This is a genomic window from Croceicoccus sediminis (genome assembly GCF_007570835.1).
Taxonomy (GTDB): Bacteria; Pseudomonadota; Alphaproteobacteria; order Sphingomonadales; family Sphingomonadaceae; genus Croceicoccus; species Croceicoccus sediminis.
The window spans coordinates 287,758-344,071 of the sequence record NZ_SUNC01000003.1 but is presented as its reverse complement, the minus strand read 5'-3'; the positions used below and the strand labels follow the sequence as shown (position 1 = coordinate 344,071).

55 protein-coding genes (2 of these 55 running past the window's edge) are annotated in these 56,314 nt (G+C 65.2%); 40 read left to right on the top strand and 15 right to left on the bottom strand.

Annotation, left to right across the window (positions count from 1 at the left end; translation table 11 throughout):
- The 3 genes from FAX90_RS12265 to FAX90_RS12255 form a co-directional block, all read left to right on the top strand.
- Positions 1–277: the final stretch of an alpha/beta fold hydrolase gene (locus FAX90_RS12265; protein ID WP_144097688.1), read on the top strand. The gene continues 689 nt to the left of window position 1, outside the view; 277 of the gene's 966 nt are visible here — the last part of the coding sequence; the start codon falls outside the window, past its left edge; it ends in the stop codon at positions 275–277.
- Positions 277–1,374: an NAD(P)/FAD-dependent oxidoreductase gene (locus FAX90_RS12260; protein ID WP_144097687.1), complete on the top strand. Its 1,098-nt coding sequence runs from the start codon at positions 277–279 to the stop codon at positions 1,372–1,374. The genes FAX90_RS12265 and FAX90_RS12260 overlap by 1 nt, the downstream gene beginning before the upstream one ends.
- Positions 1,375–1,443: 69 nt before the next feature.
- Entirely contained in the window at positions 1,444–1,626 is a 183-nt protein-coding gene (locus FAX90_RS12255) for a YegP family protein (protein WP_066766357.1), read from the top strand.
- Between the two features lie 23 nt (positions 1,627–1,649).
- On the opposite strand, the gene rnhA is transcribed toward FAX90_RS12255, so the two are convergent.
- Genes rnhA through ispH form a run of 3 tightly spaced genes read right to left on the bottom strand, consistent with a single transcriptional unit; the run spans position 1,650 to position 4,054 of the window.
- Positions 1,650–2,090, bottom strand: a complete 441-nt coding sequence (rnhA, locus tag FAX90_RS12250; RefSeq protein ID WP_144097686.1) for a ribonuclease HI — start codon at positions 2,088–2,090, stop codon at positions 1,650–1,652.
- A complete protein-coding gene (gene thrB, locus FAX90_RS12245; RefSeq protein WP_144097685.1) occupies positions 2,087–3,070 on the bottom strand; it encodes a homoserine kinase in 984 nt (327 codons plus the stop codon). Before thrB ends, rnhA begins: the two co-directional genes overlap by 4 nt.
- Positions 3,071–3,076: 6 nt before the next feature.
- A complete protein-coding gene (gene ispH, locus FAX90_RS12240; RefSeq protein ID WP_144097684.1) occupies positions 3,077–4,054 on the bottom strand; it encodes a 4-hydroxy-3-methylbut-2-enyl diphosphate reductase in 978 nt (325 codons plus the stop codon).
- Positions 4,055–4,264: 210 nt separating this feature from the next.
- Between ispH and FAX90_RS12235 the strand changes: the two genes are divergently transcribed.
- The 9 genes from FAX90_RS12235 (at position 4,265) to tatC (ending at position 12,060) form a co-directional block, all read left to right on the top strand.
- A complete protein-coding gene (locus FAX90_RS12235) occupies positions 4,265–4,924 on the top strand; it encodes a hypothetical protein (RefSeq protein ID WP_144097683.1) in 660 nt (219 codons plus the stop codon).
- A 428-nt stretch (positions 4,925–5,352) separates the two neighbouring features.
- Positions 5,353–7,071 (top strand): arginine--tRNA ligase, encoded by a 1,719-nt coding sequence (gene argS, locus FAX90_RS12230; RefSeq protein ID WP_420810979.1) that lies wholly within the window; start codon positions 5,353–5,355, stop codon positions 7,069–7,071.
- Positions 7,072–7,084: 13 nt separating this feature from the next.
- On the top strand, positions 7,085–7,753 hold the full coding sequence (locus FAX90_RS12225) for an SPOR domain-containing protein (RefSeq protein ID WP_144097681.1): 669 nt from the start codon (positions 7,085–7,087) through the stop codon (positions 7,751–7,753).
- A gap of 149 nt (positions 7,754–7,902) precedes the next feature.
- Positions 7,903–8,931 (top strand): beta-N-acetylhexosaminidase, encoded by a 1,029-nt coding sequence (gene nagZ / locus FAX90_RS12220; protein WP_144097680.1) that lies wholly within the window; start codon positions 7,903–7,905, stop codon positions 8,929–8,931.
- Between the two features lie 16 nt (positions 8,932–8,947).
- Complete coding sequence (locus FAX90_RS12215; protein ID WP_144097868.1) at positions 8,948–9,805, top strand: segregation and condensation protein A; 858 nt, start codon at positions 8,948–8,950, stop codon at positions 9,803–9,805.
- Positions 9,802–10,464, top strand: coding sequence for an SMC-Scp complex subunit ScpB (gene scpB, locus FAX90_RS12210; RefSeq protein ID WP_144097679.1), 663 nt, complete (start codon positions 9,802–9,804; stop codon positions 10,462–10,464). Before FAX90_RS12215 ends, scpB begins: the two co-directional genes overlap by 4 nt.
- Positions 10,465–10,494: 30 nt before the next feature.
- Positions 10,495–10,740 (top strand): twin-arginine translocase TatA/TatE family subunit, encoded by a 246-nt coding sequence (tatA, locus tag FAX90_RS12205; protein WP_144097678.1) that lies wholly within the window; start codon positions 10,495–10,497, stop codon positions 10,738–10,740.
- A 47-nt stretch (positions 10,741–10,787) separates the two neighbouring features.
- Entirely contained in the window at positions 10,788–11,258 is a 471-nt protein-coding gene (tatB, locus tag FAX90_RS12200) for a Sec-independent protein translocase protein TatB (protein WP_144097677.1), read from the top strand.
- 4 nt (positions 11,259–11,262) lie between these two features.
- On the top strand, positions 11,263–12,060 hold the full coding sequence (gene tatC / locus FAX90_RS12195) for a twin-arginine translocase subunit TatC (RefSeq protein WP_144097676.1): 798 nt from the start codon (positions 11,263–11,265) through the stop codon (positions 12,058–12,060).
- Here tatC and FAX90_RS12190 read toward each other — a convergent pair.
- The gene (locus FAX90_RS12190) at positions 12,057–13,766 is read right to left on the bottom strand and encodes an amidohydrolase (RefSeq protein ID WP_144097867.1); all 1,710 of its coding nucleotides are present in this window, start codon (positions 13,764–13,766) and stop codon (positions 12,057–12,059) included. The genes tatC and FAX90_RS12190 overlap by 4 nt on opposite strands.
- A gap of 73 nt (positions 13,767–13,839) precedes the next feature.
- Between FAX90_RS12190 and FAX90_RS12185 the strand changes: the two genes are divergently transcribed.
- The 4 genes from FAX90_RS12185 to FAX90_RS12170 all read left to right on the top strand — a co-directional run bounded on the left by FAX90_RS12185 (position 13,840) and on the right by FAX90_RS12170 (position 22,615).
- Positions 13,840–15,096: a threonine ammonia-lyase gene (locus FAX90_RS12185; protein WP_144097675.1), complete on the top strand. Its 1,257-nt coding sequence runs from the start codon at positions 13,840–13,842 to the stop codon at positions 15,094–15,096.
- Between the two features lie 241 nt (positions 15,097–15,337).
- Complete coding sequence (locus tag FAX90_RS12180; RefSeq protein ID WP_144097674.1) at positions 15,338–16,201, top strand: arginyltransferase; 864 nt, start codon at positions 15,338–15,340, stop codon at positions 16,199–16,201.
- Between the two features lie 16 nt (positions 16,202–16,217).
- Positions 16,218–18,407: an autotransporter assembly complex protein TamA gene (locus FAX90_RS12175; RefSeq protein ID WP_240704890.1), complete on the top strand. Its 2,190-nt coding sequence runs from the start codon at positions 16,218–16,220 to the stop codon at positions 18,405–18,407.
- The gene (locus tag FAX90_RS12170) at positions 18,407–22,615 is read left to right on the top strand and encodes a translocation/assembly module TamB domain-containing protein (protein ID WP_144097673.1); all 4,209 of its coding nucleotides are present in this window, start codon (positions 18,407–18,409) and stop codon (positions 22,613–22,615) included. The genes FAX90_RS12175 and FAX90_RS12170 overlap by 1 nt, the downstream gene beginning before the upstream one ends.
- A 67-nt stretch (positions 22,616–22,682) precedes the next feature.
- On the opposite strand, the gene FAX90_RS12165 is transcribed toward FAX90_RS12170, so the two are convergent.
- The 7 genes from FAX90_RS12165 to FAX90_RS16840 all read right to left on the bottom strand — a co-directional run bounded on the left by FAX90_RS12165 (position 22,683) and on the right by FAX90_RS16840 (position 29,127).
- Positions 22,683–23,237 carry a fasciclin domain-containing protein gene (locus FAX90_RS12165; RefSeq protein ID WP_144097672.1) on the bottom strand — a complete coding sequence of 185 codons (555 nt, stop codon included), beginning with the start codon at positions 23,235–23,237 and terminating at the stop codon, positions 22,683–22,685.
- Between the two features lie 11 nt (positions 23,238–23,248).
- A complete protein-coding gene (locus tag FAX90_RS16705; protein WP_144097671.1) occupies positions 23,249–24,316 on the bottom strand; it encodes a hypothetical protein in 1,068 nt (355 codons plus the stop codon).
- Positions 24,317–24,452: 136 nt separating this feature from the next.
- Positions 24,453–25,574 carry a patatin-like phospholipase family protein gene (locus FAX90_RS12155; RefSeq protein ID WP_144097670.1) on the bottom strand — a complete coding sequence of 374 codons (1,122 nt, stop codon included), beginning with the start codon at positions 25,572–25,574 and terminating at the stop codon, positions 24,453–24,455.
- A gap of 111 nt (positions 25,575–25,685) precedes the next feature.
- Complete coding sequence (gene glnA, locus FAX90_RS12150) at positions 25,686–27,095, bottom strand: type I glutamate--ammonia ligase (RefSeq protein WP_144097669.1); 1,410 nt, start codon at positions 27,093–27,095, stop codon at positions 25,686–25,688.
- Between the two features lie 87 nt (positions 27,096–27,182).
- Positions 27,183–27,521, bottom strand: a complete 339-nt coding sequence (locus tag FAX90_RS12145; RefSeq protein WP_144097668.1) for a P-II family nitrogen regulator — start codon at positions 27,519–27,521, stop codon at positions 27,183–27,185.
- 324 nt (positions 27,522–27,845) lie between these two features.
- Positions 27,846–28,781, bottom strand: coding sequence for an N-acetyl-gamma-glutamyl-phosphate reductase (gene argC / locus FAX90_RS12140; protein WP_144097667.1), 936 nt, complete (start codon positions 28,779–28,781; stop codon positions 27,846–27,848).
- Between the two features lie 4 nt (positions 28,782–28,785).
- A complete protein-coding gene (locus FAX90_RS16840) occupies positions 28,786–29,127 on the bottom strand; it encodes an SH3 domain-containing protein (protein ID WP_240704889.1) in 342 nt (113 codons plus the stop codon).
- A 109-nt stretch (positions 29,128–29,236) separates the two neighbouring features.
- On the opposite strand from FAX90_RS16840, the gene FAX90_RS12130 reads away from it, so the two are divergent.
- A complete protein-coding gene (locus tag FAX90_RS12130; protein WP_144097666.1) occupies positions 29,237–29,746 on the top strand; it encodes an MEKHLA domain-containing protein in 510 nt (169 codons plus the stop codon).
- Between the two features lie 24 nt (positions 29,747–29,770).
- Here FAX90_RS12130 and FAX90_RS12125 read toward each other — a convergent pair whose 3' ends face one another.
- Positions 29,771–31,156, bottom strand: a complete 1,386-nt coding sequence (locus tag FAX90_RS12125; protein WP_144097665.1) for a leucyl aminopeptidase family protein — start codon at positions 31,154–31,156, stop codon at positions 29,771–29,773.
- A gap of 31 nt (positions 31,157–31,187) precedes the next feature.
- Here FAX90_RS12125 and FAX90_RS12120 point away from each other — a divergent pair, with 31 nt between their 5' ends.
- Together FAX90_RS12120 and map are read left to right on the top strand one after the other, a co-directional pair.
- Positions 31,188–32,045: a DUF4163 domain-containing protein gene (locus FAX90_RS12120; protein ID WP_240704888.1), complete on the top strand. Its 858-nt coding sequence runs from the start codon at positions 31,188–31,190 to the stop codon at positions 32,043–32,045.
- A 52-nt stretch (positions 32,046–32,097) separates the two neighbouring features.
- Positions 32,098–32,925: a type I methionyl aminopeptidase gene (map, locus tag FAX90_RS12115; protein ID WP_144097664.1), complete on the top strand. Its 828-nt coding sequence runs from the start codon at positions 32,098–32,100 to the stop codon at positions 32,923–32,925.
- Positions 32,926–33,081: 156 nt separating this feature from the next.
- On the opposite strand, the gene FAX90_RS12110 is transcribed toward map, so the two are convergent.
- On the bottom strand, positions 33,082–33,399 hold the full coding sequence (locus tag FAX90_RS12110; protein ID WP_144097663.1) for a 2Fe-2S iron-sulfur cluster-binding protein: 318 nt from the start codon (positions 33,397–33,399) through the stop codon (positions 33,082–33,084).
- 133 nt (positions 33,400–33,532) lie between these two features.
- Here FAX90_RS12110 and FAX90_RS12105 point away from each other — a divergent pair, with 133 nt between their 5' ends.
- Positions 33,533–34,150: a DNA-3-methyladenine glycosylase family protein gene (locus FAX90_RS12105; protein ID WP_144097662.1), complete on the top strand. Its 618-nt coding sequence runs from the start codon at positions 33,533–33,535 to the stop codon at positions 34,148–34,150.
- A 36-nt stretch (positions 34,151–34,186) separates the two neighbouring features.
- Here FAX90_RS12105 and FAX90_RS12100 read toward each other — a convergent pair whose 3' ends face one another.
- Positions 34,187–35,116: a hypothetical protein gene (locus FAX90_RS12100; RefSeq protein ID WP_144097661.1), complete on the bottom strand. Its 930-nt coding sequence runs from the start codon at positions 35,114–35,116 to the stop codon at positions 34,187–34,189.
- A 67-nt stretch (positions 35,117–35,183) separates the two neighbouring features.
- Positions 35,184–35,471, bottom strand: a complete 288-nt coding sequence (locus FAX90_RS12095; protein ID WP_144097660.1) for a 4a-hydroxytetrahydrobiopterin dehydratase — start codon at positions 35,469–35,471, stop codon at positions 35,184–35,186.
- Between the two features lie 77 nt (positions 35,472–35,548).
- Here FAX90_RS12095 and ccmA point away from each other — a divergent pair, with 77 nt between their 5' ends.
- The 20 genes from ccmA to FAX90_RS11995 form a co-directional block, all read left to right on the top strand.
- Positions 35,549–36,145, top strand: a complete 597-nt coding sequence (gene ccmA / locus FAX90_RS12090) for a heme ABC exporter ATP-binding protein CcmA (RefSeq protein ID WP_144097659.1) — start codon at positions 35,549–35,551, stop codon at positions 36,143–36,145.
- Entirely contained in the window at positions 36,142–36,792 is a 651-nt protein-coding gene (ccmB, locus tag FAX90_RS12085; protein WP_144097658.1) for a heme exporter protein CcmB, read from the top strand. Before ccmA ends, ccmB begins: the two co-directional genes overlap by 4 nt.
- Positions 36,793–36,860: 68 nt before the next feature.
- Positions 36,861–37,862, top strand: coding sequence for a cysteine synthase A (locus tag FAX90_RS12080; RefSeq protein WP_144097657.1), 1,002 nt, complete (start codon positions 36,861–36,863; stop codon positions 37,860–37,862).
- A 14-nt stretch (positions 37,863–37,876) separates the two neighbouring features.
- Positions 37,877–38,233 (top strand): hypothetical protein, encoded by a 357-nt coding sequence (locus FAX90_RS12075; RefSeq protein WP_144097656.1) that lies wholly within the window; start codon positions 37,877–37,879, stop codon positions 38,231–38,233.
- A 3-nt stretch (positions 38,234–38,236) separates the two neighbouring features.
- Positions 38,237–39,004, top strand: a complete 768-nt coding sequence (locus FAX90_RS12070; RefSeq protein ID WP_144097655.1) for a Gldg family protein — start codon at positions 38,237–38,239, stop codon at positions 39,002–39,004.
- A 361-nt stretch (positions 39,005–39,365) separates the two neighbouring features.
- On the top strand, positions 39,366–39,869 hold the full coding sequence (locus tag FAX90_RS12065; protein WP_170234971.1) for a division/cell wall cluster transcriptional repressor MraZ: 504 nt from the start codon (positions 39,366–39,368) through the stop codon (positions 39,867–39,869).
- On the top strand, positions 39,866–40,837 hold the full coding sequence (rsmH, locus tag FAX90_RS12060) for a 16S rRNA (cytosine(1402)-N(4))-methyltransferase RsmH (RefSeq protein ID WP_144097654.1): 972 nt from the start codon (positions 39,866–39,868) through the stop codon (positions 40,835–40,837). The genes FAX90_RS12065 and rsmH overlap by 4 nt, the downstream gene beginning before the upstream one ends.
- Complete coding sequence (locus FAX90_RS12055; protein WP_144097653.1) at positions 40,834–41,478, top strand: hypothetical protein; 645 nt, start codon at positions 40,834–40,836, stop codon at positions 41,476–41,478. The genes rsmH and FAX90_RS12055 overlap by 4 nt, the downstream gene beginning before the upstream one ends.
- 134 nt (positions 41,479–41,612) lie before the next feature.
- Positions 41,613–43,259, top strand: coding sequence for a peptidoglycan D,D-transpeptidase FtsI family protein (locus FAX90_RS12050; RefSeq protein ID WP_240704906.1), 1,647 nt, complete (start codon positions 41,613–41,615; stop codon positions 43,257–43,259).
- On the top strand, positions 43,259–44,734 hold the full coding sequence (locus FAX90_RS12045) for a UDP-N-acetylmuramoyl-L-alanyl-D-glutamate--2,6-diaminopimelate ligase (protein ID WP_144097651.1): 1,476 nt from the start codon (positions 43,259–43,261) through the stop codon (positions 44,732–44,734). The genes FAX90_RS12050 and FAX90_RS12045 overlap by 1 nt, the downstream gene beginning before the upstream one ends.
- Positions 44,731–45,684, top strand: a complete 954-nt coding sequence (locus FAX90_RS12040) for a hypothetical protein (RefSeq protein WP_144097650.1) — start codon at positions 44,731–44,733, stop codon at positions 45,682–45,684. The genes FAX90_RS12045 and FAX90_RS12040 overlap by 4 nt, the downstream gene beginning before the upstream one ends.
- A 146-nt stretch (positions 45,685–45,830) precedes the next feature.
- The gene (gene mraY / locus FAX90_RS12035; protein ID WP_144097649.1) at positions 45,831–46,892 is read left to right on the top strand and encodes a phospho-N-acetylmuramoyl-pentapeptide-transferase; all 1,062 of its coding nucleotides are present in this window, start codon (positions 45,831–45,833) and stop codon (positions 46,890–46,892) included.
- Positions 46,893–46,909: 17 nt separating this feature from the next.
- Entirely contained in the window at positions 46,910–48,253 is a 1,344-nt protein-coding gene (murD, locus tag FAX90_RS12030; protein WP_144097862.1) for a UDP-N-acetylmuramoyl-L-alanine--D-glutamate ligase, read from the top strand.
- Positions 48,250–49,476, top strand: coding sequence for an FtsW/RodA/SpoVE family cell cycle protein (locus tag FAX90_RS12025; RefSeq protein WP_338080283.1), 1,227 nt, complete (start codon positions 48,250–48,252; stop codon positions 49,474–49,476). The genes murD and FAX90_RS12025 overlap by 4 nt, the downstream gene beginning before the upstream one ends.
- A gap of 19 nt (positions 49,477–49,495) precedes the next feature.
- Entirely contained in the window at positions 49,496–50,668 is a 1,173-nt protein-coding gene (murG, locus tag FAX90_RS12020; protein WP_144097648.1) for an undecaprenyldiphospho-muramoylpentapeptide beta-N-acetylglucosaminyltransferase, read from the top strand.
- Entirely contained in the window at positions 50,665–52,086 is a 1,422-nt protein-coding gene (murC, locus tag FAX90_RS12015; protein WP_144097647.1) for a UDP-N-acetylmuramate--L-alanine ligase, read from the top strand. The genes murG and murC overlap by 4 nt, the downstream gene beginning before the upstream one ends.
- Positions 52,087–52,112: 26 nt before the next feature.
- A complete protein-coding gene (gene murB, locus FAX90_RS12010) occupies positions 52,113–53,054 on the top strand; it encodes a UDP-N-acetylmuramate dehydrogenase (protein ID WP_144097860.1) in 942 nt (313 codons plus the stop codon).
- Complete coding sequence (locus FAX90_RS12005; RefSeq protein ID WP_144097646.1) at positions 53,051–53,998, top strand: cell division protein FtsQ/DivIB; 948 nt, start codon at positions 53,051–53,053, stop codon at positions 53,996–53,998. The genes murB and FAX90_RS12005 overlap by 4 nt, the downstream gene beginning before the upstream one ends.
- A 4-nt stretch (positions 53,999–54,002) precedes the next feature.
- Positions 54,003–55,271 (top strand): cell division protein FtsA, encoded by a 1,269-nt coding sequence (gene ftsA / locus FAX90_RS12000; RefSeq protein ID WP_144097645.1) that lies wholly within the window; start codon positions 54,003–54,005, stop codon positions 55,269–55,271.
- Positions 55,272–55,324: 53 nt separating this feature from the next.
- Positions 55,325–56,314, top strand: partial view of an MBL fold metallo-hydrolase gene (locus FAX90_RS11995; RefSeq protein WP_144097644.1) — the 5' portion only. 360 nt of this gene lie beyond the right edge of the window; 990 of the gene's 1,350 nt are visible here — the first part of the coding sequence; its start codon is at positions 55,325–55,327; its stop codon lies beyond the right edge, outside the window.

Sequence of the window (56,314 nt, the reverse complement as noted above, 5' to 3'; positions counted from 1 at the left end):
GGCAAGCTGGGGCTGGTTGGAGCAGTCGCTGATCTCGATGCGCAAGGTGATGAATGCACCGGCGCTTGCCCGCGTGACGTTGCCCGTCCTGCTCCTGTCCACCAGCGCCGACCGGCTGGTATCGCCTGGTGCGATTCGCAAGGCGGCCAAGATGCTGCCCAATGCGCAGCTGCTGGAATTCGGTTCCGAATCGGCGCACGAAATCCTGCGCGAGGCGGACCCGGTGCGGGACAAGGCGCTCGATACGATCACCCGCTTCCTGAACGAGAACGCGTGATGAGGTCGCAAGTCGACATCGCCATCGTCGGCGCGGGTATGGCAGGGGCCAGCCTTGCCGCGATGATCGCGCCCCATGCGCGCGTCGTCGTGCTGGAGGCGGAGGACCGCCCCGGTTACCACGCGACGGGGCGTTCGGCGGCGTTCTGGGAAGAGACTTACGGCGGGCCGGGCGTCTATCCGCTAACGGCGGCGTCCGGACCCTACCTTCGCGAACACGGCTTTCTCGGGCGGCGCGGCGCGCTCAACATCGGGCGCGACGAGGATCGCCCCAAGGTCGAGGCGTTCGTCCGCAAATTTGCCGAGCTTGGCGCGGGAATCGAGTTCTTCGAGCGCGATGCGATGGAAGCGCGTGTGCCCGGCCTTCTGCCCGGCTGGACCTGCGCTTCGTGGGAGCCGGAATGTTCCGACATCGACGTGGCCGGTCTTCACGCCCATTACCTGTCGCTGGCGCAAAAGGCCGGGGCGGAGCTCCTGACGAAGGCGGGCCTGATTGCGGCGGAGCGCGTGGGCGCGGGCTGGACGCTCTCGCTCGCGGACGGCAGCACGCTGGCCTGCGACACGATCGTCAATGCCGCCGGGGCCTGGGCGGATGAGGTCGCGCGCATCGCCGGGGCCCGCCCGCTCGGCATCACGCCGTTGCGCCGCACGGTTGCACAACTTCGCACGTCGCCTGCCGTGCCGGCGGACATGCCGCTGGTGCTCGACATCAACGGGCAGTTCTATTTCAAGCCCGAGAGCGGCCGCATCTGGCTCACCCCCTATGACGAGACGCCGAGCGAGCCTTGCGACGCCGCGCCGGAGGAACTGGACGTCGCCATCGCGATCGACCGGATGGAACGCGCGGTCGACTGGAAAGTCGAGGTGGTAGAGCGCAAGTGGGCGGGCTTGCGCAGCTTCGCGCCCGACAGGCTGCCGGTCTATGGCTTCGACAGTGTGCGTGAAGGGTTCTTCTGGTGCGCGGGGCAGGGCGGCTTCGGCATCCAGACCGCGCCTGCCGCCGCCGCGCTTGCCGCGTCTTTATTGCTGGGCCGCGCGGTAGCGCCGGTGGCGGACGGCATCGAGCCTGCGCCATACCTGCCGGGCAGGTTCGACTAAGCTACGGGGTTGCGCCCCATTCGTGGCGCGTTAGGTTCGGGGCCCGCACAATCAGAGGAAGGGCCGCAAATGGCGCATCGTTTCGAAATCCGTAAGAACAAGAAGGGCGAGTTCGTCGCCTATTTCGTCTACAACAGCGAAACCATGTTCTGGACCGAGGGCTATTCCTCGAAGGCCAGCGCCAAGAACGCGATCGAATCGATCCTGAAGAACGGCCCCAACGCCGAAGTGGTCGACACCACGGTCGAATAACGTGGTGGCCGAATAAGCGAAATTCAGGACGCGCTGGCCAAGAGCGCCTGCTCGCTGGCCAGCGCGTCCACACGCTCGTTCTCGACATGACCGGCATGGCCTTTTACCCAATGCCAGCGGATCGTGTGCGGGGCCGATGCCTCCAGCAGGGCACGCCAGAGGTCGTCATTGAGGACCGGCTTTTTCGCCGCCGTCTTCCAGCCGCGCTTGATCCAGCTGTGCACCCAGGTGGTGATCCCGTCGATCACGTACTTGCTGTCGGTAAACAGGTCGACTTCGCACGGCCGTTTCAGCGCGCGCAGCGCCTCGATAACTGCCATCAGTTCCATGCGGTTGTTGGTCGTGTTCTTCTCGCGCCCCGAAATCTCGCGCTCGGTCTCGCCCATGCGCAGCAGCGCGCCCCAGCCGCCGGGGCCGGGATTGCCTTTGCAGGCACCGTCGGTGAAAATCTCGATACGCGTCACGAAAACGCCCCTGCGCCTTCCCGCATGTAGAAATCCAGCCGCCGCTTGAACGCCAGCGGGTCCTTCTTTGTCACGAGCGCGTCGGCAGGGGTGAACAGCCAGTCGTAGGCACGCGTCAGCAGGAAACGAAGCGCCGCGCCCTGCGCCATGACGGGAAGCGCGGCGCGTTCCTCGTCCGAAAGCGGGCGAACCGCCTCGTACCCGCGCAGGATGGCATCGCCCACGGCGCGGTCATGGCGTTTGCCATCATTCGAAAAGCTCCAGGCCGCGTGCGTGACGGCGATGTCGTAGGCCATCGGACCGGTGCAGGCGAAGTAGAAGTCGATCAGGCCCGAAACCCTGTCGCCGACCAGCAGGACGTTGTCGGGGAACAGGTCGGCATGGATCACCGATTGCGGCAATCCGCGCGGCCAGCGGGTGATGACGTCCTCGACCGCGGCGGGCACGACTTCCAGCGCATCGTCGATCTCGCCCCAGCGGCCTTCGCAATCGGCGACGAACCCGCGCCACGCGGCATGGCCCATCGTGTTCTTGCGCTGCGCCGGATAGTCGAGCGCGGCCAGGTGGACACCGGCCAGCGCGCGGCCCACGGCCTCGGCCTGCTGCGGTGACGGGTTGTCGGCGGATACACCGGGCAGAAATTCGATCAGGGCCAAGTGCTTGGTTTCGCCATCGTCGGTCACGAATTCGCGAAAAGGGGCGCCGTCCACGTCGTGGATCGTGCGCGGCACGGGGCATCCGGCGGCGGACAGATGGTCGAGAAGATTGAGGAAGAAGGGCAGTTCCTCAACCTCGGTCCGTTCTTCATAGACGGTCAGGATGAAGCGCGCGCCGCCCCCGTCTTTGCCCGTCGTCTCGATGATCCAGTTGCTGTTCGACACGCCCTCGGCAATGCCCTTGGCGCTGGTCAGCGTGCCGACGTCGAAACGCGCGATCAACGCGTCCATCGCCTCGGCCCCGATGCGGGTATAGACGGCCATGGCGGATCAGTCCTGAAGCTGGCGGGGCAGTTTGAAAGTGATCCTCTCCTGCGCGGTGCGGACCACTTCCTCGGTCAGGGGGCGCAGGCTGGCGAGCCTGTCCACCACTTCGCGCACCAGCACCTCGGGGGCCGAAGCCCCGGCGGTCAGGCCGATCGTGTCGATACCGTCGAGCCATGCCGGATCGATTTCCGAGCCGCGCTGTACCAGCTTTGCAGGGCAGCCCAGGCGTTCGGCGACTTCGACAAGGCGCAGCGAATTGGACGAATTGGGCGCCCCGATGACGAGAAGCAGCTGACACTCGCCCGCGATCGCCTTTACCGCGGCCTGCCGGTTGCTGGTGGCATAGCAGATGTCCTCTGCCTTGGGTGCGACGATGTCGGGGAAACGCTGCGTCAGCGCCTCGATGATTTCGTGGGTGTCGTCGACCGAAAGCGTGGTCTGCGAAAGGTAGGCAAGGCCGGTTCCTTGGGGGATGTCCAGCGTCGCCACGTCCTCCAACGTTTCGACCAGCGTCATGCGGCCTTCGGGGACCTGTCCGAACGTGCCGATCACTTCGGGATGGCCCTTGTGGCCGATGAACAGGATGTGGCGGTCGTGTTCGACCTGGCGTTCGGCCTGGCGGTGGACCTTGCTGACCAGCGGACACGTGGCGTCGAGATAATCGAGACCGCGTTCTTCCGCATCGGCAGGCACCGATTTGGGCACGCCGTGCGCGGAAAACACGACCGGCACGCCGTCGGGCACTTCGTCCAGTTCCTCGACAAAGACCGCGCCCTTGGCCTTCAGCGAATCGACCACGAAACGGTTGTGGACGATTTCGTGGCGCACGTAGACCGGCGGGCCATAGCGATCGAGCGCACGTTCCACGATCTCGATCGCGCGGTCGACCCCGGCGCAAAACCCGCGCGGGGCGGCGATCAGCAGGCGCAGCGGGATGTCGCTTGCGGGCGGAGCCGAATGGCTTGACGGTTGGTTGGGCATCGCGTGTCCCTTTAGCTCCCACCGGGCGGCAAGGTAAAGCGTCGAGGCCAAACAAGCGGCGCGGTAAATGCTGGCGAAAGGTTCGAAGCTTAACGCAAAGGGGGATTGGCGTGGCCAGATTGCCGCAGCGCATTGCCCAACCGGTCTGTGCGGGCTAGGGCTGGCGCGCGATTTGCTTCGAATTTGCACAACGATGGGTTCTTGCCGACGATGACTTTCCGTATTCGCCCCGCCGCCGCGATCACGCTGGCCCTTGCCGCTGCTTCGCTGGGTGCCTGCAAGTCGGAAGGCGACATCGTCGTCAACCAGGGTGTGGGCATCACCGCCGTCCGCTCGCTTTGTCCTGCCGTCGGCGTTCCCGACTATACCGGCGATGTCACCTTGTTCAGCCAGCCGGGTGTGAAGACGCAAGGCGCGCTCGACGTGACGGCGGTCATCACCAACGTTCGCCCCAGCTGCGACGAAAGCGGCGCAAAGGTCTATTCCGAAGCGACGTTCGACGTCCTTGGCACCCGCCGCGATGCAGGCGCCGCGCGCACGGTCGAACTGCCCTACTTCGTCACCGTGCTTCAGGGCGGCACCGCCGTCCAGTCGAAGCGCGTCGGCACCGTCCGCCTGAACTTTGCCGCCGGTGAAACCCGCGCCTCGACCACGGCACGCGCCGGTGCCTATGTCGATGCCGCCGCCGCAACGCTTCCCGCCGAAGTGCGCGAACGCATCACGCGCAAGCGCAAGGCAGGCGACATCGACGCAGCGCTCGACCCGCTGGCCGATCCCGAAGTGAAAGCCGCCGTAGCGCGCGCAACGTTCGAGATGCTGATCGGTTTTCAGCTGACCGAAGACCAGCTGGCCTATAACGCCACTAGGTGATTTTTTAGCCCCTCAAGCGCCGGGCGCCGGGCATCCGCCCGGCTTGGCTTCGCCGCATAAGCGGCGGCGGCCGTTTGGCCTTGCGGGAGTCGCTGGCGCGCCCCGGGTCTTTTCCTGATGCATGGTGCTATTCCGGGCGCGAAGCGACACCGGCAAGCGCGAACGCGCGCCCGAGCTTGTGCGAGGCTAGCCAAGGGGCCGGATGGCCCCGCCGGCGCTTGAGGCTAAACTAATAACCCCCGCCCGGCGCTTGAGGGACTAAACAAAAAAATCCGCCGCTTGAGGCCAAACAAAAACCACCGATCCGCTGCTCTACCGCTCGGACACCCCAAACAAACGATCCCACCTTCCACTCCGCCTCATACTCGGCTAGGCGCGCGGCCATGACCGATACCGTTTTGTCCGAGACCAAGACCATTCACGGCGCAATGACGCGCGCCGTCGACAACGCGCTCGACGCGCTCGTTTCTGCCGGCACGCTGCCGGCCGATCTCAACCGCGCCAACGTCGCGGTCGAACCGCCGCGCGATCCTTCGCATGGCGACCTGGCGACGAACGCCGCGATGGTCCTGGCAAAGCCCGCCAAGACCAATCCCCGCGCCCTGGCAGATGCGCTGGTCGCCGAATTGTCGAAGCATCCTGCGGTGAGCGAGGCGTCGATCGCGGGTCCCGGCTTCATCAACATGCGGCTGGCCGATGGTGCGTGGCGCGACGAACTGGCCGCCATTGCCGATCTTGGCGATGCCTATGGCCGCAGCGCGATGGGCGCGGGGCAGACGGTGAACATCGAATACGTGTCGGCCAATCCCACCGGCCCGATGCACATGGGCCATTGCCGCGGCGCGGTCGTGGGCGATGCGCTGGCGGGCCTGCTGGAATTTGCAGGGTTCGCCGTCGTCAAGGAATACTACGTCAACGACGCGGGCGCGCAGGTCCAGACGCTCGCCCGTTCAGTCCACTTGCGGTATCGAGAGGCTCTGGGCGAGGATATTGGCGAGATCCCGGAAGGGTTCTATCCCGGCGACTACCTGATCCCCATCGGCAAGGCGCTGGCCGAGGAATTCGGCGACAAGTACGCCGCCGCGCCCGAGAGCGAGTGGCTGACCCTGTTCCGCACCCGCGCCGTGGCCGCGATGATGGACATGATCCGCGCCGATCTTGCCATGCTGGGCATCCATCACGACCTGTTCTCGTCGGAGGCTGAGCTTCAGGCCGAGGGCAAGCCCGAGGCGGCAGAGGCTTTCCTGCGCGAGAAGGGCCTTGTCTATGACGGCCTTCTCGAAGCGCCCAAAGGCAAGACACCCGAAGACTGGGAACCGGTGGAACTGCCGCTGTTCCGTTCGACGCAGTTCGGCGACGACCAGGACCGCCCAATCAAGAAGAGCGACGGCAGCTGGACTTATTTCGGCGCCGACCTCGCCTATCACTACCAGAAGGCGCAAGGTGCCGACGCGCTGATCGACATCTGGGGCGCGGACCATGCCGGTACGGTCAAGCGTATCAAGGCCGCCGTCGCCGCCCTGACCGAGGGTGAAGAAGGCGGGGCCAAGCCCTTCGACGTGAAGCTGGTGCAGATGGTGCAACTGCTGCGCAATGGCGAGCCGGCCAAGATGTCGAAGCGTTCGGGCAACTTCGTGACGATCGCCGACATGGTCGAGGAAGTGGGCAAGGACGTCGTGCGTTTCACGATGCTGACCCGCAAGCCCGAGGCGCAGATGGACTTCGACTTCGTGAAAGTCGTCGAGGCGTCGAAGGACAACCCGGTTTTCTACGTGCAATATGCCCATGCGCGCATCTGTTCGACCCTGCAGAAGGGCGCGGATGCCGGCTTTGCGCCGAGCGGTGATCACCTCGACCTGCTGGGCGAGGAAGAAATGGAACTCGTCAAGGTCGCGGCCCAGTTCCCGCGCCAGGTGGAAGCCGCCGCCCGCGCCCGCGAACCGCACCGCATCGCCTTTTTCCTCGGCGATCTGGCCGCTGCGTTCCATTCCTACTGGAACATCGGCAACGACCGTCTCGACAAGCGTTTCGTGGTGGCCGACAATGCCGAGCTTTCCGGCGCACGGCTCTATCTGGCGCAGCGTGTCGGGCAAGTGATCCGCAATGGTCTCGCCATCCTGGGCGTAGAGGCCGCGGAGCAGCTATAAAGGGGTCGCGCACGTGAACAGCCAGGCAGGAGAAGCGGACGGCCGCCTCGCGTTAGAGGAACCGGAAATGCGCCTGCCGTGGCTCGAATCGGCGGACGAGGACGTGGATGAGGGGCTGGACTGGTCCCGCATCGGCAAGTTCGCCGCCGTCGTCGTGCTGTTGATCGCGATGGCCGCGATGGCGATTTTCGTCGCGCGCGAATATTTCAACCGCCCGCCCGAAGGCGACGGTTCCCTGATTGAGGCCCCGAAAACACCCTACAAGGTGCGTCCCACAGATCCGGGCGGCACCAAGGTCGCAGGCACGGGAGATACCTCGTACCAGATCGGCGAAGGCGTCGACAACGAGGCCAGCCTCGCGCAGCCCAAACCCACGCCGACACCCGAACCGTCGCCCACCGCATCGGCCACGCCGACACCGACCGCGACGCCCGAACCGCCGCTCACCGGCGTTGCCGTGCAGGTCGGCGCCTATTCGACCGAGGCCGACGCGCGGAAGGGGTGGGACCTCATCCGTCAACGTTACGAGCCTTTGAAGAACTACGATCGCCGCATCGTGCAGGGCCGTGCCGATATCGGCATCGTCTATCGCCTGCAGGCCGTGGCACCGAACACAGCGGGAGCATTTGCCCTGTGCGACGACATGCGCCGCAACGGCATCGAGTGTCAGGTCAAACGCTGAATTGACCGCTGATCGGCCCAAGTCGGCCTTCAGTCCCTATCGCCGCACCCTGAACCGCCCATCGTTACATTCAGAATAAGTGCGAATCGGGGCATGATGCCGCTCTGCCCCTTGCGCTTGGCGGCGGGTTGGCCAAACCTTGCGAATCTATGACGCCATCGATTTTCGGCATGTCCGGCCTGAGCCTGACCGACGCGGAGCGCGCGTTCTTCCGCGCGAGCGATCCGGCGGGTTACATCCTGTTTGGTCGCAATTGTGAGACACCTGCGCAGATGCGCGCGCTGACCGATGAACTGCGCGCGCTCCACGGGCGGGACGACCTTCTCATCCTGATCGATCAGGAAGGCGGGCGCGTCACCCGCATGAAGCCGCCCGTCTGGCCGAAATATCCGCCGCAGGGCGCGTTCGACCGGCTTTACGACGTGGCCCCGATCTCCGCGATGGAGGCCGTGCGCTGCAATGCCCGCGCGATCGGGCTGGACCTTGCCGAGGCAGGTGTGTCCTCCGATGCGCTGCCGCTGCTCGACGTGCGGCAAGCCGGAGCGCACGACGTTATCGGCGACCGCGCCTATGGCCACGATGCCCCGCGCGTCGCCGCGCTGGGCCGGTCCTGCCTTCAGGGGCTGGCCGATGCGGGCGTGGTCGGCATCGTTAAGCACATGCCCGGCCACGGCCGCGCGCTGTGCGACAGTCACAAGGACTTGCCCACGGTTTCGGCCAGCGAGGAAGAACTGGCTGGCGATCTGGCCCCGTTCGAAATGCTGAAGGACGCGCCCATGGCGATGAGCGCGCATATCGTGTTCGAGGAGTGGGACGCGAACCGCCCCGCGACGCAGTCGCCCACGGTGATCGAGTCGATCATTCGCGGCCGCATCGGGTTTGATGGCCTGCTGATGACCGACGATATCGACATGGAGGCGCTTTCGGGCACGATCCCTGAACGATCTGCCGCCGCGATCGCGGCAGGCTGCGATGTCGTGCTCAACTGCTGGGCGAAGATGGACGACATGGAGGGCATTGCCGAAGTGCTGCCCGAAATGACCGCGAAGGGCCGCGAAAGGCTCGACGCGGCGATGAAGGGCGCAAATGTCGCCTGCTCCTTCGACCGCGCAGAGGAGCGCGAGGCCGCGATGGCCAGGCGGGACGAGCTTCTGGCCGCGGCGGGCGTCACCGCATGACGGGGCCGATCGCGTGATGGCCGGGGGCGGGGACGATGGCGCAAACGGGGCACCGAACGACCTGCCCGACCTGCCGCCCGCGACCCTGCCGTTCGATGAAGAGGCGTGGGAAGCCCGCGTCGAAGATGCGCGCGACGATCCGGCCAAGCTCTATATCGACATCGACGGCTATGAAGGTCCGCTCGACATCCTGCTCGACCTTGCGCGGCGGCAGAAAGTGGACTTGCGCCGCATATCGATCCTCGAACTGGTCGATCAGTATCTCGAATTCATCGACCGCGCGGGTGAGATGAAGCTCGAACTGGCCGCCGACTATCTCGTGATGGCGGCATGGCTGGCCTACCTCAAATCGGCGCTGCTTCTGCCCAAGGACGAGCAGGAGGACCCGAGCCCCGAGGAACTGGCCCTGCGCCTGCAACTGCGCCTGCAACGGCTGGCCGCGATGCGCGAGGCGGCGGCGCGGCTGATGGCGCGCGACCGGCTGGGCCGCGACGTTTTCGCGCGCGGAGAGCCGGAAGGGCTGCGTGTCCTGAAAAAGCGGGCGTGGGAGTGCGAGTGGTTCGACCTTGTCCAGGCTTATGGGCAAGTGAAGGCCCGCACCGCGCCCGTCGTCCACATGGTGCGCGAACGCATGGTCATGACGCTGGAAAGCGCGCTGTCGCGGGTATCCTCGATGCTGGGCGTGGCGATGGACTGGATGGAGCTGAAACAGTTTCTCCCGCCCCACGCCGATCCCAAGCTGAAGAAATCGGCACTGGCCTCCAGCTTCGTCGCCGCGCTGGAGCTGGCCAAGCAGGGCAAGGCCGAACTGGCACAGGAAGAGACGTTCGGCCCGCTGCGGCTGCGGTCGATGAAGCGGGGTGAGGGCGAATGAGCGCGCCCGACGACCTGACCCGCGCGGTCGAAGCCGTGCTGTTCGCGGCGGAAAAGCCGATGACGCGTGACGAGATATCGGAGCATCTGGGCGGCGCGGACGTGCGCGATGCGCTGGCCGAACTGGCCGAACATTACGACGGACGCGGGGTGAACCTCGTGAAGCGCGGCAAGCAATGGCATTTTCAGACCGCGCCCGACATGGCGAACCTGCTACGGCGGGAGCGGGAGGAAGTGCGACGCCTGTCGCGCGCGGCGACCGAGTGTCTTGCCATCATCGCCTATCACGAACCGGTCAGCCGCGCCGAAATCGAATCGATTCGCGGGGTGCAGACCGCCAAGGGCACGCTGGACGTCTTGATGGAGGCGGGCTGGGTCCGTGCCGCCGGCCGCCGCGAAGTGCCGGGCAGGCCGGTGATCTATGCGACCACCGCCGAATTCCTCACCCACTTCGGCCTTGCGAGTCGCCGCGACTTGCCCGGACTTGCCGAATTGCGCGCCGCCGGGCTGCTGGAACCGGTCGAAGACGCGATGGAGCGTGAACTTGACAACCGTGCGACAGAAAACCCTGTCAAAAGCCCGGTTGGCGACGAAGAATCTACGCAAGAAGCGACGAACGACGACCCGCGATCACTGGATATGGGTGACGAAAGCGCCTAGAGAGGCTCCGACCTTCAAGGAGAATCCCAAGTGAACGTTGGCCCCTGGCAACTGATCATCATTGCACTCGTTATCCTCGTGCTTTTCGGGCGCGGCCGGATTTCGGAAATGATGGGTGACTTCGGCAAGGGCATCAAGAGCTTCAAGCAGGGCATGAACGACGAAAGCGGCAAGGACATGGCCAAGGACCTGCGCCTTGAACAGTCCGCCGACACCGCCCCTGCCGCAACCGAGACCACGACCGCAGAGGTCAAGGAAAGCGAAAAGAAGGCCTGATAGCCTCGTCGCGGCGCGCCTTTGCGCCGCACCGGCCGTAAACGCCCATGTTCGATATCGGCGCAACCGAACTCCTGCTCATCATCGTCGTGGCGGTCCTCGTCATCGGCCCCAAGGACATGCCCATGGCCCTGCGGACCGCGGGGCGCTGGATCGGCAAGCTGCGCAAGGTCTCCGGCCATTTCCGCGCAGGGCTCGACGCCATGGTGCGCGAAGCCGAGATGGAGGACATGCAGAAGGAGTGGGATCGCCGCAACGCGGAGATCATGGCCAAGCATCCCGACGCGAGCGCAGAAACCGGCAAACTGACCGATGACGCATCGGCCGAAATGCAACCGATCGCGCCCCAAGCGGAATCAGGCGGCAAGCGCCCGCCCGCCGAAAAGGCCGAGGCCAGGCTCGAACCCCAGGCCAAACCGAAGCCGCTGGTAGAGGACGACGTGCCCGACACCAAACCGGCATCGCCGGGCGCCAGCCTGCCCTTGTTCGACGACATGTCCGACCCGGCGAAGGACTGACCGCGTGGCGTTCAATATTTCCGATCTCGACGATACCGAGGCCCCGCTCCTCGATCACCTGATTGAACTGCGCACGCGCCTGCTTCGCGCGGTGATCGCGCTGATCGTGTGTTTCGCGATCTGCATGCCGCTGGCCGACAGGATATTCGGTTTTCTGGTTCGCCCGCTGACGATGGCCTTTCCCGACGGACAGGGGCGACTGGTCTATACCAAGCTTTACGAAGCGTTCTTCGTGGAGATCAAGGTCGCCATCTTCGCGGCGTTCTTCCTGTCGTTTCCGATCATCGCCAACCAGCTTTGGGCCTTCGTCGCGCCGGGGCTTTACGCGAAAGAGAAGAAGGCGTTTCTGCCATTCCTCTTCGCCTCGCCGATCCTGTTCATCGCGGGCGCGTCGCTGGCCTACTTCATCGTCATGCCGACGGCGTTCAAATGGTTCCTGGGCTTTCAGGGCATGACCGGCGGGTTGCAGCAGGAAGCACTGCCCGCGATGGGTGAATACCTCGGCCTCGTCATGCAGTTTATCCTGGCCTTCGGGATCAGCTTCCAGCTGCCGGTCCTGCTGCTCCTGCTCAACCGGGCAGGCATCGTCAGCCGTCAACAAATGGCGAAGGCGCGGCGATACCTGATCGTGGGGATCTTCGCGGTCGCCGCGATCATCACGCCGCCCGATGTCGTGTCACAGCTGATGCTGGCGGCGCCGCTGATCCTGCTGTTCGAAGGGTCGCTGATCCTGATGTGGTTCAGCGACCGTAAGAAAAAGCCCGAGGCCGATCAGGTCCCCGTCGTCGTCGAGGATTCCTAACGGCCCGACGCCGGGGCCGCGACGTTGCCCTGCGCGGACCAGACCTTGCGCCCGGCGATCCATGTCGACAGGACGCGCCCCTCACGAAGCTGTGCCGGAGAGGCGAGCAGCGGGTCCACCGTCACGAAGACGAAATCGGCCCATTCCCCTTCTGCCAGCGTCCCGAATTTTCCGTCCGCGCCCATCGCGTAGGCCGCGCCCGCGGTATAGGCGGCCAGCGCCTGTTCGCGGCTGATCGCCTCCTGCGGCTGCCAACCGCCGAAGGGCTCGCCATTTGCGTCCTGCCGCGTGATGGCATCGGCCAGCCCCTCGAAGACGTCGGGAACCTCGACCGGTGCGTCCGACCCGAAAGCAAGCCGCGCGCCGCCCGCCAGGATCGAGCGCCATGCATAGGCACCGGCAAGCCGGTCTGGCGAAAGCCGCGCCTCCGCCATCGTGCGGTCCGAAACCTGGTGATGCGGCTGCATCGAGGCGACGACGCCAAGGCTGCCGAAGCGGGGCAGGTCGGCCGGGTTCACCACTTGCGCGTGTTCGATCCGCCAGCGCCGGTCGCCGGGGTAGTTGTCCTTCATCTCTTCGACCGCGTCGAGAACCTCGGCATTGGCGGCGTCGCCGATGGCGTGAACCGCGACCTGGAAATCGTCCATCGCTGCCCGGCTCATCAGGTTGCGCAGCTGCGTGCCCGACAGCCGCTGCAGCCCGGTCTGGTCCGGCGCATCGGCATAGGGCGCGGAAAGCCAGGCCCCGCGCGAACCCAGGGCACCGTCGAGATAGAGTTTGAGGCCCGCTAGCTTCAGGCGGTCACCATAGAGCCATGGCGTTGGGCCGGGGCCTGCGATCGTCACCATGTCGTCGACGCCGTCGGCGTAGGACACGATGCGAAGCTGCATCCGGCCAAGATCGGCCTGTCGCCGCATCGATTGCCAATCGAGCAGGGTCGTACCCATGTCGGCGACAGAGGTAATGCCGCGTTTCAGGAAAATGTCCTGCGCCTGGAGCAGCGCGATATCGCGCTCTTCGGGCAGGGGGGCGGGAAGTTTCGTCTCGACCAGTTGGCGCGCGGCATCGACGAAAACGCCGGTCGGCTTGCCGCCTGCGCCGCGTTCGATGCGGCCGCCGTCGGGCGTCTTCGTCGCGACGGTGATGCCCGCCCGCTCCATCGCAGCGCTATTGGCCCAGCCCGCGTGGTCGTCCGCGCGTATCAGCCAGACCGGACGATCCGGCACGGCTGCATCGATTTCGGCGGCGGTCGGCAAGCGGCCCAGTCCCCAGACGACCTCGTTCCAGCCGCGCCCGATGATCCACGGCTTGTTCGGGTTGCGGCGGGCATAGTCGGCGATGCGGTTCAACGCTTCTGCCATCGTCGCCGCGCCCGAAAGGTCCAGCCCGATGGCGTTGAACCCCACGCGGGAGACATGGACGTGACCGTCTATGAAGCCGGGCAGCAGGACACGCCCTTCGCCATCGACCTGATAGTCTGGGTCCTTCGGCAGCTTCGCGCCGCGGCGATAGAGTTTTTCCACCCGCCCATCGTCATCGATCAGAATCGCGCCGAATCGCTGTACCGAACCATCGGCATCGACGCGGATGCCGTCGACGTTGTCGACCAGCGTGTCGGCATGGGCCGCCGGGGCGGCAATTGCGGCAAACGCGGCTATCCCGGCAAGCGGGGCGGCGGTGTTTAAAGCGAGATGGCGGAATTTCATGGTGCGACCAGTCATGGCGCAGGGCTTAAACGGCATTTCCATCGCGCGCCATATCCGATAGGGGCCGCATCATATGACACAGGACAGCACAGCGACGACGACGGCGGCCGGAACCGGACTGCCGTTCAATGCGGATGACGTTCGGCAGGCGGCAAGGAACATTGCCGGCCAGGTCGTGCGCACGCCCATTCTCCATTCGCAGACGCTGTCGAAGATTACCGGCGCGGACATCTGGCTGAAGTTCGAGAACCAGCAGTTCACCGCCGCCTACAAGGAGCGCGGCGCGCTCAACGCACTGCTGCAGCTTACCGACGAACAGCGGGCCAAGGGCGTCATCGCGGCGTCGGCGGGCAATCACTCGCAGGGGCTCAGCTATCACGGCACGCGCCTTGGCGTGCCCGTCACCATCGTCATGCCGCGCACCACTCCGACAGTTAAGGTCATGCAGACCGAGAGCGTGGGCGGCAAAGTCGTGCAGGAAGGCGAGACTTTCGACGAGGCCTATGCCCATGCTCGCAAGCTGGAAAAGGAACTGGGCCTGACGTTCGTGCACCCGTTCGACGATCCGGTCGTCGCTTCGGGGCAGGGGACCGTGGGTCTCGAAATGCTCGACGACGTGCCCGAACTCGACACGCTGGTCGTACCGATCGGCGGAGGCGGGCTGATTTCCGGGATCGCCACGATCGCCAAGTCGATCAAACCCGATATCGAGATCGTCGGTGTCCAGGCCAAGCTTTTCCCCTCGATGTTCTCGCGCATCAAGGGCGGCGACCTGCCGTGCGGCGGCGACACGCTGGCCGAAGGCATCGCGGTCAAGGCGCCGGGTGAAATCACGTCGCAGGTCATCAGGGAACTGGTCGACGACATCCTGCTGGTGGACGAAGCGGCACTGGAAAACGCGGTTTCGCTGCTTTTGCAGATCGAGAAGACCGTGGTCGAGGGTGCGGGTGCGGCTGGACTTGCCGCGGTGTTGAGCCATCGCGAACGGTTCAAGGGGCGCAAGATCGGCCTGGTCCTGTGCGGCGGCAATATCGACACGCGCCTTCTGGCCAACGTGCTGCTGCGCGATCTTGCCCGTTCGGGCAGGCTGGCCCGGCTTCAGATCACGTTGCAGGATCGTCCCGGCGCGCTGTTCAAGGTGATGCACGCCTTTGATCAGCACAATGTGAACATCATCGAGATCTATCACCAGCGCATCTTCACGACGCTCCCGGCAAAAGGTCTGATCACCGATATCGAGTGTGAGGCCCGCGACCGCGCGCAGATCGAGGCATTGATCGCGTCGCTGACCAGCCAGGGTTATACCGTTCGCGAAGCGGAACTCGCCTAGGCCAAGACATGTTTAGCCGCCGTGGAGGCAGTTTGGTCGGGAACGGATTGATCCGTTTTGTGTCAAATGCCTTCATCGTGGTTAATGGTCTTTAACACTTTCGCCTTGTGAGGCATAAGGATGGCACGCGCTTGGCGGCAGCTTTCCTGGTTCGCCCACCAGCGCATGCGGCAGGATGGCCGGCCCAGTGCCCCGGGTCGGCCCCTCCCTCCCGAAGGACAGAAGGTAACAAGGTAGCTTCGTGACCGCCCCCGTTCGTTTCCCCCGCTTCTACGTGACCGCGCCCGCGCCGTGTCCGTACCTGCCGGGACGACAGGAGCGGAAGGTCTTTACAGAGCTTGGCGGCCCCGATGCCGACGCTCTCAACGATGCCCTTGGCCGAATCGGTTTCCGTCGCAGCCAGACTGTCGCCTATCGCCCGTCGTGCGCGGGTTGCACCGCCTGCGTATCGGTGCGCGTCGTGGCGAGCGAGTTCAAGGCTTCGAAGTCGCAGGCCCGCACGCTGAAGGCCAATTCGGACCTCGTCGCAACGGCCTGTCGGCCCTGGTCGACGGTGGAGCAGTACGAACTGCTGCAAAAGTACCTCGCCTCCCGCCATCCGGGCGGCGGGATGTCCGCGATGGACGAGATGGACTATGCCGACATGGTCGAGCAGACGCCCGTCACCAGCTATATCGTCGAGTATCGCGAACCCTCCGATGGCGACAAGCCGGGTCGGCTTGTCGGAGCATGCTTGACGGACCGACAGAACGATGGTCTTTCAATGATCTATTCGTTTTACGATCCGCAGCACGAGAACCGGTCAGGGCTTGGCAACTACATCATCCTCGACCACATCAGGCGCTCCGCCGCGGCGGGGCTCGCCTACGTGTATCTCGGATACTGGATCGAGGGATCTTCCCGGATGCAGTACAAGATCCGGTTCCGGCCGCTCGAACGGCTCGGCGCCGACGGGTGGGAGCGTTTCGACGCCGACAGGCAAAGCTCGCTCATCGCCGGCGTCTTCGCCAGTCCGGGCGAAAGCCGTGACGGCGACGGCTTGTCCAAGGACGGCATTGTCGATCAACGGTCGCTTTCACATCCCGACACCGTTTCGCAAGACTGAGTTTTCCATCACGCGTATGTCGCGCACCGCCCTTGTCGGCGGCGCGATGGCGCTTGTCCTTTGCTCGATCTCGATTCAGCCCGCCGCGGCGCAATCCGCCGATGCGGAGCTTGAGGACCTGATCCCCGATTCGGCGGTTGCCGATCCGGAGGGCTGGGCGATGGACACGCAGGCCGCCCGGTTGCCGGAAGACAGCGGCCCCGATCCGGAAACGCCGCTGGACGGGGAGGGCGAGTTCACGCTGGCCTGGCCCGACGACGATTTCGACTTTTCGTTCGAGCCTTTGGAAACAGATCCCGAACTGGCCGAAACCCTCTCCCGCCGCGCGCCTCGCCCGGCCGCTGACATCGCTTTGCCGGAAATGGCAGACGAGGAAAGCGAGGAAGAGGTCCAGCGGGTCAGCAACGAGGTGTCGAAACGCATCACGCTGCGCTACCCGTCCGACTTTGCCGGGTTCGACAAGATCGACGAGTTCGAACAGCGATTCAAGGACCTGTCCGACATCATCCAGCTGGCCGACGGGGACGACAATCTGGCCCAGCTGGCCAACCGTGCGCGGGCGGACCAGGAACTGCTGGAAACGCTGCTGTCGGTCTATGGCTACTACGATGGCGACGTCACGCAGCGCGTGCGCACCCCGAACGAGGGGGAAGGCAGCGGCGAGAACGGCACGATCCGCGCCAGCGACGCGCGCTTCACGTTCAACATCGATCCCGGCCCGCGATATAAATTCGGTGCGATCGACCTTGGCGAACTGTCCTCGGTGGGAGAGGACTACGAAACGCTGCGCTCTGCGTTCGAGATCGAGACAGGCGACTTCATCAACGAAGACACGATCGTCTTCGAACGCATCGACCTCGATGTCGCACTTGGCGAAAACGGCTATGCCTTTGCCGAAGTGGGCGCACCCGAACTGACCATCGACCACGCGCGGGACGAAGGCGATCTTGCCCTGCCGGTCACGCCGGGCGGCAAGTATGTGTTCGGCTCGGTCGTCAGCGAGCTTCCGAAATTCCTGTCGGGCAGGCACCTTGGTGAAATCTCGCGCTTCGATGCGGGGGACATCTACAAGGAAAGCGACGTCGAAGACCTGCGCCGCGCGATCCTAGCCACCGGCCTTGTCTCCACCCTTTCGATCGAGCCGCGCGAGGTTGAACCGCCCGCGAATGGCGAGCCGGGCGTCGTCGACCTCAACGTCGACATGACCAAGGCGCCGCTGCGCACGATCGCCGGTTCGCTGGGCTATGCCACCACCGACGGGTTCCGCGCCGAGGCAAGCTGGGAACACCGCAACTTCTTCCCGCCCGAAGGCATGCTGCGCGTTCGCGCCATCGCAGGGACGCAGGAACAGCTGCTGGGCGCGACGGTGCGCCGCAACAACTGGCACGGGCGCGACAAGGTCATCTCGCTCGATGTCTTTGCCAACACGATCGATCGCGATGCCTATGAAGCGCGGACCGTGTCGGCCGTCGCGAAGTATGAGCGGCTTTCGACGCTGATCTTCCAGAAGGAACTGTCCTACTCGATCGGGCTGGAACTGGTCGCGACGCAGGAACGCGAAGGCACGCTGGATGGGGAAGTCGGCCCGCGCGAAACCTATTTCGTCGCGGCGCTGCCGGCCCGCGTCACCCTGGATCAGAGCGACGACCTGCTGGACCCGACCAACGGCTGGCGGCTCGAAGGCTGGGTCTCGCCCGAAGTGTCGCGCAACAACGGCACGCAGTCGTTCTATGGCCGCAGCTATGTCGAAGGGCGCTATTACCAGCCGTTCGGCGATTCGGTCGTGCTGGCCGCACGCGCCAAGCTGGGCACGATCCAGGGCACCAGCCTTGCCAACATCGCACCTTCGCGCAGGCTCTATGCCGGCGGCGGCGGTTCGGTGCGCGGCTATGGATACCAGGATATCGGGCCCAAGGACGACCTTGGCGAGCCCACCGGTGGCCGTTCGCTGGCCGAGCTTTCGATGGAGGCGCGTGTCAGGACCGGGTTCATGGACGGCGCGCTGTCGGTGGTGCCGTTCATCGATGCCGGGGCGGTCGACACGACCACGACGCCGCGCCTGCGCGATCTGCAGTTCGGGGCCGGTGTCGGCATCCGTTACCACACCAACTTCGGCCCGCTGCGCGTCGACCTGGCCACGCCGATCAACCGGCGTCCGGGTGACAGCCGCATCGCGGTCTATGTTGCACTGGGTCAGGCGTTCTGATGGCGGACGACACCGAATTGACCCCGCCGGAACAGGCGCCCGACCACGAGGGCGAAGGCACGCCCGCAAAGCCGAAGCGCGACTGGGGCAAATACTGGCGCAGGCGAATCGCCGGCGCGATCATCGGGCTTGTCCTGCTGCTGGGCGCAGGTGCGCTGCTGCTCGACAGTTCGATCGGGCATCGCTTCATCACCAACAGCCTGTCGTCCTATGCCCCGGCATCGGGCCTGCGGGTCAAGGTGGGCCGGATCGAGGGTTCGGTCCTTTCGCAGGCGACCCTGCATGACGTGCGGCTCTACGATCTTGAGGGCGAGTTCCTCTCGATCCCCGAAGTCGAACTCGACTGGCGACCGTTCGAATGGTTCACCAGCGGGCTGGACGTGCGCAAGCTGATCGCGCGGCGCGGGACGTTGAGCCGTCTGCCGCAACTGAAACCCGGCGATCCCGACGCTCCGCTCCTCCCCAATTTCCCGATCCGCATCGACAGGCTGGAACTGGACCGCCTCTACGTCGATGAAGCCGTCGCCGGGATAGGCCGCTATGTCGACCTGCGGGCCAGCGCCGATATCGCGAGGGGCAGGGCCAAGATCAACCTGCTCAGCAACCTTGGCGACGAGGATGAGCTTTCCCTGCGTCTCGACGCGTCCGAAAAGAAGAACAAGCTGGACCTGACCGCACGCTACAACGCGCCGGTCGGCGGGTTCCTTGCCGGGTTGGTCGGGGCCGAAGAGGACGTCGACGCCATTGTCTTCGGCGACGGGACATGGACCGACTGGGACGGCAAGCTCCACATCCGCCAAGGCGGGGAGACTTTCGCCGCGCTCAAGCTGGGCAAACAAGGCGATGTTTATTCGGCCCTCGGCCAGATCGTCCCTGACGGTTACCTGACCGGAATTCCGGCTCGCGCAGTGGGCGAAAAGCTCTTGGTCAGGCTGGCTACCACGTTCGACGCCAGCGTCTTCGACGGCGAAGCGATCTTCGTCGGGCAGGGCGGCTGGGTTCAGGCGGACGGCACCGTCGACCTTGCCGACAAACTGTTCGACGAAATGGCGGTTCAGGCGCGGGTCAAGGACCCGATGCTGCTGGGCATGCGGACTGAAGGATTGCGCGCCTTCCTCGATCTCGACGGGGCGTTCGACGATCTCGAAATCGGCTACCGCGTGCGGTCGGCCCGTATCGCGGCGGGTGAGACGCAAGTGGCGGGCCTGCTCGCCAGCGGTGATGCGACGTGGGACGGCAAGACGCTGACCCTGCCCCTCAATGCCCGTGCGGACCGGATCGCAACGGGTGTCGCGCTGCTTGATCCAAGGCTGGAAGGCGCGGCGCTCACGGGCACGATCACTTACGAGAACGGCCGCGTCGCTGCCGACGAACTCGATTTCGATGCGCCGGGTGTCGATGCGAAGATGACCCTGCTCGGCAATACGAATGCCGGGCGCTACACGCTGGCAGGACCCATCGCGATGCAGGGCGTGCAGCTTGAAGGCATGGGCCGCGCCAACGTGCTGGCGGACCTGCGTGCCGTGATCGGTGGGCCACAGGGCTGGTCGGTGACGGCGGACCTCGACGGCAAGCTGACGAACGTCACCAATGCGACACTGGCCAACCTTGCCGGCCCCGCAATCGCAGTGCGCGCGAATGTCAGCGCGGCGGGCAATGCCCCGGTGCTGGTGCGCTCGGCGCGCGTGTCCTCGACGAACCTGACGCTCAATGTTTCCGGCCGCCGCGCAGTCAACGGCACCGTGACCCTGTCGGGTAGCGGACGTCAGGCAAGCTATGGCGAATTCACGGTCGACAGCACGATCGACGGCGAAGGCCCGCATGCCGTGCTGGTCTTTGCAGAGCCGGTGCCCGCCGCTGGCCTGCGCGATGTGCGCGTGGCGATCGACCCGACCGACGACGGCTTCGAGATCGATACCGAAGGGCAGTCGATGCTCGGCCCGTTCGACGGCACGGCCTTTGTCGTCATTCCGGCCGATGGGCCGACCCGGATCGACATCGACCGCCTTACCGTGACAAATACCGACGTGACCGGATCGCTCGTTCTGGGCGAAGGCGGCGCGACCGGTGACCTCGCGATGACCGGCGGCGGCGTCGACGGCACGATCAGCCTTGCACCGAACGCCGAAGGGCAGGGCGTCAACGCGGACGTTATCCTGCGCAACGCCCGTTTCGAGGGCGACCCGGCGATCACCGTTCGGTCGGCCCACCTTGTCGCCAGCGGCACGCTTGGCGATGCGACGACGATCAAGGCGGGTCTCAATGCGCAGGGCATTTCGCGCGGCAACCTGTTCATCGGCAGGCTCGCGGCAGAGGGCGAGATGCGCGACGGGGTGGGCAGCTTCAACGCGCGCCTTGCCGGTCGCCGTATGCAGCGGTTCAACTTGCGCGTGGTCGGTGACGTCTCGCCCGAACGCATCTCTTTCGGCGCGCGTGGGCGCTATGCGGGCGACCGCATCACCATGCCGCGCCGCGCCGTGCTGACCAAACAGGACGGCGGCTGGGCGCTGCAACGCACGCAGTTGAACTTTGCAGGCGGCGGCATCCTTGCCGAAGGGCAATTTGGCGATGCGACCGCGATGACCGTGAAGATCGCGGACCTGCCGCTGGACATCGCGGATCTTTTCGTGCCCGATCTCGGCCTTGGCGGAACGGTGTCCGGCGTGGTCGAATTCGAAGACGCACCGGGGCGGCTCGCGACCGGCAATGCCCGGCTCAAATTCGATGAACTGACGCGTTCGGGCCTCGTCCTGACTTCGCGCCCGATCGATATCCTGGTCGCTGCCGACCTCAGCGCGACGGACCTGCAGACCCGCGCCCTGTTCCGGCAGGACGGTAACAGCAGCGGTAGGCTTCAGGCCCGCATCTCTTCCCTGCCGTCCAGCGGCGCGCTGATCGAACGGCTGCGCGCGGGGCGTCTGTTCGGTCAGATGCGCTACGCCGGACCGGCCGATTCGCTGTGGCGACTGGCCGCAATCGAAGTGTTCGACCTGACCGGCCCGGTCGAGGTTGCCGGCGACGTGCGCGGCACGCTCGACAACCCGGTCGTACGCGGCACGCTGCGCGCAGAGGACATGCGGCTTCAGTCCACGCTGACCGGCACCGACATCACCGGCATTTCGGCGCGCGGCAGCTTCGACGGCTCTATCCTTCGCCTGTCGCGCTTTGCCGGAACGGCATCGAACGGCGGTGCGGTAAGCGGCAGCGGTTCGATCGACATGTCGGACATCGCCACCACCGGCGTCGGCATCGACATTCGGGTCGCCGCGCGGGAAGCGCGCCTGCTGAACCGGGACGACATGGCGGCCACGGTCACCGGCCCGCTGCGCATCGTGGCAAACAACAATCGCGGTACTATCGCCGGGCGCCTCGACGTGATCAGCGGTAGCTGGACGCTCAACAACGCCTCTGCCGAAGCAACGCTTCCCAATGTCGCCAAGCGGGAGATCAACACCCCGCCCGATCGTGAACAACGTATGGCGGCTTCTGCCCCATGGCGGTATCTCATCGACGTGCAGGCGAACAATCGCTTCGTGGTCAAAGGCATGGGCCTCGACAGCGAGTGGTCCGCCGACGTGAAATTGCGCGGAACGACGGACCAGCCGCGCATCCTGGGCGAAGCGAACCTGGTCCGCGGCGGCTATCAGTTCGCGGGCAAGCGGTTCGAATTGACTCGCGGGCGCATCCGGTTTTCGGGCGAAAGCCCGCCCGCGCCGCGGCTCGACGTCGTGGCCCAGGCCGATATCGAGGATATAAACGCCACGATCTCGATCACGGGAACGGCGCTGGCACCGCAGATCGCGTTCAGCTCGATCCCCGCCCTGCCTGAAGAAGAAGTGCTTTCGCGCCTGTTGTTCGGCGATTCCATCTCGAACATTTCCGCGCCCGAGGCCTTGCAGCTTGGTGCTGCTCTCGCTTCGCTTCAGGGCGGCGGTGGTGGCGGGCTGGACCCGATCAACAAGCTGCGCAGCGCCATCGGGCTTGATCGTCTTCGCGTTGTCGGCGCGGACGAAGCGCTCGGCCGCGGGACCAGCGTTGCCGTCGGCGAATACCTTGGCCGCGATCTCTACGTCGAACTCGTCACCGACGGTGCGGGATACAGTGCGACCGAACTGGAATATCGCATCACGGCGTGGCTCTCGCTGCTCGCCACGGTTTCCTCGATCGGCGGCAACGGGGTCGAGGCGGAGATTTCCAAGGACTATTGAGGCAGAGGCGCATACGAAAACGCCGGCCCCGCAAGGGAACGGCGTTTTCGTCTCGCTGTGTGTCGCGTCAGATCTTGCGCAGCAGCTTGTCGATCGGGATAGCCGAACCATTGCTGGTCATCAGGGCATCTCCTGCGAAATGCGCCTCGCTGCCATCGGACGAGGTGACGGTGATCGAACCATCTTCGCCGCGCGTGAAAGTGACCGTGGTATCGCCCATCGTGGTCATTTCAACCGGGCCGCCATTGGCCTCGATCGCGTTATCGATGTCGTTGCCCGACATCGCACCCGGCAGGATATGGTCACGCAGGACTTCGGCCAGAAGCGCGCGGTTTTCCGGGGCATTCAGCTCAAGCGAGGACGCAGCCTCGAAAGCAGCATCGTCGGGAGCCAGAAGCGTGTAATTCGCCGTGCCGTCGAACACTTGCGCCAGGCCGCTTTCGTTGAGAGCGGTGCTCGCCATCGACAGCGAGTCGGCGCTGGCGAGCTGGCTGGCCAGCGTATCGTTGCTTACCGTCTCGCCGGTTGCGGCCTCCTCGCTGCCCGAACAGGCGGCGAGCGGAAGCGCGAAGGCGAGCGAGGCAGCAATCATCAGGCTGCCCTTGCGTTTGAAAGTCGTCATGCTCGCTCTCCTCAGATCAGCAGTTCGATTGCGGCGGAGACGAGCCGTGTCGTCGGATCGATCTCGTAGACGTAGCCGTCGCTGTAACGATACATCGAGTTCGGCCCGTCGACGTAGCGGTCACGATAGCCATAAGGCACGTTATAGACGCCGTAGCCCGAGGGCATCGGCTGACCGACGGTGAAAGTGTCCCCCGTCAACAGCGCCGCGACCGAAGTGATCGCCATCGTTTCGGGATCGACGCGGTAGAGCGCATTATCGGCATAGCGATAGCTGTCCCGCTGGCCGAGGCCGTAGTAGCTTTCGTAGTACGATGGCACCGGCTGGTAATCGAACCACGACGGCCAGACATTCCCGCTCGACAAAGCGCCGCCCAGAAGCGGGTAGTAGCCGAGAATCGCACCGGCATCGGACAGGCGGACAAGGTTGTTGTCGTAATAGCGATAGCGCCCGTCGCCGAGGCCGGGCAGGCCCCACCAGTTCGCACGGTCGTAATCGTAATGGTCCCGCTTCACGAGACCCGGCGGGTTGCAGCCGTTGTTCTTCTTGGCAAGGCCCGGGGGGCAGCCGTCGATTAGGCCGTAATCGCGCGCAAGACTGTCGCGGTAGGAATAACGAATGACTTCGTAGCCATCGTTGCCATTTCCGTTGCCGCGATTGGCAATTCGGACGTTGCCGTTATTCCCATTGCCGTTTCCACGAACGACGGCGTTTCGGTTGGCATTGCCGTTGCCGTTACCATTACCGGTCATCCGCTCATTGCCGTTCCCGCGATTGCCGTTGTCCGCTTTCGCATTCGCATTGCCGTTACCGCGTGCGGCCATGTTCGGCGCATTGCCGTTACCGTTGCCATTACCACGGTTGGCGCTGGCTTGCGCCTTGCCGCCACCCTGGTTTCCATTGCCGCGGTCCGCCTTGGCATTGCCATGACCGTTACCGCCGCCCTTGTGTCCGGCAGCCGCGGCATTTCCGCCGCCCTTGCCGTTTCCGTTGCCGCCGCCATTGCCGTTACCGGGCTGGGCATAGGCCCCGCTGGCTGCGAGTGCGATGGCAGCAACACCCATCACGATATTTCGCATGTCAAAACTCCTTTGCCCCTCAACGAGCACGGGGCTGCACCGTTCCTTGCGTGCGTCAGACGGTGCCCCGCATAGGGACAGGAAGAGGGCAGATAGCGGCGGGCAGAGCAGCCCGAACGCGCCGTTTCGGTAGCGTTCAGTAAAGTTCGGAGGTCAGGTCGAAGGTCTTGATCCCGCCGACCCCGCGATCACGCCCGGTCCAGCGAAGATCGTGCAGCGAGTGGTGCGCGTCGCGGTGGCCGGTTTGCCAATGTTCGTCGATCGTGTAGCGCGAGAACTCGTAGTCCTTCGAATGGCTGTCGCTCATGTCGCTGCGGTTGATGAGGTGCATGACCGAAACGCCGCCATGCGACGGCAGCTGCGCCAGGAGCTGCGCATCGGGATCGGCGCACAGTTCGGGCGGCATCTTCGCCATCAGCCGGCGCGCCGCATCGCGCAAGTCTTCGAGGTGCTTGTTGAGATCGGTGTTGAGACGCGTCCTGCTGGAAAAGCGGATGTCCTTCTCACGCTGAAGCGCATCGGGCATCGTTACCGGCATGCGCCCACGCGCGCTGAACAGGTCGACCTGAAAGATGGTGAGCCCGCCGCACGGAGTGGTGTCGAGGACGTATTGCAGCGGCGTGTTCGATACGATGCCGCCGTCCCAATAGGGCTCTCCGTCGATGAAAACCGGCGGAAAACCGGGCGGCAGCGCACCGCTGGCCATGATGTGTTCGGGCCCGATCGTGCGTTCTCGGTTGTCGAAATAGACGAAGTTGCCGGTCAGCACGTTAACCGCCCCGACGCTGAGCCGCAGGCCTTCAGGATCGTTGATCAGGTCGAAATCAACGAGGTCCAGCAGCGTCTTCTTGAGCGGCGCGGTATCGTAGTAGCTGAGCGATTGCGGCTCGTCCGGCCAGAACACGCCGGGCGGGATCAGGCGCGGGTGGAAGAAACCGGGAATACCCATGGTGGCGACCACGGCGGCCGAAAACTCGTTGAACCATCGGCGTGGTTCGCCATCCCTGCTGGGGGAGGGGACGGTGACCCGCGACGAGGCCTGATCCCAGAAGGCGCGCAGGCGTTCAACACGGCGTTCGGGCGGGTTGCCCGCGATGATCGCCGAATTGATCGCACCGATGGAGATGCCCGCGACCCAGTCCGGATCGGTGCCGCATTCGGCCAGCGCCTCGTAGACGCCTGCCTGGTAGGAGCCCAGCGCGCCGCCGCCCTGCAGTACGAGGACGGTCTCTTCGGCGATGGGTTCAACCTTTGCCATACCGGCAATATGGCGCGTTCATGCTGCAATGCAACAAGGCTCTGGCATGCGCCATGAAGAAAGGGCGCCCGGTTTCCCGGACGCCCTCTCGTTTCGTCTGATCGTGGGGGATCAGGCCGAGTAGTACATGTCGTATTCGACCGGGCTCGGCGTCTGTTCGAAGCGGTAAACCTCTTCCCACTTCAGTTCCATGTAGGCGTCGATCTGGTCCTTGGTGAACACGCCGCCTTCGAGAAGGAAGTCGTGGTCCGCGGCCAGCGATTCGAGCGCTTCACGCAGCGAGCCGCAGACGGTGGGAACTTCGGCGAGCTCTTCCGGCGGAAGGTCGTAGAGGTTCTTGTCCATCGCGTCGCCGGGGTGGATCTTGTTCTTGATCCCGTCGATACCCGCCATGAGCAGGGCAGCCGAAGCGAGGTAGGGGTTCGCCAGCGGATCGGGGAAGCGGAATTCGACGCGCTTCGCCTTTTCGCCTGCACCGTACGGAATACGGCACGAAGCCGAACGGTTGCGGGCTGAGTAGGCCAGCAGAACCGGAGCTTCGAAGCCCGGGACGAGACGCTTGTAGCTGTTCGTCGTCGGGTTCGAGAAGGCGTTGACGGCCTTCGCGTGCTTGATGACGCCGCCGATGTAGTAGAGGCAGGTGTCCGACAGGCCGGCATAGCCGTTACCAGCGAACGTGTTCTTGCCGTCGTTCCAGATCGACATGTGCGTGTGCATGCCCGAACCGTTGTCCATGCGGATCGGCTTCGGCATGAAGGTCGCGGTCTTGCCATAGGCCTGGGCGACCATCTGCACGACGTACTTGTAGATCTGCACGCGGTCGGCCGTGGTGGTCAGCGTGCCGAAGGTGATGCCGAGTTCGTGCTGGGCAGCGGCCACTTCGTGGTGGTGCTTGTCCATCGGCAGGCCCATTTCGACCAGCGTCGAGACCATTTCGCCGCGGATGTCCATGCAGCTGTCGACCGGCGGGACGGGGAAGTAGCCGCCCTTGGCGCGCGGACGGTGACCGAGGTTGCCGCCTTCGTAGTCCTTGCCGGTGTTGCCGGGCAGTTCGATGTCGTCGATCTTGAAGCCCGAGCCTTCGTAGCCGTCGTAGAACTTCACGTCGTCGAACATGAAGAATTCCGGTTCGGGGCCGACGTAGACGGTGTCGCCCAGGCCGGTCGACTTCAGGAATTCTTCGGCACGCTTCGCGGTCGAACGCGGATCGCGCGAGTAGAGTTCACCGGTCGAGGGTTCGACGATGTCGCAGAACAGGACCATCATCGGCGTTGCCGAGAACGGATCGATGTAGGCGGCATCAAGGTCGGGCTTGAGGATCATGTCCGATTCGTTGATGGCCTTCCAGCCTTCGATCGACGAACCGTCGAACATCAGGCCCTGCTCCAGCTCGTCCTCGCCCAGCGGCTCGGCCAGCATCTGGAGGTGCTGCCACTTGCCCTTGGGGTCGGTAAAGCGGAGATCGACCCATTCGATCTCTTCGTCCTTGATCCTTTTGAGGATGTCCTTTGCAGAGGCCATTTTCATCCCTTTCGATAGATTTTTCCCGGTTTCAGCACCGGGGGATGGCACGATACGGATCGGGCCCTGTCAGGCCCGTGGGTTGTCTCAGACCGCGTCGGCGTCGCGTTCGCCGGTGCGGATGCGGATTGCGGTCTCGATCGGGGAGACGAAGATCTTGCCGTCGCCGATACGGCCGGTCTGGGCCGCGCCTGCGATGGCTTCGATCACGCGTTCGGCCATGTCGGTCGTGACGATGACTTCCAGTTTCACCTTGGGAAGGAAGTCGACGACATATTCCGCGCCGCGGTAGAGTTCGGTGTGGCCCTTCTGTCGGCCAAAGCCTTTCGCTTCGGTCACGGTGATGCCGGTAACGCCCACTTCGTGCAGCGCTTCCTTCACCTCGTCGAGCTTGAACGGCTTGATGATCGCTTCGATCTTTTTCACGTCAGTACTTCTTACGCCCCCGCGCTTCGATCCGTGTGCATGGCGCGACCGGTATTATCCATGTCGTCCGGTACGCCGGTGGTCGTTCCCGCCAGAACGAAGCGGCGCAGCCATGCACCAGCCATCGTTAAACAAGAATCGTGCCACCTCTCTAATGCGCGGCAACGTAGGCGATGGAAAAGGGGCGCGAAAGGGGTATTGCGGCAATTGCGAAGGTTTTTGCTGCGCGTTTTGCCGCTTGTGCGAAACGATCCGTCAGCGAAGTTCGTCAAACCGGCAATTTCGTGCCCAAAATTGAGGCTTTGCCCAAAAAACGGGCAGCGATCAGCGGTCCAGACGCAGCCCTGTCGCGGCCGGCAGGCCAGCCATGACGTTGAGGTTCTGAAGCGCCGCGCCGCTGGCCCCCTTGCCCAGGTTGTCGAGCACGGCGACGAGGCGCGCCTGCTCACCCTGCTTGCCGCCGAAGACGTGGAGGTCGAGCCCGTCCCACGGCTGTGCATCCATGGCGAGGGTGATTTCCGTCATCTCCGCTGTTTCCGGCTTTACCGAAACGATCGCGCTACCTTCATAGAAACTGGCAAGCGCATCGCGCAGGTCATCAGGCGTCGAGCCGAGGAAGGCCGAGGCGGGAAGCGCGACTTCGACGATCATGCCGCGGAACGTGGGGACGACCGCAGGCGAGAACAGGGGCGGGCGGACCAGCCCAGCGTGGGCCGCCATTTCGGGCAAGTGCTTGTGCCCGCCGTGCAGCGCATAGCCGAGGAAGGCCGGGGCCGGTTCGCCGCTTTCAAACCGCCCGATCATCGCCTTACCGCCGCCCGAATAGCCGGAGACGGCGTGGCAGCCATAGGGCCAGTCGGCAGGGATAAGCCCCGCGCGCACGAGCGGGGCGACAAGCGCGATGAAACCGGTGGGATAGCATCCCGGATTGGAAACCAGCCGCGCGCCATGAACGGCATCCGTGCCGACGATTTCGGGGAAGCCGTACGTCCAGCCTTCGGCAACCCGGTGTGCGGTCGATGCATCGATTACGCGCGTGCTGTCCCCGCGCAGCATCGCGACCGAGGCGCGGGCTGCATCGTCGGGCAGGCACAGGATCGCGAAGTCCGCCGCGTTCAGCGCGTCGGCGCGCGCGCCGTCATCCTTACGCAAGTCGTCGGGCAGGGTGACGACGGCGAAATCGTCGCGGCTTTCCAGACGTTCGGCAATTTCCAGTCCGGTCGTACCGGCGGCGCCGTCGATGAAAACGCTGGCACCCATCGCCTCAGTCCGCCGTCAGCTGGTCGAGCGCGACGTAGCCCACCGCGCCGTCGCCATCGGCAACGCCCCAGGCCCATCCGCCCGCCATGTCCAGCACGTCGAAGGCGCTGCCTTCGGAAAGTTCGCCCAGCACTTCGGCATCGTCGCGCGCCGCCGACAGCAGCACGCAAGTGGCCGCCAGCCTGTGCGGCATCGGCACCGCGTAGTGCGGCACGAAGACTTCACCGGCCAGCCGGATATGCGCCAGATCGCCGCGCACGGGCAGAACCGCGTCGCGCGCATGGCGTGACGGTCCGGCGAGGGCGAAGCTCTGTGACGCGGGGCTATTGGTGGACTGGCTGGACAATGGTCTTGTATTTCTGGTTTGGAACGAACCGCGGCGCTTAAACCGCGTGACCGGGAAGGGCAACCCGGCAGATGGTCGCAGAGGAAGCTTAAAGGGCGATTGAGAGACGATGGAGCGCAATTACGACCGCGATGCGGACCGCCGGGCGATAGAAGCGCACGCAGGCCTTTCGCGTATCGCCCTCATCGCGGCGAGCCACTTGCGGATCACTGGTCGCCCGCTCGTGCCCGAAGGCGGCGACTTTGCCCACGCGTTATGGCACTTGCCCGCCGTGGTGCTGGCGCACGGGACCGAGGATGACCCGCTGTTCTTCTATGCCAATCGCGCGGCTCTGGACCTGTTTGCCCTGACGGGAGAACAGGTCCTGGCCATGCCATCGCGCCTTTCGGCGGAAATGCCGCTGCGCGAAGAGCGTGAGGCGTTGCTGGCGCGGGTCCGCGCACAAGGTTTTATCGACGATTACGCGGGCATTCGCATCGCATCGGATGGACGCCGTTTCCGGATCAAGGCGGCAACGGTCTGGAACCTCGTCGATCCCGATGGCGTGAACCGCGGACAGGCCGCGACGTTCGAGAGCTGGCAGGACCTTCAGGCAAGGCCCCACCTGCGCGACGAATAGAAGGGCCAGCCGGCCTGAGCAGTCTTAGTCCCGGTATCTTTTCTTCAGCATGTGCCATGCCGCGCGCAGGCCCAGCGCCGCGCCGCCCTTGGGACGGCCCGGTTTTGCTGCAGGACGCCATGCGAACGTGTCGAAATGCGCCCATTCGATCCCGTCGCCGACGAATCGGTCGAGGAACAGGGCGGCCGTCGTCGCGCCGGCGAAACCGCCGCTGGCCGAATTGACCATGTCGGCGATGTCGCTTTTCAGCATGTCGCGATAGCCGTCGTGCAGCGGCAGGCGCCAGCAGGCATCGTCATGGGCAAGCCCCGCGTCCATCAGGTCCTGTGCCGTGTCGTCCTGACGCGTGAACAGGGCGGGCAGGTCCGGCCCCAGCGCCACGCGCGCCGCGCCGGTCAGGGTGGCGAAATCGATGATGAGGCCTGCGCCATCCTCGCTCGCCTTGGTCAGCGCGTCACCAAGCACCAGCCGCCCCTCGGCGTCGGTATTGGTGACTTCGACGGTCAGGCCCTTGCGGCTGGCCAGCACGTCGCCCGGACGGAAGGCATTGCCCGAAATCGCGTTCTCGACCGCGGGGACCAACAAGTGCAGTCGCACTTTCAGACCCTGCCCCATGATGAGCGAGGCGAGGGCGAGAGCATGGGCCGAACCGCCCATGTCCTTCTTCATCAGAGCCATCCCGCTGGTCGGCTTGATGTCGAGCCCGCCCGAATCGAAACACACGCCCTTGCCAACGATCGCGATGCGCGGCGCATCGGCGGGGCCCCATTCCAGTTCGATCAGGCGCGGTGCATGGCTGCGCGCAGCGGCGCGGCCCACGGCGTGCACCATGGGATAGCCCTTTTCCAGCGCGTCGCCGCGCGTGACGGTCAGCTTGGCATCGAATTTCTTGGCAAGGCGCGAGGCCTCCGCCTCAAGCGCCTCGGGGCCCATGTCCTCCGACGGGGTGTTCACCAGGTCGCGGACCAGGTTCACGGCCTCGGCCTCGGCGATCATGCCGTCGATCGCGGCGACGTCCTTGGTCAGCAGGATGCGCGGGCCTTCGGCGTCCTTGTCGTCCTTGTACCGGGTGAAGGCGTATTGCCCGCTCTGCCAGCCGAACAGCGCCGGCCCGGCATCCCCCTTGGCAAGGCGGTAGGTTCCGGCGGGCAGCGTTTCGGCCAGCTTGGCAAGGCACCATGCCGACAGGCTTTCGCTGTCCGCAACGCCGCCGACCGCGAACCATCCATCGCCGTCGGGCACGATGGCCGTCTGGTATCCTTTGCCTGTGAATTTCTGCGCGGAAAGGGTAGCGCGCTGCGAACCGGTCAGTTTCTTCGCCCAGTCGTCGAATCCGTCCTTGTCGACAACGTGGATCGGGGTTGCGTCCTGCCCGCGATCGGGCTGAATGAGTGCGTCTTTGTCTGTCATGACCGTGGCAGTAGCCTTTCGGGAAAACGATATGCGAGCGAAATCTGTGCTGATCGGAACGGCAATGGCCCCGTTCCTGTTCCTAGGCGGCTGTGGTGCGGCGACCGAAGCCCCGTCCAAACAGCCTTCGGCCAGCGCGGTCGCCGAGGCCGATGCGGGCAAGGGCGGCCCGACCGCGAGTGCGACGGCCGACAGCGCGGACGCAGAAGGCTTTTCGCAGAAAGTGAATGCAGGCGGCGATGACGGACGGTTCCAGTTCGAATATTCCTGGCCCGCACAGGTTTCCGCGATCGCGCCGCTCGCCGCCCGCCTCGATGCCGAGCGCGAGGCCGCTTATGCCAAGTGGCGGGGTGAGTGGGACGAGGCACAAGAGGACACGGACATGCCCGACTGCGTCCCGTGCCGCAGTCGCGGCTATGGCAAGGAATGGCAGGTCGTGACCGACTTGCCGCGCTATCTGTCGCTATCGGCCAGTGTCTACACCTACACGGGCGGCGCGCATGGCATGACCGTCTACGACGCGCTGGTCTGGGACCGCGAGAAGGAAGTGGCGGTAAAGCCGATCGACATGTTCCGAAATGCGCAGGCGCTGGACGCGGCGGTGCAGGACGCCTTCTGCGCGCAACTGGACAAGGAACGGGAACGCAAGCGCGGCATGCCGGTAAAACGCAGCGACAAGCCGTTCGACGACTGCATCGCGCCGGTCGCCAATTCGACCGTGATTCTCGGTTCTGCGGGCAAGCAGAGCTTCGACCGCGTGGGCTTCCTGGTCGCGCCCTATAATGCCGGGCCCTATGCCGAAGGGACTTATGAAGTGACGCTGCCGGTCACGCCCGCGCTCATCGATGCGGTGAAGCCGGAATATGTCCGTGCGTTCCAGGTGCGCTGATCTGGTCTGCACCCCCTCGTAAATCGGGGGAAGGGGCGCTACATGGACTGTCATGACCGAATACATGACAGTCGACGAACACGACATGCTGCCGCGCGACGGCACGATCAAGCTGCACGGCGAGGCCGGGTTTCAGGGCATGCGCAAGGCCGGGCGTCTTGCCGCCGAAATTCTCGATGCGATGGTCCCGCTGGTCCAGCCGGGCGTCACGACGGCGCAGATCGATGACGAAGTGCGCCGCCTCACGCTGGCGGCGGGGGCGGTGCCGGCCACGATGGGCTATCGCGGGTATGCCCATTCGTGCTGCATCTCGATCAATCACGTGGTGTGCCACGGTATTCCGGGGCCAAAGACGCTCAAGGAAGGGGATATCCTCAACATCGACGTGACCCCGATGCTGGATGGCTGGCACGGCGACACCAGTCGCATGTTCATCGTGGGCGATGCCCCGCTGAAAGCGAAAAAGCTGGTCGAGGTGACTTACGAATGCCTGATGATCGGCATCGAAAAGGCCAAGCCCGGCAACCGGCTGGGCGATATCGGTGCGGCGATCCAGAAATACGCCGAAAGTCACCGTTACGGCGTTGTGCGCGATTTCTGCGGGCACGGTCTTGGCCGCCTGTTCCACGATGCACCCGAAGTGATCCACGCCGGTCGTCCCGGCACCGGACCTGAATTGAAGCCCGGCATGTTCTTCACGATCGAGCCGATGATCAACCTTGGCAAGCCTTCGGTGAAGCTTTTGGAAGATGGCTGGACCGCGGTGACGCGGGACCGTTCGCTTTCGGCGCAGTTCGAACATTCGATCGGCATCACCGAAACCGGGTGCGAGATCTTTACCGAAAGCCCCACGGGCCTGCACAAGCCGCCCTACGTCTAAGGGGCGGAGCGAACCTTTGTCGGCGCCGTTTCGTGCTTCGCGCGGAAACGCCTGACCAAAAAGAGATGCCCCAAAAAAGAGATTGCCCCGGCGCTGCGCGGCACCGGGGCTTCTCTCCTCTCCGAACTCGTATGCGGCCAGTTTGCCGCGTCGCGCTCAGTCTTCCGGCGCGATAGTAACCTTGAGACCGTCCATTTCCGCGTTCAGCGGAATCTGGCAGGAAAGTCGCGAGTTCTCGTTGCGATGGTCCGAACTGTCAAGCAGATCGTCCTCGTCCTCACTCACTTCCGGAAGCTTGTCCTTGAATGCGGGGTCGACATAGACGTGGCACGTGGCACACGAACAGCAACCGCCGCACAGCGCGAGGAGTTCGTCGAACCCGTTGTCGCGGATCGCTTCCATGACCGTCAGGCCATCATCCGCCTCGACGGTGGATTCGGTTCCTTCACGATTCACGACGATCAGCTTTGGCATTGGTTCTCGCTTGTCCTTCGCTTACGGATCGCCTTGAAAGCGGATCCGCCAATCTCTTGGCGGGGGCTGCTACTGACTGAAAGTGCAAATGGCAAGCTTTCAGTGAAACATCAGGCAAGCTGAGGGCGCATTCTTGGGACTTTCTCGAAAGCAGTTGAAGCAAGGTCTCGACGCGATTGCCGCGATCGAACCGGCGATGGCGCGCGCGCTGGACCGTGTCGGCTATCCCGATGAACGCATCCGCGACCGGGGCTATCGCACGATGCTGCGCACCATCGTGGGTCAGCAAGTATCGGTCGCCGCTGCCGATTCGGTCTGGCGAAAACTGGAAGACCTTCTGGGCGATACGATCCCGCCCGAAGAACTCCTGGCCAGTGAATTCGACGCGCTGCGCAGCTGCGGCCTTTCGCGGCAGAAACAGGGCTATGCCCGCTCGCTGTGCGAACTGGTGCTGGCAGGCGACGTCGATTTCGAAAATCTGCCCGCCGATGATGAAGCGGCGATTGCCGCGCTGACCCGGATCAAGGGCATCGGGCGCTGGTCGGCGGAAATATACCTGCTGTTCGCCGAAGGGCGGCAGGACATCTGGCCCGCCGGCGACCTTGCCGTGCAGGTCGGCATGGGCAAGCTGCTGGACCTGTCGGAACGGCCGGGCGAGAAGGAAACGCGCGACCTGGCCGAAGGCTGGCGCCCCCATCGCGGCGCGGCGGCGGTGTTCATCTGGCACTATTACCAGAACGCGGCGCTTTGATCCCTGGCGGCTGGAACGGGCGAAGGCCCGGGCCGGTCAGCTTCCCGCGACGCTGAACCGTTTGAAGAAACCCTTGGCCTTCGCATCGGGGATTTCGGCGGTCATGCCGTATTCGCCTTTTTCCAGGTCGACCTTGAAATAGCCGGTCGATCCCTCGGGCATGTCGTGAATGCCGCCGACGAATTTCGCTGGCGCGGGCGTCTGCTGGCCGTCGACCGGAAAGAAATCGGGCCAGCGCGCTGCCGCTTCGACATCGGTATCGGCGTCCATGCGAAACAGGTGCACGTCATGCCCGACGAAATCGTTGTAGAGCTGCTGCTGGACGAATTCGACGCGGACCGAGTTTTCGCCCGGCACGAATGCGCCGTCGGTAATCCGGTATCCATCGTTATCCAGGGCCAGCGTAACGTTGGCATCGGGCTCCGCCATGCCGCCGTCTTCGGGCAGGACCGTCAGCGGCAGGACCATGCCCAGTTCGCCCGGTTCCGGGTTGAAGTTGTGCTGCACCCCGTTCGATTTGACATAGCATTCGACGATGTAATTGCCGGGCGTAAGGAACATCGTCGCCTCTCCGGTCACGCCGTCGGACATCATGCCCGGTCCGCCCATGTATTCGATATCGGCCAGCCACGCCGGAAAGGTCGATGCGATCTGCGCGGCCTTGTCGGTATCGCCCGCGATCATCGCCGTCAGGCTGGCCTGTATCGGGCGCACGACCTGCTCGTCCAGCATCTGCGCGGTCACCCCTTCGGGCAGGCGATAGACAAGGCCGTGATGCGTCATCCCGCCGGAATTGTTGATGCGCACCGTGGTCCAGCCCGACTGGATCGTGTCCGGCCCGACGAATTTCAGCCCCTCTACGTCGAGTTTCAGGACGTTTTCGGCCGGTTCCGCCGGTTCGGGCGCGGGCGCGCCGCAAGCGGCAAGGCCAAACGCCAACAACGTTGCGGTGATGATGCGATGCATGGTCCACTTCCCCTCAATGGAGCGGGAAGTTGAACAGATCAGCGCCGCCGAGGCAAATCGCGCGCCTTCAGAGCAATCCCGCGATGGCGTTCGCGAGGTCGATGTCGCGCTGCGATACGCCGTCCGCGTCGTGCGTAGTCAACGTGATTTCGACCCGGTTGTAGACGTTGAACCATTCGGGATGATGGTCCGCCTTTTCGGCCAGGATCGCCACCTTCGTCATGAAGCCGAAAGCCTCGACGAAATCGTCAAATGCGAACTTGCGTTCTATCGCCAGCATGTCGGCGCGCAGGTCCCATCCGTTAAGATCGGCCACCGCTGCGTGGAGTGCTTTGCCTTCGATCCGTGACACCATGGTCGCCCCTCTTCGCTGTTTCTTGTTCGATGCTGCAACTTGGCAGGTCCTGCGCGATCCCATAGGGCAGCGTTTCGATGATTGCGACCCGCCCCTTTATCCGCGCGAACGACATTGCCTGCCGCCGGGGCGAACGGCTGCTGTTCGCGCGCCTGTCGCTGGCGGTGGAGGCGGGCGAGGCGTTGCACCTTGCCGGGGCGAACGGCATCGGCAAATCCAGCCTGATGCGGATTCTTGCCGGGCTGATGCGCCCCTTTGCCGGAGAGGTGGAGCGCGAAGGCGCGATGGCCCTGCTGGATGAACGCCCTGCGCTGGACACGCATCTGCCGCTGGGCCGCGCGCTCGATTTCTGGCGGGAGGTCGATGCGACGCCCGCTGACCGGCTGGACACGGTGCTGTCGGCGGTAGGCCTGCACGACCTGCTCGATGTGCCGGTGCGTTACCTGTCGACGGGGCAGAGAAAACGCGCCGCTCTGGCCCGCACGCTGGCGCAGGGCGCGCCGATCTGGCTATTGGACGAACCGTTGAACGGGCTGGACACGGCCTCGGTGGCGGTGGTTGAAAAGCTGGTGGCGCAGCATTGCGCCGACGGCGGCCTGTGCGTGCTGGCTTCGCACCAGCCGGTTGCCGTTCCGGGGCTGAAGCGGCTCGAACTGGCGGAATTCGTCGTATGATCTGGCCGATCCTGAAACGCGATGTCGTGCTGCTGCTGGGTGGCGGACGCAGGGGCGGGGCGCTGCTGCCGATCCTGTTCTTTCTGGCAGTCGCCATGCTCTATCCCTTTGCCGTGGGGCCGGACGCGAAATTGCTGGCGCGCACGGGCGGGGGCGTCGTCTGGGTGGCGGCGCTGCTGGCCGCGATCCTGCCGCTGGACCGGCTGGTCGAACCCGATCTTGAGGCTGGCTTCTTCGACCAGTGGGCCTTGCGCGGACTGGCAGAGGAGTGGCTTTGCGCGGTTCGCATTTTCGCCCACTGGCTGTGCTTTGCCGTGCCGCTGATGCTGGCAACGCCGATCGCTGCGGTGCTGCTGGGCCTCTCGGGCGAGCAATTGCTGACGCTGGAACTGGGCCTTTTGGCGGGCACGCCGGGGCTCGCGGCGCTGGGCGTGGCGGTGGCGGCGGTGACGGCGGGCCTGCGCGGCGGTGCGGCGCTGGCCGGTTTGCTGATCCTGCCGCTGGCGGTGCCGCTGCTGATCTTCGGTGCGGGCAGCCTGTCGACGGGCGGAGAAGGCGGCCTTGCCCTGACGGCTGCGGCCAGTCTCGTGCTCGTCGCGCTGTGCCCCTTCGCCGCAGGTGCAGCCCTGCGCGCTGCCAGAGAGTAGGGCGAATAAGCCGCACAAGCTTTTCTTCATTGCCCCGACAGGTTTCGCGTCCTACCTCTCGCGGCATAATGAAGACGCTACCCGATACACTCTCCCTCATCGGCAATACGCCGCTCGTCCGTCTCGAAGGGCCCAGCAAGGCTGCTGGCTGCGACATCTTTGGCAAGTGCGAATTTGCGAACCCCGGCGCATCGGTAAAGGACCGTGCGGCGCTGTGGATCGTGCGCGACGCGGAAAAGCGCGGTGTGCTGAAGCCGGGGGGCACCATTGTCGAAGGTACGGCAGGCAATACCGGCATCGGCATTGCGCTGGTTGCCAATGCGCTCGGCTACAAGACCGTGATCGTCATGCCCGAAACGCAAAGCCGGGAGAAGATGGACACGCTGCGTGCGCTGGGTGCGGAGCTGGTGACGGTTCCGGCCGCGCCGTTCTCGAACCCCGGTCACTTCGTCCACACCTCGCGCCGCATCGCCGAAGAAACGCCGAACGCGGTCTGGGCCAACCAGTTCGATAATATCGCCAATCGCCGCTCGCACATCGATTCCACCGCGCCCGAAATCTGGGACCAGATGGAAGGCCGCATCGACGGCTTTACTTGCGCGGTCGGAACCGGCGGCACGCTGGCGGGCGTGGGCATGGGGCTGAAGGAAAAGGACGAGAACGTCACCATCGCCCTGTCCGACCCGCACGGCGCGGCGCTTTACGAATATTACGCCCATGGCGAGCTGAAGTCCGAAGGATCGTCGGTCGCCGAAGGCATCGGGCAGGGGCGCATTACCGCCAACCTCGAAGATGCGCCGGTCGATACGCAGTTCCGCATCTCGGACGAGGAAGGGCTTGAGTGGGTTCGCCGCCTGCTGGCCGAAGAAGGCCTGTGCCTCGGTCTATCGAGCGGGATCAACGTGGCCGGCGCGGTTCTTCTGGGCCGCATGCTGACCGAGAAGCACGGCCGCCCCGCGCGCGTCGCCACGATCCTGTGCGACACCGGCTTCCGATACTTGTCCAGCCTCTACAATGCGGAGTGGCTGGAGAATAAGGGCCTGCCCGTCTTCCCCTGGCTGAAGGCTTGAGGGGAGGCAGGGTCATGGCCTCGCGCATCACCACTTCCCGGTCGTCGGGCCTGATGGGCACAAAGGAAGAGGCGATGTATCGGCTGAAGGTCGGCGTCGGCGGGCTGCTGGTCGTCCTCCTTATCGTCGCTATCGCCAGTTCGATCCTGCAGACCGCGCAGCAGGCTGACGATCCGTCCATGCAGGCCGCGAATGAGCAGGGGAACGAACCGGCCAATGACCCGCTGGTCGATATCGGCGTCGCACCTGAACTTCCCGGCGATCAGCAACAGCAGCAAATGCAGCAGCAGCCGATCATCGTCCCCGACCTGCCCGCGGACCAGATCCCGCCGGACGTCGTCGACGAGAGCCTGCCCCAGACGGGGCAATAAGCCGTGAGATTCGCAAGCGCCCATGCCGCCATCGCTCTGGCCGCACTCGCTCTCACCGCCTGTTCGACCCAGCCTGCCGACCCGGCAACGCACCCCAGTAGCGAAGGAGTGGTCGCTCCGGCCGAAAAGCGCGAGCCGCTGCTGCTCTTCACCAGCCTGCCGATCTACTGGTCCGAGGGCGGGGTAGGGGACTTGCTGTCATCCACCGCGCCGGTCCACTGGGCACGCACTGCGCTCGAAACCCGGTACGATCTGACCCCGCTCGACACGCTGACCGCGCTTCCCGAAAATGGCGTCCTGCTGATGGCACAGCCCCGCGCGCTTTCAGGCGATGAAAACGTCGCGCTGGACGATTTCGTGCGCAGGGGCGGGCGCGTCGTGATGATCGTCGATCCCATGCTGGATGTGCATTCCGCCTACGGGTTCGGGGATCGCCGCCGTCCCGAGGCGATTTCCATGCTGTCCCCGATCCTGGGTCGCTGGGGGCTGCGGCTGGTCCATGACGATCGTGAGGCGCACGAGGCAAGCTGGAACGGCGTGACCATCCCGGTCGAGGAAGGCGGGCTTTTCGAACTGACCGACACCGGCCACGACAGCCGCTGCCACCTTTCTTCGGGCGGCCTTGTCGCGCGGTGCAATGTGGGTGCGGGCAAGGTCATGCTGCTGGCCGATGCGACTTTCCTTGCCGACGGGGATCATGCGGGACAGGCCGCCGACACGGTGCTGTTCGACCTGATCGACGCTGCCAGTACGCCGCCATCGGCCCCCTGAACTGGGGAAAGCGCGGGCACGGCGCCGCGATTCGGGGAAAGCACGGGACTTTTGCGGGACGAGTGCCCGATTCTTCCGGGAAAACACGGGATTGCGGTTGAATCGAGGCCATAAATACGCGATTCTGCAGGCATGAAAAGGACGCGCGAACTACGGATTCCCTACGGTTCCACAGGTTGAAACGTATTTTCCCGTAATTTCCCCTTTCATCCCCGATAAGTCCGAGGTATTACTTCCATCATTCATGGAACGCATGATTTGCCGCGCCCGCAGGGGGCGTGCCGGGCAGCGCTAGGGCGCGGCCAGGTGCGGGGGAGACGTGTGTTCCGCGGGGATCAATTTTTAAAGTTTCGGGGATCACGTGGCGGGACGGCCATTCAGCTATCGAGGGCAGGGCTTTTCGCTTCGCGGCGAAAAGGGTCGCCTCGTGCTGCCCCCCTCGTTCCGCAAGGTCGTCCGCGACAGCTCGCACGACACCAAGGTCCTGTGCATCGCAAAACATGAACGCTGGGACTGCCTGACCGGCTTCGGCCTGTCCCGCATGGACGAGCTGGAAGAACAGCTCGACCGCGAGGAAGAACGCGCGATCCGCCTTGAAAAGGACTTCGACCGCGATACCCGCTCGGCTCAGCTCTACGGTTTCATGGAAGTGCCGTTCGACGATTCGGGCCGCTTCATCGTGCCCGAATACCTCGCCGAACTCGGCGGGCTGGAAGACCAGGTCTTCTTCCAGGGCGGCGGTGCGTTCTTCACGATCTGGAACCCGGCAAAGCTCATGGAAATGGGTGACGACTGGGCCGCGGCCAAGGCGGCGTGCAAGGCGCTGATGGCCGATGCCGACAAGCCCAAGCGAGGCCGCAAGTGAGCGCCGCCCCGCACATTCCCGTCCTTCTCGATGAAGTGGTCGAGGCTCTCGACCCCAAGCCCGGCAGCGTCATCATCGACGCGACGTTCGGCGCGGGCGGCTATACCCGTGCGCTGCTCGAAGCCGGGGCCACTGTCCACGGCTTCGATCGTGATCCCGACGCGATCGCCGCCGCTCGCCAGTGGGAAGAGACTGCGGGGGACAACCCGCGCCTTGTGCTCCACCCCCGCCGCTTTTCCGAAATGCTCGACGCGATGCACGAAGCCGGTGTGGCGGCCGTGGATGGAGTCGTCATGGATATCGGCGTTTCCTCGATGCAGCTTGACCAGCCGGGACGCGGCTTTGCCTTCTCGTCCGACGGCCCTCTCGACATGCGCATGAGCCAGGAAGGCGAAAGCGCGGCCGATTTCCTGAACACCGCGCCAGAGGAAACGATCGCCGACGTCCTGTTCCAGTATGGCGAGGAACGCCAGTCGCGCCGCGTGGCCCGTGCCATCGTTGCCGCGCGCCCGCTGGAAACGACCGGACAGCTCGCCCATGTCGTGCGCAAGGCGCTGGGCTATCGCCCCGGCGCGCCGAAGGATCCGGCCACCCGCAGCTTTCAGGCCATCCGCATCCACGTGAACGGCGAACTGGACGAACTGGAAGCCGCGCTTTCCGCGTCCGAGGCGCTGCTGACCGAAGGCGGCCGCCTTGCCGTCGTCAGCTTTCACAGCCTTGAGGACCGCATCGTGAAGCGGTTCCTGCGCGATGCGTCCAATTCGGGCGCGGCACCGTCGCGCCACATGCCCGACGTCGGCCCCGCGCATCAGCCGGTTTTTCGCAAGCCTGCCAAGGCCGTCCGTGCCGGCAAGACCGAGCTTGACCGCAACCCCCGCGCACGGTCCGCCGTGCTGCGTTCCGCCATTCGCACTGCCGAACCCGCCCGCTCCCCCAAAGGCCCCGACGCCGAGAGGATTTCCGCATGACCAACCGCGCCCGACTGCATTCCCTGCTCTGGACCGGTGCGGTTGCGCTCGCGCTTGCTTTCGCACTGGCGCTGACGCTGCAGGTGAAAGCCGTGAACAGCGAAATCGCGGAAACGGAAAAGGCGATTCTTGCCGCGAAACAGCGGATCGCGGTGCTGGAAACCGAATTCCAGACCCGTGCGCGCCAGCAGCAGCTGGTCCGCTGGAACGAGGTGGAGTTTGGCTATGTCGCGCCCAAGGCCAGCCAGTTCCTCGACGGTCAGGCACAGCTCGCCATGCTGGGCAAGCCGGTCGACATCATCGAAAGCGCGCCGATCCGCATGGCCGACGCCGCCGAGGCCGTGGCCCAGGGCGACGAGGCAGCCGCCCCCGTCCGCATGGCGAGCGCCGAGACCGCGCCTGCCCCAGTCAAGCTGAAGGGCGATCCCGAAAAGGCCAAGGCGGACCTGCCGGTGCGCCTTGCCGCCGCCGACGCGCCCCGGATGATGCGACAGCTGGTCGCGCGTGACACAGGGCGTGACATCGGGCGCGATACGGTCCGCGACGCGGCCAAGCCCGCCGCGAAGCAAGAGAAGGAACGCGCCGCTGCATCCTTTGCAGAACGGTTCGACATCGACTCCGTGATCGGAGAACAGCGCTAATGGCATCGATACCGCTCGGAACGGCCCAGGGCCTGACCGGGCCAGCCAACCGGCACCGCGCACGGCAGGCATCGCCGCAGGCGTCCCACGCATCGCCGGGACGCCGTGCGGATCTTCGCGCTTCCACCCTGACGATGGCCCGCAAGCGCGTTGCCCTGATCGCGTTCGGCTTCGCGCTGGCGACGGCCGTGCTGGTCCTGCGCGTCGCGATGATGGGCGTCTTCGGCGGCACCGGCGGCTTTACGCCCGCGGGAGACGCGCTGCTGCCCGATCGCGGCATGATCGTCGATCGCAACGGCGTGCCGCTGGCCCGCGATTTCAAGTCCTATGCCCTGTGGTTCAACCCCAAGGCGATGGAAGGCGGCGAACCGCTGACCCGTCCGGCGGGCGAAGTCGCCGCGCGGCTGGTCGATATTTTCCCCGACATGGACGAGGCGGACCTCGAACGCCGCCTGGCATCGGGCAAGGGCCAGTATTTGCGCCGCCGCATCCTTCCCGAAGAGGCGAACCGCGTCTTCGAAATCGGTGAACCGGCCCTGTCGCCGCCTGCAGAGCCCAGCCGTTACTACCCCGAAGGCAACCTTGCCGCCCACGTGCTCGGCTATGTCGGCGCGGACGGTAAGGGGCATGTCGGCATGGAAGAGGTGTTCAACACTTCGCTGACCGACCCTTCGACCCGCGGTACCGAACAGGTTCTGGCCATCGACTCGCGCGTTCAGGCCGCGCTTGAGGACGAACTGCTGCGCGGCATGGGGCTTGCCCAGGCCAAGGGCGCGGGCGGCATCGTGCTGGACGTCGATACCGGCGAAGTCGTCGCGCTTGCCTCCTTGCCCAGCTTCGATCCCAATCACATCGACCAGAAGGGCATGGAGCTGATGTTCAACCGGGTGACGAACCAGGTCTATGAACTGGGTTCCACCTTCAAGCCGCTGGCCGTCGCCGCCGCGATCGACGCGGGCGTCGTCACCAACCTTGCCAAGACCTATCCCGCCGGAAAACCGCTGCGCGTGGGCCGCTTCTCGATCCGCGACAGCCACACGATCGGCCAGAACATCAACGTTCCCGAAATCCTGATCCATTCGTCCAACATCGGCACCGCGCAGATCGCGGACGAACTGGGCAGCGTGCGGATGAAGCGTACGATGGAACGGCTGGGCTTCAATGAACGCCCCTATATCGAACTGCCCGCCCGCGGCTTCCCGATCTGGCGCAGCGGCGAATGGCCGCGCCTGACGACGATGACGGTGTCCTATGGCCACGGCATCGCGGTGACCCCGCTGCATCTGGCCAGCGCCTATGCCGCGATGGTCAACGGCGGCATCTGGCGTCCCGCCACGCTGAAGAAGCTTTCGCCCGACGAGGTGCCCGAGGGCCGCCGCGTGTTCAAGGAATCGACCAGCGCCCGCATGCGCCAGCTGTTGCGCCTGATCGTCACCGACGGCACGGGGCGCAAGGCCGACGCGCCCGGTTTCCGCCTGGGCGGCAAGACCGGTTCGGCCGAAAAGCCGGGTGACGGCGGATACCGGCGTACCTCGCTCGTCACCACGTTCGCCTCGGCCTTTCCGATGGACAACCCGCGCTATGTCGTCATCACGATGTACGACGAGCCCAAGGGCACGGCGGCCACCAGCTATCAGCGTACGGCAGCCTGGAATGCGGCCGCCGCGGTTGGCCGCATCGTCCCCCGCATCGGCCCGATGCTGGGCATCTATCCTGACGAAAATCGCGAGATCGACCTGTCGGACGTGCGTCCGCTGCTCGAAAAAGGGGGAGCTCACTGATGAAGCTCTCCACGCTTGCCGAACGCGCCGGTCTGACGGCTTCGGGCGATGCCGATGTCACCGGTTTCGCCATCGACAACCGCAAGGTCGCGCCCGGCACCGTGTTCGGCGCGTTTCAGGGCAGCACCGTCAATGGCGAGGATTTCATTCCCGCCGCGATTCGAGACGGCGCCGTGGCCGTCGTCGCCCGTCCCGAGGCGCATGTCGAAGGCGCGATCCACATCGCCGATGCCGATCCGCGCCGCGCCTTTGCCATGCTGGCCGCGGGCTTCTTCACCCCAACGCCGCGCACCGTGGTTGCCGTCACCGGCACCAACGGCAAGACAAGCACGGTGGAAATGACGCGCCAGATCTGGCGCATGTGCGGGAATTCGGCGGCGTCCATCGGTACGCTGGGCGTCACCACGCCCGATGCCAGCGTTTCGACCGGGCTGACCACGCCCGACATCGTGACCTTCCTGTCGAACATGACCGGCCTCGCCCGCGAAGGGGTGACCCACGTCGCCTACGAAGCGTCGAGCCACGGGCTTTCGCAATACCGCAACGAAGGGCTGCAGGTCGCTGCAGGCGCCTTCACCAACCTTTCCCGCGACCATCTGGATTATCACGCCGACATGGAGGCCTACTTCGCCGCCAAGATGCGCCTCTTCGACGAGGTCGTGTCGGACGGTGGATCGGCCGTGATCTGGATGGACGATCCGCGCTCCGGCGCGGTCTGCGAACATGCGACACGGCGGGGTCTTCGCGTGTTCGAAGTGGGCGAGCAGGCGGACGCCGCGGACAACGGCATCCGCCTGCTTGAACGCACGCCGACCGAACTGGGCCAAGTGCTGAAGCTTTCCTGCATGGGAGAGGAATACAAGGTCTCGCTGCCCTTGATCGGGGCCTATCAGGCGGCCAACGCGCTTGTCGCGGCGGGCCTCGTGCTGGCGACCGCTGACGATGCAGGGCCGGGCGCGAAGCAGGTCTTCGACGCGCTGTCCCGGCTTCAGCCGGTGCGCGGGCGGCTGGAACGTGCGGCGATCAACCGTGCGGGCGCGCCGGTCTATGTCGACTATGCCCACACGCCCGACGCGCTGGAGGCGGTGATTTTCGCGCTGCGTCCGCATGTGAAGGGCAGGCTCATCACCGTATTCGGCGCGGGCGGGGACCGGGACACCGGCAAGCGCGCGCCCATGGGCGAAATCGTTTCGGCCCATTCGGACGTGGCCATCGTGACGGACGACAACCCGCGGGGCGAAGACCCGGCGGGTATTCGCGCCGCGATCGTTGCCGGGGCAGGCAACGCGGACAACATCACGGAAATTGCGGGCCGGCGCGACGCTATCGCCGCCGCAGTGAAGCAGGCGGGCCGGGGCGACATCGTCCTGCTTGCCGGCAAGGGGCATGAACAGGGGCAGATCATTGGACGTGGGGAGAACACCCAGGTCCATCCTTTTGACGACGTAACCGTAGCAAGGGAATGTGCAGCATGAGCGCTCAGCCAGTACCCACCGCCACCCGCCGCGCCATCATCGAGGAAAGCGATGGCACCGCCTATCGCACCTTATGGCGCGCACACACGGTCGCCCTGTCCACCGGCGGTGAAGCGCACGGCGACTTCGCGGCCCATTCCATCGCGATGAGCCCGGCCAAGGTCGTGCCCGGCGCGCTGTACTTCGCTCGCGGCGAAGTCGATGCCGTTGCCGCGCTTGCCCGCGGCGCCGTCGGCGTCGTCAGCACGCGCCCGGTGCGCGGGCCGCACGTCCTCGTGGCCGACATCGACGAGGCGCTGGCCCGTCTGGCCCGCGCGGCCCGGTCGCGCGCCCGCGCAACGATCATCGCCCATGCGGGTCTTGCCGGAACGCCGGTCGGACGCTCGATCTTCACCGCTCTCAACATGGCGAGCCGGGGGCTGGCGCTGAAGGCGACCATGGAAGACGGCCTCGACGCCGCGCTTGCCGGTCTTGCCGCCGATCGCAGCCACGCGGTCTTCGATGTCGACGCATGCCCCTCGATCGAACGGCTTCGCCCGCACATCTTCGTCGGCGGACGCGAGCTTGACCGCGCCGCGGGTATCCGCGCGGGTGCCGGCCTTCAGGCAGGCGGCGCTGCGGTGCTGCCAGCCGATAACCCCGATTTCGCCTGCTGGCGCGCCGCCGCGCTGGACGCCGGCGCGCAAGTCTACGGTTACGGGCGCAAGGCCAGTGCCGATATCTGCCTGCTCGACGCTGTCGGCGGTTTCGACGGTGGCTGGCTGGTGACGGCAGAGATGATGGGGCAGCGCATGTGCTTTGCGCTTGGCGATCATTTCGGCGATGCCTGTGCTTCGCTGGCCGTGTTCGGTGCGATGCGCGCTGCCGGGGCCTCGATGGGATGCGGTGCGCTCGTGTTGCAGTCCGCCGGTTCGACGGATCGTGCCATGCCCACGGCGGTTGCGGTGTGATGTCGCCCTTTCCCCGGTCCCACTGGGGAAAGCAAGGGCGGCCCGCTTCACAAGGCGGGCCGCTTCGCGCATGGCAGGACTACGCGTTTTGCGCGGCAGGCGACGCACCTGCCTGCCATTGTCCAGAGCACCGCTGAGGAGCGCCGATGCTTTACCTGCTTGCCCAGTTTTTCGAATTCGAGGGACTGGCCAACCTCATCCGCTATCAAAGCTTCCGTGCGGGCGCCTGCCTGCTGACGGCGCTTGCCATCGGCATGATCATCGGTCCGCGCTTCATCGGTTACTTGCGGGTCAGCCAGGGCAAGGGTCAGCCGATCCGTGCCGACGGTCCGCAGACCCACCTTGCCAAACGCGGCACGCCCACGATGGGCGGGTTGCTCATCATGACCTCGCTGCTGATCTCGATGCTGCTGTGGATGGACCTGACCAGCTTCATGGTCTGGGCCTGTATCGCGGTGACGGTGGGCTTCGGCCTGATCGGATTCCTCGACGATTATGACAAGGTGACGAAGCGTTCGCACAAGGGCCTTTCGGGCAAAGTGCGCCTGTTTTTCGAATTCCTGATCGCGGGGCTTGCGGCGTGGCTGGTGGTCGATGACACCACGCTCTACCTGCCGTTCATGACTTTCGGCATCCCGATGGGGCCGGTCTATTACGTGTTTGCCGCCTTCGTGATCGTCGGCGCGGGCAATGCGGTGAACCTGACCGACGGTCTGGACGGGCTGGCGATCATGCCGGTCATCATCGCTTCGGGCACCTTCGCGATCATCGCCTACCTTGTCGGTCGTACCGACTTCGCCGAATACCTGGGCATTCCCTATGTCGAAGGTGCGGGCGAACTGGCCATCCTGTGTGCCGCGATTATCGGGGCGGGACTGGCCTTCCTGTGGTTCAACGCGCCCCCTGCGGCGGTGTTCATGGGCGATACCGGATCGCTGGCCCTGGGCGGCGCGCTGGGCGTAATCGCCGTTGCCGCGCACCACGAAGTCGTGCTGGCCATCGTTGGCGGCCTTTTCGTGCTGGAGGCCGTGTCGGTCATCGTGCAGGTCTTCTGGTTCAAACGGACCGGAAGGCGCATTTTCCGCATGGCGCCGATACACCACCACTACGAACAGAAGGGCTGGGCCGAAAGCACCGTCGTGATCCGTTTCTGGATCGTTGCCATCGTGCTTGCGGTGATCGGCCTTGCCACGCTGAAACTGCGGTGAGCGGACGGCCGGCCTCGATCCTGCCGCGCGCGGTCTTTGAAGGATCGCGCTACGCGGTGCTCGGGCTGGCACGCAGCGGCCTTGCCACCGTGCGCGCCCTGTGCGCCGCCGGGGCCAGCGTCGTGGCGTGGGACCGTAACGAAAGCGCGCGGGCCGATGCGGAAAAGATCTTCGCCGATACCGAAGGCGCCTGCACCGTTGCCGAACTGACGCCCGATGCGGTGAAAGGATGCAAGGGCATCGTCGTGTCGCCCGGCGTGCCGATCAACCGGCATCCCATCGCCGACATCGCCCGCACCGCCAATGTCCCGCTGATCGGTGACATCGAACTGTTCGCAACCGCGCGCAAGGCACTGCCTGCGCACGGTGTGGTCGCGATCACCGGCACTAACGGCAAGTCGACGACCACCGCGTTGATTCACCACCTGCTGGACAGCGCGGGGCGCGTTGCGCGGCTTGGCGGGAATATCGGCATTCCGATCCTGGGGACGGAGCCGCTGCCCGACGGCGGGGTCTACGTGCTGGAACTGTCCAGCTATCAGATCGACCTGACGCGCAGCCTTGAAGCCGACATCGCGATCCTTTTGAACATCTCGCCCGATCACCTCGACCGGTATGATGACGGTTTTTCCGGCTATGCCGCGTCGAAGGCCCGCCTGTTCGAGCTTCAGCACGGCCACGGTCTTGCCATCGTCGACCGCCATTCGCTGCGCCAGATCGAACCTGTCGCCCGCGCCCTCGAAGGCCGTGCACCCGTGGTGATCGAAGACGTGTCGATCCCCGGCGATCAGGCGGATTGGCCCGCCCTGCAAGGCCCGCACAACATGGGCAATGCCGGCGCCGCCGTCGCTGCGGCGCGCCGCATGGGTTTGACCGATCAACAGATCGCGGACGGGCTGAAAACCTTTCCCGGCCTGCCGCACCGGATGGAACGCGTGGCCACTGTCGGCGGGGCACTATTCGTCAACGATTCCAAGGCGACGAACCCCGCGTCCGCCGCGCCCGCACTGGCTGCGTTTCCGCCCGTGGATGGCAAGCCGCGCGTTCACTGGATCGTCGGCGGCTTGCCCAAGGGCGACAGCCTTGCCGAGATCGAGCCGCACCTCGGCAATGTCGCCGCCGCCTACACCATCGGAGAGGCTGGGCCGATGTTCGCGCAGCTGCTTGGCGGCCGCGTGCCAAAAGTCGTCCGCGCCGAACTGATGGCAGAGGCCGTACGCTCCGCCGCCGCCGCGGCGGGAGAGGGCGATGTCGTCCTGCTCAGCCCGGCATGCGCCAGTTTCGACCAGTTCCGCGATTATGAAAAGCGCGGTGAGGCCTTCGTCAGCATGGTCCGGTCATTGGAGGGAGACGCATCGTGAGCCTTGCTCCGCAATTCGAAGGCGGCAATTTCCAGCGCGGCGCGGGCGGGGTGCACATCGCTCGCCGTTCCACCACGCGTCGCAACGGCCGCTGGCACGAACTCACCGTCTGGTGGCGAGAGATCGACAAGGTCCTGCTCACCATCGTCGGCCTGTTGATGATGGCAGGCGTGATCGGCGTCGCCGCGGGCAGCGCGGCCAGCGCCCATCGCCTGTCGACGGCGGAAAAGACCCTGTCGGACCTGCACTTTTTCTGGATGCACCTGACCTGGCTGGTCATGGGCATCGCCACGATGTTCGCGGCAAGTTTGCTGCCCCGCGATTCTGCGCGCAGGCTGTCGATCCTGCTGGCCGCGGGAATGTTCGTCCTGTTGGTCGCGGTGCCTTTCGTGGGTTCCGAAATCAACGGCGCGCGCCGCTGGATCCGGCTGGGCGCCTCGTTCCAGCCGTCCGAATTCTACAAACCGGCCTTCACCGTCATGCTGGCGTGGATCCTGTCGTGGCGGGTGCGCGATCCGCAATTGCCGGTCATGGTCTTGTCGGGCGCGGTTCTGGCCGTGTCGGTCGGCCTGCTGATGCTTCAGCCCGACTTTGGTACGGCGATGTTGCTGTGCGGCGTGTGGTTCGTGCTGGTCGTCACCGTCGGCTTGCCGTTGCACCGCGTGGGCTGGGCGATGGGCGGGATCGTGGCGCTGATCGTCGGGGCCTATTTCTTCTATGACAATGCGCGGAGGCGTATCGACGATTTTCTCGGCGGCACGGAGGCGTACAGCCAGGTCGACCTTGCCAACAAGACACTGACCAACGGGGGCTGGTTCGGGCGCGGCCTGTGGATGGGCGAACGCAAGAAAGCCCTGCCCGAGGCTCATACCGATTATATCCTGTCGGTCATTGGCGAGGAATTCGGCCTGATCGCGGTTGCCGGGATCGCCTTGCTGTTCTGCGCATTGGTGGTTCGCGTCCTGTGGCGGCTTTCGGGGGAGGACGATCTGTTCACCCTGCTGGCCGGAACGGGCCTTGCGACGCTGCTTGGCGGGCAGGCCTTCATCAACATGGCGGTGAACCTGCAACTGTTCCCGTCCAAGGGCATGACCCTGCCGCTGATTTCCTATGGCGGTTCCTCGATGATTGCGCTGTGCCTTACTGTCGGGCTGCTACTGGCGGTTACGCGGCGTAACCCGTATCTGACGCGCGATGGGCTCCCCAAGGGGCCGAGACGATAGAAGGACGATAGCAAAGGCGATGAGCGTCACGCGCCATTACGTACTCGCCGCCGGGGGCACCGGCGGACACATGATCCCCGCCTTCGCGCTGGCGAGCGAACTGCTTGCCCGCGGGCACCAGGTCGCGCTCGTCACCGACAGCCGGGGCGAGGCGATTCCCGGCGTGCCCAACGGGATGTCGGTCCACGTCCTGCCCGCCGGGCGGATGCAGGGCGGGCTCTTGGCCCGGTTCAAGGCGCTGCTTGCGATCTGGAAGGGGCGGCGCATGGCGATCCGCCTGCTGAACGAGATGAAGCCGAGCGCGGTCGTCGGTTTCGGCGGCTACCCCGCGCTGCCGACCCTGCTGGCCGCGCGGGCCGCAAAAGTGCCTTCGGTGATCCACGAACAGAACGCCGTGCTGGGCCGGGTCAACCGCTTCCTTGCGCGCAGCGTCGCGGCGATCGCCACGGCCTATGAAAAGGTGGAGCGGATGCCGTCGGGAACGGCGGGCAAAGTCCACCTTGTCGGCAATCCGGTCCGCGCCGAAGTGCTGACTCTTCGCAACCGTCCCTATCCCGTGTTCAGCGCCAATGGCTTGCTGCGCGTCTTGGTCACTGGCGGCAGCCAGGGCGCGACGGTCCTGTCGAGGGTCGTGCCCGACGGGCTGGCGCAACTGCCCAAGAGCATCCGCCACCGCCTGCAAGTGACACAGCAGTGCCGCGCCGCCGATATCGACACGGTGCGAGAGGCCTACAAGCGCCACGAGATACCCGCCGAACTGGGCACTTATTTCGAGGACATGGCCGAACGCCTTGCCGACGCGCACCTGTTCATCGGCCGCGCGGGCGCATCGACCATTGCCGAACTGACCGCCGTGGGCCGCCCCGCAATCCTGATCCCGCTGCCCAGCGCGATGGACGATCACCAGTCGGCCAACGCGCGCGACATGGCAGAGGCTGGCGGCGCGCGGTCGATCCGGCAGGACCTTTTCACGCCCGAGGAACTGGCCCGCCAGATAGAGGCGATGGCCGCCGACCCCGAAACGCTGGGCAATGCCGCGCACATGGCCTGGAACTGCGGCCGCCCCAATGCGGCGAAGGACCTGGCCGACCTGGTCGAAAGCTTCGGCGGCGCGCCACTGATGGACGTGATCCGCGTCGGCAAGTCGGCAAGTGCCGAAACTTCCACCCAGACTGCAGGAGCGGGCGCATGAAGGGCGTTTCGACCGACATCGGCACGATCCACTTTGCCGGCATCGGCGGTATCGGCATGTCCGGCATTGCCGAAGTGATGCACAACCTGGGCTATTCGGTGCAGGGATCGGACATCAACGAAAGCTATGTCGTCGAGGGGCTTCGTAAAAAAGGCATCCCGGTGATGATCGGGCAAAAAGGCGAAAACCTCGAAGGGGTCGCCGTGCTGGTCACTTCGACGGCGGTAAAGCGGGACAATCCCGAAGTCGTCTATGCGCTGGAAAACCGCATCCCCGTGGTGCGCCGGGCGGAAATGCTGGCCGAACTCATGCGGCTGAAACGTACCGTCGCGGTGGCGGGCACGCATGGCAAGACGACGACGACTTCGATGGTCGCAGCCTTGCTCGATGCAGGCGGCGTGGACCCGACCGTCATCAACGGCGGCATCATCAATTCCTATGGCTCGAACGCGCGCGTGGGCGAAAGCGACTGGATGGTGGTGGAGGCGGATGAGAGCGACGGGTCTTTCCTGCGCCTCGACGGGCAGATCGCGGTCGTCACCAATATCGACCCCGAACACCTCGACCATTATGGCAGCTTCGACGCGGTGAAGGACGCCTTCGTCGAATTCATCGAGAACGTGCCGTTCTATGGCGCGGCAGTTTTGTGCATCGATCACCCCGAGGTTCAGGCGATCCTGCCCAAGATCCGCGACCGCCGCGTGGTCACATACGGCTTTTCTGCACAGGCCGACGTGAGGGGCGAAAATGTGCAGCCTTATCCCGGCGGCAACAAGTTCGACGTGTCCATCCGACACCGCGACGGCCACGTCGACCGGATCGAGGGCGTCGACTTGCCGATGGCGGGCCGCCACAACGTGCAGAACTCGCTTGCCGCGATTGCCGTCGCGCTGGAAATGCAGTGCGCGCACGAAACGATCCAGGACGGCTTCTCCCGCTTTTCCGGGGTCAAGCGCCGTTTCACCAAAGTGGGCGAGATCGAAACGGGTGCCGAACCGGCGATCGTCATCGACGACTATGGCCACCACCCCGTCGAAATCCGCGCCGTGCTGTCCGCCGCGCGTGAAGGCGCGCGGGGCAGGGTGATCGCGGTCGCCCAGCCGCACCGGTTCAGCCGCCTGCGCGACCACATGAGCGAGTTTCAGCAGGCCTTCAACGATGCCGACGTGGTCTACGTCACCCCGGTCTATCCCGCGGGCGAAAAGCCGATCGAGGGTGTCGATGCCGACGCGCTCGTCGCGGGACTCAAGGATCGCGGCCACCGCACCGTGAGCGTTGTGGAAAGCGCGGACGCGCTGGCCGACGTGCTGGCACAGACGGTCGAACCGAACGACCAGGTCGTGTGCCTTGGCGCGGGCGATATTACCAAGTGGGCGGCAGGCCTTGCCGATTCCGTGAACGGGCGGACTGCTGGCTGATGGCTTCTATCGTCGATCAGGGCAGCATGCTGGAGGTAGCGCTGGAAAGCGGCAGCTTCACCGTGCCTGCGCCGCGCGGCGACCTGACCGCCGATGCTCCGCTGGCCAAGCTGATCTGGTTCAAGACCGGCGGCCCCGCCGAATTGCTGTTCGAGCCTGAGGATGCGGACGATCTCGCCGCGTTTCTTGCCGCGCTTCCCGCCGATGTTCCGGTCATGGGGCTGGGGCTGGGGTCAAACATGATCGTGCGCGACGGCGGTGTTCCGGGCGTAGTCATCCGCCTTGGCAAGCCGTTCTTCGATACCGAAGTGCTGGACGATTTCACCGTCCGCTTCGGCGGCGGGACGCCGGGCGTTCTGGCCAGTTCCACCGCGCGCGATGCGGGGATCGCGGGCATGGAATTCCTGAAATCCATTCCCGGCACCGTTGGCGGTTTCGTGCGGATGAACGGCGGGGCATACGGGCGCGAGGTGAAGGACATCCTCACCGAATGCGACGTCATTCTGCGCGACGGCACGCGCAAGACGTTTGCCCTGTCCGACATGGGTTATACCTATCGGCATTCGGACCTTCCCGATGGCGCGATCGTCGTGTCGGCGACGATGAAGGGCGAGCCGGGCGATCCCGATGCGATCCAGGCCGAGATGGATCGGATCAGCGAGGCACGCGAAGCTTCGCAGCCGCTACGCACCAAGACCGGCGGGTCGACTTTCAAGAACCCCGACGGCACCTCGGCATGGAAGCTGGTGGACGACGCGGGTTGCCGCGGCCTGATCATCGGCGATGCGCAAGTCAGCGAGAAGCACACCAACTTCCTTATCAACCGCGGAGAGGCGAGCGCCGCCGACATCGAGATGCTGGGCGAGGAAGTGCGCCGCAGGGTCAAGGACAAGTCGGGCGTGACGCTCGAATGGGAAATCCGCCGCGTCGGCAAGTTCGGCGCGACGAAGGTGGAGCCGGGGGCATGAGCACCACGATCAAGCGCGGAGGGAAAGGCGTCCGCCGCGCGGCATCGGCAAAGGGCAAGAAGCGCGCCGTCGCCGGAGCAAAGGCAAGGACCGGCGGCCTGTTTTCGCGCATGGTTACAGGCCTGGGCCTGTCCGAAAGCGCGCTGCAAAAGGCGTTTACCGGCTTGATCGTCATTGTCGCGGGCGCGGCGATCTGGGGTATCGCGGTCGTATCGGGCTTTGGTTCCTTCGCGGACGAGACGATGGGCAAGCTCGCCGCCGATACCGGTTTCGCGGTCCGCCGGGTCGAAGTCCACGGCGTCGAGCGCATGGACGAGGAAGAAATTTACAGCCGCGCCATCGCCGCGCAGGCCCAGCCGATGACGCAGCTGGACGTGGCGAACCTGCGCGAGGAACTCGTGTCGCTGGCATGGGTGTCGGACGCGCGCGTATCGCGCCAGCTGCCCGACACGCTGGTCATCGACATCATTGAACGCACGCCCCACGCGGTGCTGCAGCAGGGTGAGGATTTCGTCCTGATCGACCCATCGGGTCACAAGCTGGAACCGGTCGCGCCCGGCAAGGCGGAAAGGATGCTGGTGCTCAAAGGCGAGGGCGCTGCCGAACGGGCGGCGGATCTTGCCATCCTGCTGGAAGCCGCGCCCGCGTTGAAGAAACAGGTACGCGGGGCAGAGTGGATCGGCAATCGCCGCTGGAACCTGACATTCGCGACAGGACAGGTCGTGGCCCTTCCCGAAGGGGAGGACACGTCGGCAGAGGCGCTGGTCGCCTTTGCGCAGATGGACGGCATGAACCGCCTGCTGGGCGGCAAAGTCGCGGTATTCGACATGCGTGATCCCAGCCGCGTCTACATGCGCGTGCCCGGACGCGCGCAGGACGAGGCGAAGGCACGCGAAGAGGCAAAGCGTCTCGCCGCCGAAGCGGCGCGGGACAACGGGGGCTAAGGCAATGGCGAACCTCAGGATCGAAAAGGTTTTCGGCGCGATCAACATCGGGTCCTTCCGCATTTCCGCGATGATCGCGGGGCTGACGGCAGATGGCGAGATGATCGTGCTGGGTTCGGGGCACCGCGCCGCCGACGGTATCCGGCGCGGCTATGTCACCGACATGGACGCGGCCAGCCACGCGATCCGCGACGCGATCGAACGCGCCGAACGCGCCGCGGACACGCAAGTATCCTCGGTCTGGATCGGATGTGCGAACGCCGGTTTGATGAGCGAGATTCGTGAAGTCGATATCGAGACTGGTGGACGCCGGATCGACCAGGACGACGTCGAATACCTGCTGGCCGAAGCGCGCGACCGTATCGTGCCGCAAGTGGGCGAACCGCGCGTCGTGCTCCACGCACAGCCTGCGCACTACATCCTCGATGGCGCGCAGGGCGTGTCGAACCCACGCGGCCTTCATGCCCAGCGGCTCGCCGTCGCTGTCCACGTGATGGAGGCAGAGGCCGGCCCACTGCGCAACCTGATGGAAGCGGTACAGAACGCGCACCTGGAGGTCGAAGGCGTCGTCGGTGCGGCGGTGGCCAGCGGCCATGCCTGCCTTAGCGACGAGGAAAAGGAACTGGGCGTCGCGGTCGTCGATTTCGGCGCGGAAGTGACCCACGTATCGGTCCATGTCGGCGGTATGCTGGTGGGCGTGTCGGTCCTGCCCTATGGCTCCAACGACGTGACCGACGCCATCGCCTCGGCCTTCGGCATCCGCCGGATGCAGGCGGAACGGCTGAAGTGCGTCTACGGCTCCGCCATTGCCAGCCCGACCGACCACCGCGAGATGATCCCGCTGGGCGCAGAGGGCAAGCATGGCGGCGAGGAAGTGCAGCGCGCCGAACTGATCAGCGTCATCAACGGCCAGCTTGGCCGCTGGACCGAGGACGTGGCCAAGGCGCTGAAAGGCATGGGTTTCGTCATCGGGCGCGGCGGTAGCGGGCGGCAGATCGTGTTGACCGGCGGCGGTGCGGAACTCGCGGGCCTTGCCGACTATGTTCAGCAGGCCTTTGCCAAGCCGGTTCGCACCGGCCGCCCGCCGCAGATGACCGGCCTTCCCGAAGCGCACGCGCGCCCCGGATTCGCGGCGTTGACGGGCCTCGTCCTTTATGCCGCGGCCGACCCGGTCGACATCCGCACCCACGGTTCGGCATGGCAGTCCACGTCGCGGTTTGGCCGGATGAACCTGCCCGCCCGCGTCATGCGCGCGATCCGCGAGTATTTCTGATCCGGAACCGGCAGTGATCCCCCTCGTATCCTAAGGGTACGAAGGAGGATCCATTGCTGCTCGAAAAGATCAAGACACCCGGACTTTCGCACTTGTCCTATATTGTCGGGGCAGGCGGAAAGGCGGCGGTGATCGACCCGCGCCGCGACTGCGCGATCTATGTCGAAAAGGCCCGCGCCGAAGGGCTGGAGATTACCCACATCTTCGAAACGCACCGGAATGAGGATCTCGTCTCCGGCGCGCCGATCCTTGCCGCGATGACCGGTGCGAAAGTCCTGCACGGCCCGAATGCGGCGGGCGACGTCGCCTATGCCGAAACCGCGCACGAGGGCGACTGCTTCGATATCGGGCAGCTTCGCATAGAGGTGCTGGAAACGCCGGGCCACACGTTCGACCATCTGGCCTTCGTGCTTCACGACACGGCCTATCCGGATGGGCCGGTCGGCGTATTCACGGGCGACGCCCTGTTCGTCGGCGACGTGGGCCGCACCGATTTCTACCCTGATCGGGAGCGCGAGGTTTCCGGCATGCTCTACGACAGCCTGCAGAAGCTGCTGGCTCTGGGCGATCAGACGATCCTCTATCCCGCGCACGGCGCAGGCTCGGTCTGCGGATCGGGCATGGCAGAGCGCGAGTTTTCGACCATCGGCCACGAACGTGCGAACAACCCGCGCCTGCAGCTCGGCCGCGAGGCGTTTATCGAGGCCAAGGTTGCGGAGCACCATTACCAGCCACCCTACTTCCGCCTCATGGAGCGGCTGAACCTCGAAGGCGGCGATCCCGCACCGCGCATCATGGCGCCGCCGGTATTGTCGCTGGACCAGTTCAAGGCGCTGGAGGTCGATCACGTGATCGACGTGCGCGAACCGCTGGCATGGGCGTCGGGGCATTTCCCCGGCGCGTTGTGCCTGCCGGTGGGAATGATCCCCGCCTTTGCCGGGTGGTTCGTGGGCGAGGGGGAGAGCATCGCCCTCGTCGGATCGGACCGCGGCCAGATCGAAACCGCGATGGAACACCTGGTCCGCATCGCGCTCGACAACGTG

What these genes read in the sequence shown, in the direction of transcription:
- FAX90_RS12005 (WP_144097646.1), top strand. Translation starts at nt 53,051, where the DNA reads ATGAGCACCACGATCAAGCGCGGAGGGAAAGGCGTCCGCCGCGCGGCA.
- murC (WP_144097647.1), top strand. Translation starts at nt 50,665, where the DNA reads ATGAAGGGCGTTTCGACCGACATCGGCACGATCCACTTTGCCGGCATC.
- FAX90_RS12125 (WP_144097665.1), bottom strand. Translation starts at nt 31,156, where the DNA reads ATGACAGACAAAGACGCACTCATTCAGCCCGATCGCGGGCAGGACGCA.
- glnA (WP_144097669.1), bottom strand. Translation starts at nt 27,095, where the DNA reads ATGGCCTCTGCAAAGGACATCCTCAAAAGGATCAAGGACGAAGAGATC.
- FAX90_RS12185 (WP_144097675.1), top strand. Translation starts at nt 13,840, where the DNA reads ATGACACAGGACAGCACAGCGACGACGACGGCGGCCGGAACCGGACTG.
- thrB (WP_144097685.1), bottom strand. Translation starts at nt 3,070, where the DNA reads ATGGCCGTCTATACCCGCATCGGGGCCGAGGCGATGGACGCGTTGATC.
- FAX90_RS12120 (WP_240704888.1), top strand. Translation starts at nt 31,188, where the DNA reads ATGCGAGCGAAATCTGTGCTGATCGGAACGGCAATGGCCCCGTTCCTG.
- ccmA (WP_144097659.1), top strand. Translation starts at nt 35,549, where the DNA reads ATGATTGCGACCCGCCCCTTTATCCGCGCGAACGACATTGCCTGCCGC.
- FAX90_RS12075 (WP_144097656.1), top strand. Translation starts at nt 37,877, where the DNA reads ATGGCCTCGCGCATCACCACTTCCCGGTCGTCGGGCCTGATGGGCACA.
- FAX90_RS12110 (WP_144097663.1), bottom strand. Translation starts at nt 33,399, where the DNA reads ATGCCAAAGCTGATCGTCGTGAATCGTGAAGGAACCGAATCCACCGTC.
- FAX90_RS12100 (WP_144097661.1), bottom strand. Translation starts at nt 35,116, where the DNA reads ATGCATCGCATCATCACCGCAACGTTGTTGGCGTTTGGCCTTGCCGCT.
- scpB (WP_144097679.1), top strand. Translation starts at nt 9,802, where the DNA reads ATGAGCGCGCCCGACGACCTGACCCGCGCGGTCGAAGCCGTGCTGTTC.
- FAX90_RS12175 (WP_240704890.1), top strand. Translation starts at nt 16,218, where the DNA reads ATGTCGCGCACCGCCCTTGTCGGCGGCGCGATGGCGCTTGTCCTTTGC.
- murG (WP_144097648.1), top strand. Translation starts at nt 49,496, where the DNA reads ATGAGCGTCACGCGCCATTACGTACTCGCCGCCGGGGGCACCGGCGGA.
- FAX90_RS12260 (WP_144097687.1), top strand. Translation starts at nt 277, where the DNA reads ATGAGGTCGCAAGTCGACATCGCCATCGTCGGCGCGGGTATGGCAGGG.
- ftsA (WP_144097645.1), top strand. Translation starts at nt 54,003, where the DNA reads ATGGCGAACCTCAGGATCGAAAAGGTTTTCGGCGCGATCAACATCGGG.
- FAX90_RS12170 (WP_144097673.1), top strand. Translation starts at nt 18,407, where the DNA reads ATGGCGGACGACACCGAATTGACCCCGCCGGAACAGGCGCCCGACCAC.
- FAX90_RS12045 (WP_144097651.1), top strand. Translation starts at nt 43,259, where the DNA reads ATGAAGCTCTCCACGCTTGCCGAACGCGCCGGTCTGACGGCTTCGGGC.
- map (WP_144097664.1), top strand. Translation starts at nt 32,098, where the DNA reads ATGACCGAATACATGACAGTCGACGAACACGACATGCTGCCGCGCGAC.
- FAX90_RS12130 (WP_144097666.1), top strand. Translation starts at nt 29,237, where the DNA reads ATGGAGCGCAATTACGACCGCGATGCGGACCGCCGGGCGATAGAAGCG.
- argC (WP_144097667.1), bottom strand. Translation starts at nt 28,781, where the DNA reads ATGGGTGCCAGCGTTTTCATCGACGGCGCCGCCGGTACGACCGGACTG.
- FAX90_RS12165 (WP_144097672.1), bottom strand. Translation starts at nt 23,237, where the DNA reads ATGACGACTTTCAAACGCAAGGGCAGCCTGATGATTGCTGCCTCGCTC.
- FAX90_RS12235 (WP_144097683.1), top strand. Translation starts at nt 4,265, where the DNA reads ATGACTTTCCGTATTCGCCCCGCCGCCGCGATCACGCTGGCCCTTGCC.
- murB (WP_144097860.1), top strand. Translation starts at nt 52,113, where the DNA reads ATGCTGGAGGTAGCGCTGGAAAGCGGCAGCTTCACCGTGCCTGCGCCG.
- FAX90_RS12190 (WP_144097867.1), bottom strand. Translation starts at nt 13,766, where the DNA reads ATGAAATTCCGCCATCTCGCTTTAAACACCGCCGCCCCGCTTGCCGGG.
- mraY (WP_144097649.1), top strand. Translation starts at nt 45,831, where the DNA reads ATGCTTTACCTGCTTGCCCAGTTTTTCGAATTCGAGGGACTGGCCAAC.
- FAX90_RS12155 (WP_144097670.1), bottom strand. Translation starts at nt 25,574, where the DNA reads ATGGCAAAGGTTGAACCCATCGCCGAAGAGACCGTCCTCGTACTGCAG.
- FAX90_RS12080 (WP_144097657.1), top strand. Translation starts at nt 36,861, where the DNA reads ATGAAGACGCTACCCGATACACTCTCCCTCATCGGCAATACGCCGCTC.
- FAX90_RS12050 (WP_240704906.1), top strand. Translation starts at nt 41,613, where the DNA reads ATGGCCCGCAAGCGCGTTGCCCTGATCGCGTTCGGCTTCGCGCTGGCG.
- FAX90_RS12055 (WP_144097653.1), top strand. Translation starts at nt 40,834, where the DNA reads ATGACCAACCGCGCCCGACTGCATTCCCTGCTCTGGACCGGTGCGGTT.
- FAX90_RS12255 (WP_066766357.1), top strand. Translation starts at nt 1,444, where the DNA reads ATGGCGCATCGTTTCGAAATCCGTAAGAACAAGAAGGGCGAGTTCGTC.
- argS (WP_420810979.1), top strand. Translation starts at nt 5,353, where the DNA reads ATGACGCGCGCCGTCGACAACGCGCTCGACGCGCTCGTTTCTGCCGGC.
- tatB (WP_144097677.1), top strand. Translation starts at nt 10,788, where the DNA reads ATGTTCGATATCGGCGCAACCGAACTCCTGCTCATCATCGTCGTGGCG.
- FAX90_RS16705 (WP_144097671.1), bottom strand. Translation starts at nt 24,316, where the DNA reads ATGCGAAATATCGTGATGGGTGTTGCTGCCATCGCACTCGCAGCCAGC.
- FAX90_RS12040 (WP_144097650.1), top strand. Translation starts at nt 44,731, where the DNA reads ATGAGCGCTCAGCCAGTACCCACCGCCACCCGCCGCGCCATCATCGAG.
- FAX90_RS12215 (WP_144097868.1), top strand. Translation starts at nt 8,948, where the DNA reads ATGGCCGGGGGCGGGGACGATGGCGCAAACGGGGCACCGAACGACCTG.
- nagZ (WP_144097680.1), top strand. Translation starts at nt 7,903, where the DNA reads ATGACGCCATCGATTTTCGGCATGTCCGGCCTGAGCCTGACCGACGCG.
- ispH (WP_144097684.1), bottom strand. Translation starts at nt 4,054, where the DNA reads ATGCCCAACCAACCGTCAAGCCATTCGGCTCCGCCCGCAAGCGACATC.
- ccmB (WP_144097658.1), top strand. Translation starts at nt 36,142, where the DNA reads ATGATCTGGCCGATCCTGAAACGCGATGTCGTGCTGCTGCTGGGTGGC.
- FAX90_RS12095 (WP_144097660.1), bottom strand. Translation starts at nt 35,471, where the DNA reads ATGGTGTCACGGATCGAAGGCAAAGCACTCCACGCAGCGGTGGCCGAT.